Genomic DNA, 57671 nt, shown 5'->3' on the forward strand with positions numbered 1-57671 from the left:
TCATCACATTTATGCGACTTGTTTAGTCTACTATTATTTTCTACAAATGTCAATACTTTTTTCAGTTTTTTTACAGATTTTTTTTACAGATTTTCTCTTTTTCCGTCAGCATATCTCCCCCTTACTTCCTGCTTTCCAGACCATTACCTGTAGATTTCTTCCCAATGCTCTTTTGTCATAACATTCGTATGTTCAACCCGCACCTCATGTAAAAGCGGCACAGGAACTTCATTACAGGTATGATGATAAACAAATCCCAGCTTTTCCTGCACTCTTTTTGATTTCAGATTGCCATCATAATAAGCGCACCAGATTGTTGTCATGCCAAGATCTTCAAATCCATGTCTCAATAACTCTCTAGAAGCTTCCGGCATATAGCCTCTTCCCCAGAATGGCTGTCCAAGCCAATATCCAAGCTCGCACTCATCGTCACGCTTTGTTTTATTCGTGTATCCATTCAGTTTCAGTTCCACAGCACCTATCGCAATATTATTTTCCTTTTCACAGATTGCGTAGCACTCTGCTCCATCAAATACATTTTTGATGACAGCTCTGCTTTCCTCCACACTCTTATGCGGCGGCCATCCTGCAGCAGGTCCGATCTCCGGATCTTTTGCGTATTCAAACAGACTTTCCGCATCTTCCTCTGTCCATTTTCTCAGTATTAATCTTTCGGTCTCCAGCATACTCTTCCACCTCAGTCTTGATATTTAAATTTTTAATAAATTTGTTTTCTTCAAATTCTATTCTATACGTTAATCTGCTGTCTCAGTATATCATAAGGATTTTATAGTTTCAACATTCCACATTTGCATGGTTATACGTAAAACGTATTTCAATAATTCATTTTTTCTATATATCGTCCTATTTATAGTTATTTTACACATTTCACCATATGCATTGACTAACTCATTCGTCATTTTGTACAATATTTTATATGGATAGCGACAAAATATATGGATACTAACAAATCGTCATTGTATAAAAGGAGGAAATGAAAATGGCTGATTATGAAAAAATGTGGGAAGACCTTGGGATGGATGTCAAAAATCATGACAATCTCTGTCAGGTTCTTCCGACAGCAGTTGGGGATGTATTTATGACACAGGAAAACCGCCCGAAGGCAATGGACTTCTGGGATATGGTCATCGCTGAGGTGCACGGTATCCGCCCGGCCGAACTCATTGAAGAGCAGAAAAAAGGACGCAAGGTATTCGGAACCTTCTGCGTATATGTACCGGATGAAGTAATTATCGCTGCAAATGGTATCGTAACAGGACTTTGCGGTGGATCACAGTTCTGGGTTCCGGACGGCGAAAAAGTCCTTCCGAAAAATGTCTGTCCGCTTGTAAAAGCTTCTGTAGGAGCAAGACTTGGACGTACCTGTCCGTTCTTCCGTATCGCAGATATGTATGTCGGGGAAACTACCTGCGATGGCAAGAAGAAAGCTTACGAGATTCTCGGGAAAGACGTTCCAATGCATATTATGGACGTTCCACAGATGAAGCGTGAGAAAGATATTATCAAATGGAAAGAAGAAATTACAGATTTTGCAAAGATTGTAGAAGAATTCACCGGAAACGAAATTACACCGGAAAAGCTTGCAGAAGCGATCAGTATCTGCAATGAGAAGCGTAAAGCTCTTCAGAGAGTTTATGACTGCAGAAAATCAAAATGTCTGCCAATTTCCGGACGAGATGCTCTGCTCATGACCCAGATTTCCTTCTTCGATGATCCGGTACGTTGCGCCCAGATGTGTAACCGTCTGGCTGACGAACTGGAACAGCGAATCAAAGATGGCGTATCCGTTGTACCGGAGGGTACAAAACGTATCCTGATCACAGGAACACCTCTTGCAGTTCCGAACTGGAAATTACATAACATCATCGAGACAAGCGGCGCTGCTGTTGTCTGCGAAGAGATGTGTACAGGAACAAGATATTTTGAAAATCTTGTAGACGAATCCGGTGAAACGCTGGATGAACAGTTCATGAATCTGTCCAAACGTTACATGAAGACAAACTGTGCATGCTTCACACCAAATACCGGACGTATCGACGATATTCTCCGTATGGTAGACGAATATCAGGTAGATGGCGTCATCGACTGCAGTCTGATGTTCTGCTGCCTGTATGACACAGAAAAGCTTGCAGTTTCAGAAGCACTGAAGGCGAAAAATATTCCGGTACTCTCTCTGGAAACAGATTACACCGATAAAGATGCTGAACAGCTTCGTACAAGAATCGGAGCATTTGTGGAGATGCTGAATCAGTAAAATGGAAGAAAAAAATAAACATATCCGCTATTATATTCTCTTTGACAATCACACACAGGGCATGATGCTCCATGAGCTTCTGGATAAGCAAGGTCTTCCTAACCGGATTGCACCTGCCCCACGTGACACTGACGGCAAAGCAGCCTGCGGGATGGCGCTTCTGATCCATCCGGATGACATTGATGCAGTCAGGACATGCATCGAAGAGAATCATGCGGAATATGTAAACATCGTTCCATTGGAAAATCAGTTGCAGAAAAAGAGAGACCGATATTGTTAAATGCAGAGTGTATGATAAATGAGGAGAAAGCGAAAAGCTCTCTCCTCATTTTGACTCATCATATTCAAAAACCGCTGAATCATCTCATTTTCAGCGGTTTTACAGGTATGGACCTGAGGGGAATCGAACCCCTGTCCGAAAGCTCTTCCATAAAGGCATCTCCCATCACAGTCATTCTTTTGACATTCCCTCCATAAGCCGCCGAACAACAGGCTACTTACTTTAGTAGCTTCATAAATTCTTCCATTCCCTCAAAGCTTTGGAAACGAAGTGCCTCATCTGGTCGAAGCCGGTTACTTAAGCGATGAGAGACTCAAGACCGACTGCTGCAACTAGGCAGCGTACGCTAAATTTTCGTCTGCGTTTATATTTAGTTGGAACTTTTAACGTAGTGTCCCGCTACGGATGGCTTCCTTGACTTCCGTGCCCCCGTCGAAACCAGTACAAGCCCTGGTTCTTGGAAGCCGTATCATCAAAAATACGCTTCTGCAAACAAGATCCGTTCAGAAGTCAGCCTTCTGCTCTCCCATTTGCTCTATATATTATATGCGGACATCCAGGCTCATGTCAAGGCATCTCCGCATATAATTTACTCACTCTGTCATTTTACGCTTCTTTTGTCTTTCCCACTTCCAGCATTCCGCTCTTTGCAAGTGCCGGTCTCAGCGCATTGTAGATGATCACTACAACAATCGTAGAAAGAATCGCATTTACAAAGGTAGCAGCTGCGCTCCACTTTGCAAGAACCTCTGCCATCTGCTGCGGCTGTCCCAGAATGTACTGTTTGTAAAAGTATCCGACGATCGGATCTGCAATAACATTAAATGCAAGTCCGGCAACAGAAGCCAGCAGGCTCCATTTGAAAATGTATTTCTTGTCGGTGCTTTCATTGATCTTTGCGATCTTATGCGCTACAAGTCCTGTGATCAGTCCGATGCAGAGCTTCAGGATAAATGTCTTCGGTGCTCCGGTAATATAGATCGGATCCATCACATCCGCGATTCCCATTCCGATCGCTCCTGCAAGTCCGCCGTACCAGCCGCCCAAAAGAAGTGCGGCAAGCACACAGAACGCATTTCCAAGGTGGATTGATGTTGCATCTCCTCCCGGCATCGGTATTTTAATCTGCAGATACGTAAAGATTACGTAGCAAAGTGCAGCAAACAGCGCTGTCTGTGCAATTTTCATAACGGTTGAATTTGTTTTCATAGTCTGTCCCATCCTTTCTTATTCCTTTTGAAACACTATAGTACATTGATTCATCAGGTTATTGAACATTGTACCGCGTCACTGTCTCTGTAAAAATATACAATTTTCACTTTTTTCAAGGGGACAGTTTTGTTTTATCCGAAATTGCGGATCTTGAATTCTCTTTCTGCCTCACGCTTCTGGTCTTTTTTCGCGATATCATCACGCTTATCATATAGTTTTTTACCTTTTGCCAGTCCGATCTCTACCTTGACAAGACTCTTGCTGAAATACACCTTCAGTGGCACGATCGCCATTCCTTTTTCCTTGGTCTTGCCGATCAGTTTGTTGATCTCCGATTTGTGAAGAAGGAGCTTTCTCACACGCAGAGGATCTTTATTGAAAATATTTCCCTTTTCGTATGGGCTGATATGCATTCCATAGATGAACACTTCCCCATCCTCAATACGGATAAAGGATTCTTTGATGCTGCATTTTCCCATGCGGAGGGATTTTACTTCCGTACCTGCAAGTGCAATTCCCGCCTCATAAGTATCCAGGATAAAATAGTCATGATACGCTTTTTTATTGTTCGCAATCATCTTGCCCTGCGCTTTTGCCTTAGCCATCTTCTCTCTCCTCTTTTCTTTCCTTTACAAGTCTAAAATCAATGGTTCTTGATATCTCATCACAATCGATCATCTTCACACGCACCTTCTGCCCCAGCTTATAGGTCTTTCTGATATGGGAACCGATCATCTGATAATGTTCTTCGTCGTAATCATAATGATCGTCCGTCATATTGGTAACATGTACCAGCCCTTCTACGGTATTCGGAAGCTCTACATAGATTCCCCACTTTGTGATACCCGAAATAACTCCTTCAAATTCCTGTCCGAAGAAATTCCGCATATACTGTACCTTCTTCAGCTTCAGCGTCTCTCTCTCTGCCTCATCCGCACGGCGCTCTAAGGAGCTTGTCTCCATCGCCACCTCCGGCAGGATTTTTTCATAATGATTCCTCTTTGCATCGTTCATCCTGCCTCGAAGATTATCTTTGATGATCCGGTGGATCTGCAGATCCGGATAGCGCCGGATCGGTGAAGTAAAATGCGTATAATACTGGGTCGCAAGTCCGAAATGTCCGTCATTATCCGGCGAATATCTCGCCTGCTTCATCGAACGGAGTGCAAGCCTTGAGATCATGGCTTCTTCCGGAGTCCCCTCGATCTTATCCAGAAGCTTCTGGACTTCCTTTGGACGGATCTCCTGTCCTCCCTGCATATGCATGGTATATCCGAAATTCTGCAAAAATGTCACAAGTTTCTTCATCTTATCATCATCCGGTGTTTCATGCACACGGTATAAGAATGGAATCTCCTGCCAGAAATAATCCTCTGCAACCGTCTCATTTGCAACAAGCATAAAATCCTCGATGATCTTCGTTGCCACGTTGCGGTCGTAAGCCTTAATATCCACCGGCTCACCGCTTTCATTTAAAATAATCTTTGCCTCCGGAAAATCAAAGTCGATTGCCCCTCTTCTGTGGCGTCTTTCTCTCAAAATGTGTGACAGTTCTTTCATCAGCTCAAACATCGAGATCAGATCATGATATCGCTCGCATTCTGCCTCATCCCGATCCTCAAGAATCTTTTTCACACTGGTATAGCTCATGCGTTCATCCACATTTACCACAGTTTCTGCAATCTGGTGATCGATTACATTTCCCTTCGCATCAATGGTCATGATACAGCTCAGTGCCAGCCGGTCCTCGCCTGCGTTTAATGAACACATTCCATTAGACAGAACTCTTGGCAGCATCGGGATCACACGGTCTGCCAGATAAACACTGGTACCTCTTTTCAGTGCTTCCCGGTCAAGGGCGCTGTTCTCCTGCACATAATTGGTCACATCAGCGATATGCACACCCAGAATATAACGGTCTCCCTCTTTTGTCAGAGTGATCGCATCATCCAGATCCTTCGCATCCTCGCCGTCGATCGTCACGGTCTGCCAGCTCCGCACGTCTTTCCGTCCTGCCATATCAGCGGTCGTCACTGCTTTTGCCACACGCTCTGCCTGATTCAATACCTTCTCCGGAAATTCGGTTGGCAGATCATATCCTTTGACAATCGACAAAATATCAACTCCCGGATCGGTCACATGTCCCAGGATCTCTACGATCTTTCCTTCTGGCTTCTTTCCATTCTCCCCATAAGAGGTCAGCTCGACCACAACCTTATGCCCGGTCACAGCTCCTTTAGAACGCTCTGCCGGTACGAAGATATCCTGCAGGAAACGCTCATTATCCGGCACAACGAATCCGAAATTCTTCCGGCTCTGATAATAGCCGACGATCCGCTGGATTCCCCTCTGTACGATCTTCGTGATCTTTCCTTCTCTTCGCTTTCCTTCCGGTGCTTTGGTGATGACAACCTCTACCTCATCTCCCTGCATGGCACCGTTCATATCATCTTCAGAGATAAAGATATCTTCACTCTCACCTTCCACAGTAACAAAGCCGAAGCCTCTCGCATTTGCCTGGAACATTCCCCGCAGCTGCTTTGCCTCACCTTTGATGTATTTTCCTTTCTGTGTGACATGTACCCTGCCTTCCTTTTCCAGGCTGTCCATGACAGCTTTGAGTTCCCCTTTCTGATCTTTCGGAACCTGAAGCAGCATCGACAGCTCTTTCAGCTTCATCGGCACATAAAATTCATCACAGATAAATTCATAAATAATTTTCTTTCTTTTTTCAAATAATTCGTCCATCTCTTCTCCTGTCAAAAAAGGAACACCCTATAGATACTATAGAGTGTTCCTCATCTTCTTTCAATCATTCGTTATGCAAAAACTTTCAGGTTCAAGACTGCTGCAAGTACGATAAACAGAATTGCTAAAAACTTGGTAGACTTAACAAGTGCGCCTTCCATAGAACGTCCTTTGTTCTGTCCCCAATAAGAATCTGCCATACCTGCGATTGTTCCAAGACCTGCTGACTTACCTTCCTGCATCAATACGATTACTGTCAATGCGATACAATCTATTGCAAATAAAATTAAAAGTACTGTTTTTAAAATTTCCATTACTAATCACACCTCCTGATGTTTGAACCACTCATGTATTTTACCATAAATCTACTTCCGATTCAAGCAAATTTCATGGATTTCAGTCTTTATTTTACCAGTTTGCTTCCTTTCAGCTTCACAACCCGGTCAATCCGGTTAATGGATGACATCCGGTAGGCATAAGCCCCCGACTCAAAAAGTGCATAAATGCTGCCACCATCCTGATAGATCTGTTCCAGTCTCTCTGGAAACTTGATCGTCTTATAAGCTTCGGAAGTTGACAAGATTCCATATCTGGAATAGTTGAAGATCTGTACCTCCGATGGCAGGATTCCCCAGGATCTGGTAAGCAGGATCTTATTGTTGTAAAATGCCATTCCCTGCACCTTACCAGAAATTACCTGCATACTGACCGCATAGGCAACCGGATCCGTCACGCCGACCGTCCGTTTCAGGTTCATATCTTCTTTTTCATACAAGGTACCGTCTGCATTGATCAGATATTTTTCAATGACACTGGCATTATCCTGTGTAAAGAATCCGACAAACAATGCACCGTCATGATACGTCATAAATGATGCCCGCTTGATCTTGTAAAGATTGTAAGACATATCGAATTCAATCGGATGATACCCATCATCAAAGGAATAGTTCTCCAGATGGGACAGCGTGATCGCATTTGCCTGCGCCCAAGTGGAACCCTGTCCTGTCACCCACAGGATCTGGTTCATCGTATCGTATGCCATTCCGCCCACATGTGCTTTGGTGTTCAGCACAATCTCTTTCACAAACCGTCTGCTTTCTTTGTCGATCACATAGATCACCGAATCATGTGCCTTTGTCTTACAATAAGCACTGACCAGAATATAATCCTCTGTAATTGCAAGTCCCTGTGGTGTCATGGATGTGCAAACTTCTGCTTCTCCGTCCCCTTTTACTTTCAGCGTTCTTGTTGACTTCAGACCAGGCACAACATAAGTCCCGTAGTAATTGTCTACTTCAGCTTCATCGCAGGCGTACTTATAAACAGTCTGGTTACGCTTCAGCGTTTTCAGATACTGCTCCATCGTGTAAACGGAATCCGTATTCGTCACCTTCCGGTTAGTTTCCGGCTCCATCTCGGTTCTGTACTGGAATGCGTAATACCAGTAGCTTCCTCCGATGATTCCCACAACCAGTAGAATACTGATGATACTGCGGATATGTCCAAGCATGGTCTTCTTTTTCCGGACCTTTTTCTTCTTTGCTTTTTTCTCTTCCTGTCTTACTTCCTCATTCTCAAGCTCTTGTTTATTCATTCATGCCCACTTCGTTTTTATATACTTTCTGTGTTGAAAATCCCCGTCCTCTGACCTCATTTACATTGCCAATGATCATAAATGCGTGCGGATCTATCTCCTGCACGATCTGGTTCAGCCGCATCAGTTCACGGTTAGATACAACGGTAAGGATCATCGGCTGATCCTTTCTCAAATAACCGGTCTGCGTGTAGACCAGTGTAGTTCCTCGGTCAAGCTTCTCCTGGATCAGATGGTTCAGCTTCTCATACTCTCCGGAAATGATCTTGACCTGTGTTCTGGTCGATCCCATCAGAAGCACTTTATCCAGCATCACCGTGTAAATCAGTACCAGAAGGATACCATAGATGACCTCTTCTTTATTGGTAAATACCATCTGGAAGATCAGAATTGCAAAATCAAATACATAAAGCATAACAGATACCGGAAGCCCGAATTTCTTATTCAATACCAGCGGTGGGATATCCATACCTCCTGTTGATGCTCCGCATCTTATAACAACTCCGATTCCAAGTCCGATCATCAGACCTCCACAGATCGTTGAAAGCATCTTATCGTCTGTGACGTTCTGTAATACCGGAACATTCTCCAGTATTCCCAGAATGATCGGATAATAAAACGTACTAACCAGTGTAGTAAGTGCAAATTTCATACCAAGCACTGCCGCCCCCAGAAGAAACATCAGTGTGTTGAAGATCAGTACAAATGTATGAATCTGTAATCCGAAATAATGGTTTACGGCAATTCCAAGCCCCGTGGTCCCTCCAGTAATGATATCATTCGGCAGGATAAACATTACAATTGCAAGTGCATATACTGTATTCCCAAATAAAATCAGGCACAGATTCTTCATGTTTGACATTTTCATATTACGCTCTCCTTGACATATGTATTTTGTCTGCAGATTTCCCCAATTTTCCGCAACCCAATACTTTATAGTATACTCGGTGCATGTTTTGTGGACAAGGAATTTTTTTATTTTATTCTCTTTTTTCGTTTCATTTGGTATACTGTGATTAAAAAGACAGGTTTTGATTTTCCAGGAAAAGAGGTTAGCAAGTTATGGACAAGATCAGACAGTTACAGGACATGATTAACGAGAGCAACCGAATCGTCTTTTTCGGCGGTGCCGGCGTCTCTACCGAGAGTAATATTCCGGACTTCAGGAGTGCAGACGGACTCTACAAACAAAAGTACCGCTACTCACCGGAGCAGATTGTAAGCCACAGCTTTTTCATGCAGCATACGGAAGAATTTTATGATTTTTATAAAGAGAAAATGATGTTCCTTGATGCGAAACCAAATAAAGCACATCTGAAGCTTGCCGAGCTGGAAGCCGCCGGAAAGCTGACCGCCGTTATCACACAGAATATCGACGGACTCCACCAGGCTGCCGGAAGCAAAAATGTACTGGAGCTTCATGGAAGTATCCACCGCAATTACTGCATGCGTTGCAAAAAGCAGTACAGTGCACGTTTTATAAAAGAATCGAAAGGAATCCCAACCTGCGACTGCGGCGGAACTATCCGCCCGGATGTAGTTCTCTACGAAGAAGGACTGGATAATCAGATTATCCAGAAAAGTATCCGCGCCATCTCAGAAGCAGATATGCTGATCATCGGCGGTACTTCTCTTGTAGTCTACCCTGCTGCCGGATTTATCGATTATTTCCACGGCAGATATCTGGTACTCATCAACAAGGATGCAACTGCCCGTGATGTAGGCGCAACTCTGACGATCCATGAGCCGATCGGAGAAGTATTAGACCGGATCCATGTATAGCCGGAGAATCCAAAAATCCTCTGCCTGCCCTTTCTAATGAAAGAGTGACAGAGGATTTTTCATTTTAACCGTTATACGTCTTAAAAAACTGATACAGATTGTCCAGTGCCTTTGTCAGAACCGGGATCTCTTCTTCATCCAGCGTCTCAACAACAGCTTCTACCATCTTCTTATGAAAATTCGCATGATGATGATATGCCTTCTCCCCTTTTTCCGTCAGCTTGATATTGACGATCCGGCGGTCTTCCTCACTCCGGTGGCGGACCGCATACTTTTTATTGACCAGACTGTTCATCGAAGTCGTCAGAGATCCTACGGTAATCCCAAGCTTCTTTGCGATCGTAGACATATTATTCCCGTCACCCAGACCGACCGCCTCAATGATATGCATATCATTGTTCGTCAGATCCTTAAACTCTTCTGTGATCACTGCTTTTTCTTCCAGTCCCCATATATCATTAAAAAGATGTACCAATATCTTATTGATGCTTTCGTATGCGTCCAATTCCCCTTCTTCTCCTTGCTGTGTCTTTTTCTAGTTCAATTATACACAGTCACCTAACAAAGAATCAATCACTTCTTTCACAGTTTCTATTTTTTCTGCTTTCCACACATCCGCTCCGCAGAACAGAAGTGCCTCCCCAATCTCACCTTTTGCCGCTTTGATTAGTGCTTCCGTGATACAGTATGGCACTTCCGCCGGGTTACAGTTTTTCAGACACCCAAGACATCTCTTAGGCTTCACCCTCTCTCCTGCCATTACATGACTGATAAATGGATTCTTAATTGCCCTTCCCGGCATTCCAACCGGACTTTTCACCAGAATGACATCCTCTTTCTTCGCATTCAGATAACTCTGCTTATAACTGAGATCTGCATCGCACTCCCAGGTCGTGACAAATCTTGTTGCCACCTGGACCGCATCTGCTCCTAATGAAAAGGCATGCTCTGCCGCATCTTTATCCGAAATTCCTCCGGCTACTGCCACCGGGATATGCACCTGATATTTTTGGGCGTACTTTCTGACCACTGCCATGATCCTCTCGATTTCATTATCATAACTTTCCTGTGTGTAAGTTTCCAGCTGCTCCCGGTCGAACCCCAGATGTCCTCCGGCTTTGGGTCCCTCGATCACAACCAGGTCTGCGGTCCTGGAAAATTTTTTATCCCAGTATTTTAAAATAACTTTAGCCGATTTTTCGGTCGATACGATCGGAGCGATCTTGGTACTGCTATTCTCCACAAGTCCCGGCAGCTCGATCGGAAGCCCTGCCCCGGATACGATCAGATCTGCTCCGGCATCCACTGCTGCTTTCACATGTTCATCATAATCCTTCAGCGCAACCATGATATTAAATCCGATCACACCATCCGGAGCCGTCTCTCTTGCTCTTTGGAATTCAGATCCAATTGCGCGGATATTTGCCGCCCTTGTATTCGTTTCAAAATCCGGTTCACGAAATCCGATCTGTGCGGTTGAGATGATCCCGACTCCGCCTTCCTTTGCAACCGCTCCGGCAAGCTGTCCAAGGCTCACACCGACTCCCATTCCCCCTTGAATGACCGGTCTTTTTACTTTCAAATCACCAATCACAAGTTCCGGTAATCCTTTCATTTTTCTTCTCCTCTACTACATCCTGCGAAATCTGTCATACCGCTTTTCGGTAAGTTCTTCCTTTGTCATTGCTCCATATTTTTTTAAAAAAATACTGATATAATCATCCATCGGATCTGTCACTTCTGTAAATGTTTCCAGATTGAAGTCTTCCGGCTCCGGAATCACCCGTTCCACGATACCTGCTTTCAGGAGATGATCTGCTGTCAGCTTCATCACACCTGCCGCCTCTTTTGCACGGCTGCTGTCCTTCCACAGGATACTTGCAAATCCTTCCGGCGAAAGAATGGAGTAAATCGAATTTTCAAGAAGCCACACTTCATCTGAAGTTGCCATCGCAAGAGCCCCCCCGCTTCCACCTTCTCCGATCACAACAGACAGGATCGGAACCTGAAGATTTGACATTTCAAATAAATTTCTTGCGATTGCCTCACCCTGTCCCCTCTCTTCTGCTTCCAGCCCGCAGAACGCTCCCGGCGTATCTACAAAACAGATGACCGGACGGTTAAATTTCTCTGCCTGTTTCATCAGACGAAGGGCTTTGCGGTATCCGTCCGGTGACGGCATCCCAAAGTTACGCTCGATATTTTCTTTTGTCGTGCGACCCTTTGCCTGCGCGATCACCGTCACCGGCATTCCGTGAAATCTTGCAATCCCGCCAATGATCGCCTTATCATCCTGGTAATAACGGTCTCCATGAAATTCCATAAAATCTGTAAACAATTCTTCAATGTACTCCGCACCGACCGGACGAGCCTTGTCTCTGGATAACTGCACCCGTTCCCATGGTGTCAGATTCTTCCGTACCGCCTGTGTTTCCTTTTCTTCTACTTCCGGCAAATCGTATGTCCTCTGCTTATGCATTGCTACAATTTCCGCCAGTGTCTCCCTAAGACGCGGACGCTCCACAATCTGATCCACAAATCCGTGCTCCTGAAGAAATTCTGCCCTCTGGAATCCTTTCGGAAGCTTCTGCCCTATGGTCTGTTCAATCACACGAGGACCTGCAAAACCGATCAGCGCCCCCGGCTCGGCAAGAATGATATCTCCAAGCATGGCAAAACTTGCCGTTACCCCACCGGTTGTCGGATCGGTCAGCACACTTACATATAAACAGCCTGCATCATGGTGTCTTTTCAGTGCCGCCGAAGTCTTTGCCATCTGCATCAGAGAGTGGATTCCCTCCTGCATTCTGGCACCTCCGGAACAGGCAAATATGATAATCGGAAGTCTCTCACCGGTTGCCTTTTCTACTGCACGGGTAATTTTTTCGCCAACCACCTTTCCCATGCTCGCCATCATAAACCGCCCGTCACAGACTGCAAGAACTACTTCATTTCCCGCGATCCTCGCTTTTCCGGTTACAACCGCCTCATCAAGCCCGGTCTTTTCCTGCAGTGCTTCTACCTTTTCTTCATAGCCTTTATAATGCAGCGGATTTCCCGAAGTAAGTCCCTTGTCCCACTCTTCAAAGGTATCCGCATCTGCTACCATTTCAATCCGGCGCATCGCATGCACACGGAAATAATTTTGACATTTTGGACAGATATAATACCCCTTCTTCACATCCTCTGTCAGAATGGCAGATTTGCAAACGTTACATTTTTTCAGAAGTCCCTCCGGAACCTCCGGTGCCATATGGGCAGGCTTTCCTTCGCCAAGAGATATATACCCTCTTCTGCTTGTTTTCTTGAACATATTTGACAGTTTCAAATTGCTTTACCTCCGCTTTTGTAGAGCTAACCTTGCCGATTCTTTGCTTCTTTTTCGGCAATAAATTCAATATCAAAATCTCCTGCCTGATACTTTGGATCATGCAAAATATCATATTGATAATCCACATTGGTATCAATGCCTTCTATAATTACCTCACCAAGTGCACTCTGCATCTTCCGGATCGCTTCAGTACGGTTCTTTGCAAATACGATCAGCTTTGCCAGCATATTGTCATAATATGGCGGTACAGTGTATCCACTGTAAATTGCTGAATCAATCCGCACCCCCTTTCCTCCCGGAAGGTACATATCGGTGATCGTTCCCGGACACGGGCGGAAATTCTTTTCCGGATTTTCCGCATTGATCCTGCACTCAATGGCATGACCGGTCAGTTTTACATCTTCCTGTGTAAAGGAAAGCCGCTGACCGTCTGCGATCCGGATCTGTTCCTTGATCAGATCGATCCCTGTCACCCATTCTGTGACCGGATGCTCCACCTGGATTCTGGTATTCATTTCCATAAAATAAAAATTCCCGCTCTTTTCCAGCAGAAATTCAATGGTTCCTGCATTTTCGTAATGTGCTGCCTTTGCCGCTTTTACCGCTGCTTCGCCCATTCTCCGGCGAAGCTCATCCGAAATCACGGCACATGGAGATTCTTCGATCATCTTCTGATGATTTCTCTGCACCGAACAGTCCCGTTCTCCTAAATGCACCACATTTCCATACTTATCCGCCATGATCTGAAATTCGATATGCTTCGGATGCTGCACAAAATGCTCGATGTACATAGTGTCATCCCCAAAAGCTGCCTTGGTCTCTTTCTGTGCGGTACGGAATGCCATGTCAAATGCGGCTTCATTTTCCGCCACACGCATTCCTTTTCCGCCTCCGCCGAGAGCCGCCTTTACGATCACCGGATAGCCAATCTCTCTTGCAACTTCTTTTCCTTTTGCTGCATCATAAATCGCTTCCCGGCTTCCCGGAATGATCGGAACCCCGGCATTTGCCATGGTATTTCTCGCCTCGGATTTATTTCCAAGCCTGCTGATCACTTTCGAATCCGGTCCAATAAAAATGATGTTGCACTTCTCACAAAGCTCTGCAAATTTCGTATTTTCAGAAAGGAAACCAAATCCCGGATGGATCGCATCTGCTCCCGACACGATGGTCGCGCTGATGATCTGCTCCATATTCAGATAGCTTTCCGAAGATGGTGCAGGTCCAATACAGATTGCTTCATCTGCAAGCTGTGTATGCAATGCTTCTTTATCTGCTTCTGAATAAACTGCAACCGTCTCGATCCCCATTTCCCGGCAGGCACGGATGATCCGAACTGCGATCTCTCCACGGTTTGCGATCAATACTTTCTTAATCATCTGTTTCCGCCTTCCCGATCATCAGAGACAACTCTGCCTTTACTGCAACTTCTCCATCCACTGATGCAACAGCTTCTCCGATTACCAGTGGTCCCTTCTGACGAATAATTCTTGCTTCCAGTTTTAACTTGTCACCCGGAACAACTTTTCTGCGGAACTTGCAGTTCTTAATCCCACCAAAATAACCGAGCTTTCCTTTATTTTCTTCCTGCATCAGAACCGCTACTGCACCGACCTGCGCCAGTGCTTCTACGATCAGCACTCCCGGCATCACCGGCTCCTGTGGAAAATGTCCGGCAAAAAAGTCCTCTCTGTAAGTCACACATTTATAGCCAACTGCATATTCCCCCGGCTCGTAATCTTCGATATAATCTACCAGCAAAAACGGATGTCTGTGCGGAATGATTTTCTGAATTTCCTTGATTCCCAAATGTTTCATGCTTTTCGCCCTCCATCCAGCTATGCGATTCGGAATAATGGCTGTCCGTATTCCACAGTTTCTCCATTTTTCACGAGTACTTCCGATACCACACCGTCAAAATCACACTCAATATCATTCATCAGCTTCATCGCCTCTACGATGGCAACCGTCTGTCCTTTTGCCACATGATCGCCAACTGCCACAAATGGTGCTGCCTCTTCCGACGGTGCTGCGTAAAAGGTTCCAACCAGAGGGGATTTGATCAGCTGCCCTTCTGCTTCTTTTCCTTTTTTCGGTCCATCCTCCGACTTCAGTGCCGATACTGCATTACTCTGCGCTCCTGGCACGTTTTGTACTGTCGTCAGCTGTGCTGCCCCTGTACTGACAACCATCTGTTCTTTTTCTTTCTGTATTTTCAATTTCACACCGTTTTCTTCATACTGAAATCCTGTCAGGTCCGAATCTGAAACGGTCTGAATCAGTTTTACCAGATTTTCTAATTCCATCCTTCTACCTCTATCCTTCATACTTCTTCAAAAGAAGGGTTGCATTGTGCCCGCCAAATCCAAGGGAATTGGTGAGCGCACATTTGATCTCTTTTTCGACCGGTGCGCCAACTGCATAGTTCAGATCACATTCTTCATCACATTCCCTGGTTCCAACGGTCTGATGGATAAATCCATCCTGAATAGATTTTACAGTAACGATACACTCTACCGCACCTGCCGCACCAAGAAGATGACCGATCATGGATTTCGTTGAATTCACAACCACATCCTTTGCCGCATCGCCGAATGCTTTCTTGATCGCATAGGTTTCAAACAGATCATTATGATGCGTGCTGGTTCCGTGTGCATTAATGTACTGTACTTCTTCCGGTGTCACGCTGCCCTCTTCCATCGCAAGCTCCATCGCCTTTGCCGCACCGCTTCCGTCTTCTGCCGGGGAAGTGATATGGTAAGCATCTCCGGTTGCCCCGTAACCTGCAAGCTCTGCGTAAATCTTTGTGCCTCTTGCTCTCGCATGCTCCAGCTCTTCCAGAACCACCACGCCGGCTCCTTCTCCAAGAACAAATCCACTTCTGTCTTTGTCAAATGGAATCGATGCACGTAGTGGATCTTCACTGGTAGTAAGTGCGGTAAGTGCGGTAAATCCAGCAATCCCCGTCGGACAGATACAGCTTTCCGTACCACCTGCAAACATTACATCCGCATCTCCGTACTGAATGGCACGAAGCGCATCCCCGATACAATTGGTTCCCGTTGCACACGCTGTAACGACATTGGTGCACTTTCCTTTAAGCCCAAGCTGGATCGATACATTTCCGGCTGCCATATTGGAAATCATCATCGGAACCATCAGTGGTGCCACCCTTCCCGGTCCCTTTTCCTGAATCGTCGTGTACTGCTTCTCAATCTGCTGCAAACTTCCGATTCCCGAACCGATGATCACGCCACAACGGTATGGATCCTCTTTTTCGATTTCAAATCCCGCATCCGCACACGCTTCCTTCGCCGCTGCAACCGCATACTGGGAAAATGTTTCCATTCTCTTCGATGCCTTGAAATCCATCCGTTCCTTTGCAACAAAGTCCTTGACTTCCGCTGCGATCTTCACTTTATATTCGGTTGTATCAAATTTTGTGATCGGACCGATTCCTACGGTTCCATTTTTGATACCGTTCCAGAATTCTTCTACTGTATTACCAATCGGGGTAATCGCTCCAAGCCCCGTAATAACAACTCTGCGCTTCATATTGCCTCCTTTGGTGGAAAATGTGTGGATTGGTAGGTTGTGACACCACTCCGCACAAATATTATCGGAGACATTCAGTTGTGCAAACCATTCCGACGAGCCTCCGAAATCAATCATTGTGTCAGCAATGGCTTCCACAATGATTTGAGTCTCATCTCCATTGCACAAAAATTGAATGCTTCCGATAATATTTGTGCTTCGTGGCACTCAAGTCTACTGTCTAAAACACGTTTTCCACGAAACATTTTTGGTGTGTTGTTGACTGTTTTTACTTTTTGAAAAAATTTATCATTTTTAACTTTTGATAAGTTACGATTTTAATTTTTACTATTGAATGCTCATTTGATCATTTCCTCTAATCAGATTTCTTACTCTTCCTACCCGCAGTACAAATGAAAACTAAAACTAATTTCTTCCCCTTCGCGATCCGCACTTGGTATATTGAACTACTTCACGGATGTAAAATGGTTTTCTCGACAAAGTTGAATGACAAACTGTACAAAAGATGTCATTCAAATTCATTTTTCGAGCAATGGAGATGAGACTCAAAGGATTGTGGAAGCCTTTGCTGACACAATCCTTGTTTTAGGAGGCTCATCGGAATGGTTTGCGAGTCTGAATTTGAAGGACATCTTTTGTACAATTTGTCCCTCAACCTTCTCTACAACCATTTTTACATCACCATTCCCCCATCGACCTGCAGAACCTGCCCCGTAATGTAACTCGCATGCTCAGACGCCAGAAACGCCACTGCCTTCGCGACATCTTCTGAGTGTCCCATTCTGGCAAGAGGGATCTGACCTCTCATTTCTTCTTTGAGCTTATCGGAAAGAACTTCTGTCATCTCCGTTTCAATGAAGCCCGGTGCAACCGCATTAACCGTGATTCCGCGGGATGCCAGTTCTTTTGCCGCAGATTTGGTCATTCCAATAATTCCTGCTTTAGATGCAGCATAGTTTACCTGACCGGCATTTCCGCTGATTCCAACTACAGATGCAAGATTGATGATCTTTCCGCTTCTCTGCTTCATCATCTGTCTGGATGCAAAACGGATGCAATGGAAAGTTCCTTTCAGATTGACATCAATGACATCGGAGAAATCTTCTTCACTCATACGCATCAGCAGACCATCCTTTGTGATCCCTGCATTATTTACCAGAATATCGATTCTTCCAAACTGCTCAATCACTGCTTTTATAAATGCTTCACATCCCTCGTAATCTGCCACATTGCACTGCATACACTGGGCACATCCACCCTTTTCTACAATTTCATGTTTTACTTCATCTGCTTTTGCTTCAGAACCATTGTAATTGATCACAACTGTTGCTCCTTGTGCAGCCAGCTCCTTCGCAATTGCCTTTCCAATTCCACGGGACGCGCCGGTAACCACCGCGATCTGTCCTTCCAAATTTGCTCTGTCTGTCATATGCTTTTCCTTTCCATTGCCTGTTTTTTACACCAGTTCAGCAATTACTTTTTCCATATCTTCCCAGGTTTCGATATTATATACTTTGACACCTTTGTCGATACGCCGCATAAATCCGGCGAGTGTTTTTCCCGGTCCGATTTCCACAAAAGTGTCTACACCATCTTCAATCATAGTTCTCACACTTTCCTCCCATCGTACCGGTGAAGAAATCTGTTTTGCAAGAAGTGCTTTTGTCTCTTTGATATCCGTCACATATTTTGCCGTAACATTCGTCACATAAGGAATGGCAAGTGGTTCAAAATTTCTCTTCTCCATTTCCTTCGCAAGCTCTTCGCCTGCACTTTCCAGCATCTTTGAGTGGAACGGACCACTTACATTTAACAGAACCGCCCTTTTTGCTCCGGCTGCTTTTAAAGACTCTGCTGCCTTTTCTACCGCTGCGGTCTTTCCTGTAATTACAATCTGTCCCGGACAGTTATAATTTGCCACAGACGCACCCGGAATTTCTTCCGTCACTTTTTCAACCGTCTCTCCATCTAGTCCCAGGATTGCCGCCATGGCTCCTTCACCTGCCGGAACGGTATTCTGCATCAGAATCCCTCTTTTTCTCACAAGAGAAATGGCGTCTTTCGGCTGCATACCTCCCGCTGCGCTGATCGCACAGTACTCTCCAAGGCTGAGCCCGGCTGTCACATCCGGTGTAAGACCTCTCTTTTCAATCTCGGCTGTCATTGCAAGACAGGCTGTTACCATGGCTGCCTGAGTGTATTCTGTCTGATCCAGCTGCTCATTTTCTTCAAAGCAAAGCTTTGTCATATCAAGTCCAAGCTCTGCTGTTGCTGTATCAAAAATCTCTTTTGCAAGTTCACTGTTTTCATAAAAATCTTTTCCCATACCGCACTTCTGCGCGCCCTGTCCCGGGAAAATGAATGCTGTTTTATTCATAAAATCCTTTGCCTCCGATCAGTGCATCCGTCTCACTTACCAGCTTTTGGATCAGGTCTTTACAGCTCATGATCTCTTTTACCATGGCTGCACTCTGTCCCGCCATTACGCTTCCGTTTGTCACATCTCCGTCTACAACGGCCTTTCTTAAGCCTCCAAGTGTAAGGTGCTCAAGTTCTTCAAAGGATGCACCGTTTTTCTCAAGGTCCAGATATTTTTTCGTCATTTGGTTGCGAAGTGCTCTTACCGGATGTCCTGTGCTTCTTCCGGTTACTCTGGAATCAATGTCCTTCGCTTTGATGATCGCATTTTTATAATTTTCATGTACGATAGATTCTTCGGTCGCAACAAAATGGGTTCCCATCTGTACGGCTTTTGCTCCCAGCATAAATGCTGCCGCAATTCCTCTTCCATCTGCGATTCCTCCGGCTGCGATTACCGGAATCTTCACTGCGTCTACAATCTGTGGAACCAGTACCATAGTCGTATTTTCTCCGATGTGTCCTCCGGATTCACATCCTTCCGCAACAACTGCATCTGCCCCGCACCGTTCCATTCTTCTTGCAAGTGCAACGGATGCAACCACCGGAATGACTTTAATTCCTGCTTCTTTCCACATTTTCATATATTTTTCCGGGCTTCCGGCGCCTGTCGTTACAACCTTTACGCCTTCTTCCGCTACTACTTTTGCCACGTCCTCTGCATAAGGACTCATCAGCATGATATTTACTCCAAATGGTTTATCAGTCAGCTTTTTTGCTTCTCTGATCTGTTCACGTACCCACTCAGCCGGGGCGCTTGCAGCCCCGATGAGCCCAAGCCCGCCGGCATTTGATACGCCGGCCGCAAGATGATACTCAGCAACCCAGGCCATTCCGCCCTGGATGATCGGATACTCGATTCCAAGTAATTCGGTTACTTCTGTTTTCATATTACAACCTCTTTCTGTCTGTGTTTTTGCGATTCTTATTTTTTCAGTCCTTCGATGTATGTTACAACACTTCCGATTGTCTTGAGATCACCGATTGCTTCCGTATCGATTTCCACACCAAATTCATCTTCAAATGTCATAACCATATCCATCAGATCAAGGGAATCTGCTCCAAGAGATTCAAAAGTTGTCTCCTCTGTGAGGTCTGCTGCGTTTACGTCAAGTCCTTCTGCTACGATTTCTTTTACTTTTTCTAACATGTTCTTAGTCTCCTTATTGTTTGATTATTTTTATATTTACCACTCTATGAGTGTGGCTCCCCAGGTGAGTCCGGCACCGAAGCCGCAGAGAACAATCTTCTGTCCTTTGTGGAAGCGACCGGTTTTGTTCAGTTCATCCAGGAGGATTGGGATGCTGGCGGATGATGTATTACCGTATTCTTCAATGTTGACCGGGAATTTTGCAAGGTCTGTTTTCATCCGTTTTGCCACAGATTCGATGATCCGTAAGTTTGCCTGATGCAGAACGAAAAGATCAATATCTTTCTCGGTCAGATCTGTTTTTTGCAGAAGTTCTCCAATGACTTCCGGCACTTTTTTTACGGCAAATTTGAAAACTGCCTGTCCATCCATGGATACATAAGTCTGTTTTTCATTTTCTTTGTCCTGCCAGTTTTTCTGCTGACGGCTTTCGCAGGCAAGTACCTGTCCTTTTGCTCCGTCAGAATGGGTAACTGCCGGAAAGATTTCACCTTCTTCTGCACAGATCACGGCTGCTCCTGCCCCGTCACCAAAAAGAATGCAGCTTCCTCTGTCTTTCCAGTTGACAATTCCGGATAGGGTTTCACTTCCGATCACCAGAATGTTCTGATACATTCCGGCTGCTATGTAAGCCTGCGCAGTATTGTAGGCATACACAAAACCGCTGCATGCGGCACTGATGTCGAAACAGGTTGCATTTACTGCTCCCAGCTCTTTCTGGACTTCGCAGGCAGTGCTTGGGATCACGGTGTTTGGCGTGATTGTAGATACCAGGATCAGATCCAGATCGTCTGCATTTAATTTTGCATCTGTAAGTGCATTTTTTGCCGCTTTTATCGCCATGCTGACTGTTGTATCTTCTTCTGCAATATGTCTGCGCACAATTCCGGTCCGTTCACGGATCCATTCATCATTCGTCTCCACAAACTTCGCGAGATCATTGTTGTCGTAATAATGCTCCGGTATATAAGAACCGGTACCGCATATCCTTCCTCTCATGGTTGTTCTCTCCATTTATTTTTGTTTTAAAATCTTTTTCGTTTAAAATATTTTTATATTCAAACTATTTGATAATATAACATAATCGGAATGATTTGACAAGAGGGAAATTTTTTTGTTTGACGCGAGGGGCAAATGAATGGAAAAGAAGAGTTCCTGTTCTCTTCTTTCCCATTCATCTGCCATTCAAATCGGTACAAAAATGACGTGCTTTAGTCTCTGTATTTTCTGTTCTGAGTACAAAAAATCCTGCGATTTTGCCAATTCAAAATCGCAGGATTTTTCTTATTCTGTAACTTCCTGATATGCCTCTTTCGTCTGTTCTCCGCTCCTGCGGATCCCTGCAAACAAAGATCCGGATATATTATGCCATACACTGAAGATCGCCCCCGGAAGGGTTGCCAGTGGATTTGCCGCGAAATTGGCAGTCGCAAGGGAAATTGCAAGTCCACTGTTCTGCATTCCGACTTCGATGGCAATAGCGGTTGCCTTATCGTACTCAATATGTAAAATTTTCGCTGCACCAAGTCCGATTCCCATTCCGCAGAGATTGTGAAGCATCACAACTCCAAGAACCAGAAGTCCGCAGCTTAAGATTTTTTCTGCATTGACGGCTACGATTCCGCTGATGATCATTACGATTGATACAACTGAGATCAGTGGCAGAACCTCTGATATTTTCTGGATCTGTTTTCCCCAGACCCAGTTGATCAGAATTCCCAGAAGTACCGGAACCAGAACAACCTTTACTACAGAAATTACCATTGCCCAGAAGGATACTTCTACCCAGGCTCCGGCGAGTACATACACCAGAAGTGGTGTTACAATCGGTGCTGCAAGAGTTGATGTGATCGTCATTCCGACAGAAAGTGCCACATCACCTCCGGCGATATAGGTGATCACATTGCTTGCCGTTCCGCCCGGACAGCAACCAACCAGGATCACGCCAAGTGCCAGATCTGTCGGCAGCTGCATCAGCTGACACAGGATCCACGCGATCACCGGCATGATCGTGTACTGTGCGATGAATCCGATCAGGATTTCTTTTGGTCTGGAAAAGACTCTTTTGAAATCGTCCATCTTGATCGTAAGCCCCATGCCGAACATGGCAACTCCGAGAAATACAGAAGTGTAGCTCGTTGTCCACGCAAAACCGTCACGCCAGAAAAATGCAATGATGGAAAAACAGATAATGATGATCCCGATATATTTTGTAAGAAAAGAGCTGACCTTTCCCACTTTTTTCATTCTGTTTTCCATAGGCTATACCTCATAGCTGAAATTGTCGATCAGCCTTGTTTTTCCAATATAGACTGCCATGGCAACCAGAACATCTTTTTCCACACTCTCGACCGGCTGCATATCCAGTGCATCTACCATGGATACATAGTCGATCTTTGCAAGCGGCTCTGCTTCGATCACTGCGCGCATCTTTGACAGGACTTCTTCTGCCTTAATTCCCTTGCAGATCGCCTCCTGACCGGTTTTAACGGCTCTTGAAAGGCACAGTGCAGCCCTTCTCTCTTCTGCGCTTAAATAGGTATTTCTGGACGATTTGGCAAGTCCGTCTTCCTCACGGATGATCGGGCAGCCTACGATCTGGATATCAAAATTCAAATCCTGCACCATTTTGCGGATGATTGCAAGCTGCTGTGCATCCTTCTGTCCAAAATAAGCTCTGTCCGGTGCTACAATATTGAATAATTTGGAAACAACCGTACATACCCCTTTAAAATGGATCGGTCTTGTCTTTCCGCAAAGGGTATCAGATAACGTATCAATACTTACGTAAGCATGTGGATCATGATACATATCCTTCGGTTCCGGATGGAAGATCAGATCTGCTCCAAGGCTCTCACAAAGCTCACTGTCACGTTTAAAATCTCTCGGGTATGCTTCCAGGTCTTCTGTCGGTCCGAACTGTGTCGGATTGACAAAATCGGATACCACAACAATATCGTTTTCCTCACGGCATCTCCTTATCAGGCTTGCATGCCCTTCATGTAAGAATCCCATGGTCGGTACAAGACCTACGGTTTTTCCTTCTTTTTTCCAGTTCTTAACTAATTTTCTTGTCTCTTCGACTGTTGTTGTTACCTGCATGATAATTCTCCTCTTTATAATAAATTCGGAGATAGCCTCTTGTTCTGAATTCAACAAATTTCATTTTGTTTTTAGATTCCTTATTTTTCCTGGTCTTTCAACAACCCATGTTTTTCATAATTTGTCACACGGCTGATCTTATTTTCATCATCCACGAAAACAACTTTTGGTTTATGTTCTTTGGCTTCTTCTGCCTCATAATTTGCATAACACATGATAATAACCTTATCACCTGTACTTACACATCTTGCCGCAGCGCCATTTAAGCAGATCATTCCGCTTCCACGCTTACCACAGATCGTATAAGTTTCAAATCGGCTTCCGTTATTCACGTCCACGATCTGAACCTTCTCATATTCCATAATTCCTGCTGCCTCCAGCAGTTCCTCATCAACGGTAATACTTCCCACGTAATCTAATTCTGCCTGTACTACCGTAGCACGATGAATCTTTCCTTTTAGCATCTCAACTGTCATGTCTTACTCCTTTTCTGTCCGGAAACACGTAAAACAAAAAAGCATTGTCAAGGCATACTTCTCCCTGCAAATGCTTCTGCTATTCTTCGTATTCCCTGAGTCTTATTTTACCTCTTAATAAATATAAGCTCCTTCTCCGTCACCTGTTGACGGAAACGATTTCGATATGAAATTGTTGTGATTCAGTCAGAGTATAGTTTTGTAGTTTTCAAATACTACCTCCGCGGATATTATTGCACCTTGACAAGAGATTGTCAATCCGATGTTCTCATGTATTTAATTCAAGACATCTGTGCGGAAGATGGGGCGCAACTCGTCCGGTGGACGAGTGCTCTGCGCCGACCGTAGCGGAGCGAAGACCTGGACCCTGGGTTCAGGGATCGCTTCGGTACAATAAAAGAAAACCTCAGGCGAATCACCTGAGGTTTCTTTTATTATGCGGAAGATGGGACTTGAACCCACACGCCCTTGCGAGCACTAGAACCTGAATCTAGCTCGTCTGCCATTCCGACACTTCCGCGTCAACAAAAAGAATCTTATCACATACCAACCGGTTTGGCAAGTGTTTTTTATGTTTTTTTTGACTTTTTTTACATTTCATTAAATTACATCAATTATTTTGAATGCAGTTTGCCGCATCAATTGTAATTACCAGAAGAAGTCCCATCAATTCATCTGCCGGATTTGCAAAATCCAGTACATAAGTATCTCCCCAGTGGAATAATTCTTTTGTAATATGTACCACAGGACTGCATGCTTCATAGATATCATAATTCCATCCCATGAAATCTCCTTCTACATGCCATCCATTAAACTCAACATCATACTTCGGTCGAAACAATGTAAAACGCTTTTCAATCCGTCCAAGTGTCTGCCCATTCACTTCAATTTCAAACACTGGAAGTAATGACATCACTTTTTCTTTAATCAACCCGAGTTCGTTCCCTGCCATATCATATACATGCAGCCGGTGTCCAAGCGACAAAAACTCTGCTTTTACAAAATATTTCGCATTTTCATTCTCATCATAAACATCATATGAATCTGTCCATGAAAAAACTCTCTGCTTAACAAGTAATTTCATACGCTACTCCTACTCCGGAAATTCATACTTCCTCAATTCGCAGTTCTTAATTCCAAATGCCGCAAACTCTTCATTCGTCATATCATAAAAATAAGACTGGATTACTCTGGAAATTCCATTATGTGCAACCAGTAGATAAACCTTATCATCCGCTTCTTTCCGAATATCATCCAGAAGATTGTAAATCCTCTGGCACAGATGAAGCATTGTCTCCCCGCCTTCAAAATGATTGATAAAGTTCTGTTTTGCCTTTTTGAACTCCTCCCCATTTCTCGGAGTGGACTCATATTTTCCAAAATTCTGCTCCTTCAGGCGCATCTCCTCACGCATCGGAATTCCTGTCACCTCCGAAATATGGCGCGCGGTCTCCTTCGCCCGGACAAGTGGCGAATACAGGATCTCGTCAATCTTTACGCCCTCTTCCTTAATCTTTCTTCCAAGCTCCATTGCCTGCTCATGTCCAAGCTCTGTCAGCTCGATATCTGTCGCACCACAAATTTTATTTTCCACATTCCATACAGTCTGTCCATGTCTTGTAAAATAAAAATGTCCCATTATTCTTTCTCCCAGTACGCTTTATTTGCCGAACATTTCCGGACAAAATGCTCCGGTAAATGCGCATAATGTTTTCCAAAATGATAGGCAAGATACCGAACCGCACTTCGCGCCGCCACTTCACCTAAATATTCCTCCATATGATTCTGCTTCAGAAGCGCTGAAGTCACACGGACCAGCCGCATTCCTTCTTTTCCCGGTTTTGTATTTTCAATCATCTCCGGATGCTCCGCATGCGCAACCCCGATATCAAAGTTACGCTTCCAGAGTTCGCGCAGATTGTCATTGCGATAATACAGAATCTCAGCCTCTGGCGCATAAACCGTCTGCCAGCCCTTTTCCAGAAGTCTTCTCGCCGCGAGCATGTCCTCTCCGGCGATCATCCTCTTTCCAAAGCCTTCTGTCTCCAGATACGCACTTCTTCTGTACGCTGCGCATACATTAGAATTGAAAAATGTCCGGATCCCAAGCTTTCTGGTATCTTCCAAAGACTTTTTCATACCTTTCGGCGGATAGTTAAACTGTCTCACACAACACTCGATCGGACTGCATTCATCATCTGTCATATGCCTTCCATACACGACCGCCGTCCGCTCCTCTTTAAACGGTTCTGTCAGCTTCTCTACCAGATATCGGTTCTGTGGTATCGCCATCTGTACCATAAAAATCACAATATCCGAATCCAGTTCCCGTATGATCGCATCTCTGCTTCCTGCCCGGTCATATTCCTCCTTTGGAGTATATCGGACCTCAATTCTTTTATCCATATAGATTTCCGGGATTTCCCTATCAATCGGATTCTCATAAAGAACTTCAAGCAAAATTCTGTCCGGCATTACACTCTGTCTCAATAATCTCTCTATACTCATTTTCAGTCGTCCATCTGGTCGGAAGACTGGAATAACAATCTCAATATTCAAGTCATCATCTCATTTCGTTTTTCTTACTAATCAGTATATACAAATTTTTTCCAGCTTATATCCTGATTTACTTACAACCATTATGCTGCATATTCTTCTTTTTTCTTCCTGTCCATCGCGGAAAGTTCCTTAAGCTCCCTCACCATGAAATATCCGCAGACGATTGCTGCTGCCGCATCTGCAATTGGTCCGGCATACATAACCCCGTCAATTCCCATAAACAATGGAAAGATCACGATCAGCGGCAATAAAAAGAGAATCTGTCTTGTCAGGGACATAAATACACCCAGCTGCGATTTTCCGATGGAGTTGAAAAAGTTCGATGTAACCGGCTGGATTCCATTGATAAGCGTAAGGAACATATAGATCCGGAAATACCGCTCTGAAAACTGAAAATACAGCTCACTTCCCGAACCAAATACGCTGATGATCTGTCTTGGGAATACCTGGAAACAGAAAAATGCAATTCCGGAAAGAACGGTTGCAGTTCCAAGTGCGAGCAGGTAGCTTTTCCGTACCCGTTCATACTTCTCTGCGCCATAGTTGAATCCGATAATCGGCTGGATTCCCTGGGAAATTCCGATAACAAATGACATAAAAATCATATTTACTTTTGTAATGATCCCGGCACAGGCAAGCGGAATGTCACCGCCATATACAGACTGTGCTCCATAATGCGACAATGTATTATTCAGTACGATCTGTACGATCGTCATTGCAATCTGGTTAAAGCAGGCACTGGCACCGAATTTGAAAATATTCTCGATATGTCTTCCCGTCATATGGAAACTTTCCTTTGTAAGCCGGATCGTTTTAAAATGGAACATATACCGCAGACTGATGCAGAACGAAACGATCTGTCCTATGATCGTAGCAAGTGCTGCGCCCCTCATTCCCATCTGCAGCCCAAAAATAAAAATCGGATCCAGAATTGTATTTACAATAGCACCCACCAGCATAGATGTCATCGAATACCGCGGACTTCCATCCGCAAGGATCAGCTTACTCATCCCTGTATTTGCGATCAGAAAGGGAAAGCCAATTGCCGTGATCCGTGTATATTCCTGTGCATACGGAAGTACCTCCGATGTGGCACCGAAGAATTTCAGCATCGGAGTCAGAAAAATCGTCGTTACTGCAAAAAGTGCAATCCCGAAAATTGCCATCAGGCAAATTCCATTTCCCGCATACTCTGCAGATTCTTTTTCTTCTCCTGCACCAAGCTTCAATGAAAAATTGGTCGCACTGCCGATTCCAAGCAGCAGTGAGATTGCCGTACAGGAAGTAGAAAGCGGAAACGCAATATTCGTTGCTGCATTTCCCAGCATTCCCACACCCTGACCAATGAAAATCTGATCTACAATATTGTAAAGAGCTGTTACCAGCATGGAAATAATGCATGGAATCGCAAATCCAACCAGTAGTTTTGATTCCTTTTCATACCCAAGCGGATTGTCCTGCTCATTCACTGTATTTGCCTTTTTATCTCTCACCTTTATAGCCTCCTCCAGATGTTCATATATAAATGCCGCTGTCTCACTTAGTGTCATCGTTCCATTTATCCGCTCCACAGCTTCTCCTCTTGGAACAAGTACAAATTCATCTATTACCTGACACATTACAAAATTCTGCGTTTTTTATACTTCTACTCCATCATCTACAATTTACATCTGTTTTCTGACGACTCTGTATTCATCTCCAGATCTGTAGTAAGGACACTGATAATGCTGATCCGTCAGAAACCGCATCATCTCATCCTCATCCAGGTCTCTGTCACACGTGTAACATTCATATTCATCATCGTAAATATAAAATGTACAGGTGTCACAACAGCTCGCTGTATTTGCCATAACCTGCCTCCTGTTATTTCTTTTCCTGTTCAAAAATCGGTATCAGCTGCAGGTGTCCTCCTTTAAAACAGGTTCCATCTTAGTTCATTCCTTTTTCTTTTTCTCCCACCGGCTTCGCCCAGTTGACAATCAGGATTCCGATAGAAACCAGCACCAGTGCGATCAGGTCTTTCATTCCGAATACATTTCCCTCACGCAAAATGATCGCGGAAAGGATCACCCCAAATACCGGATTCGTAAATCCGAAGATCGATACCTTGGATACCGGATTGTATTTCAACAGGATCCCCCACAGCGTGTATGCAACTGCAGAAATCAGCGCCATATAGATCAGAAGAATCATTGCCGGCATACTTGCCGTATGGATTCTTCCACCCATCACGAATCCGATCAGGATCATCACGAGCCCGCCTGCAGTAAACTGATATCCGCTTAACATCACCGGATCAGATTTGGCTGAATACTTCTTGATCAGTACAGAAGATAATGCATAAGCGATCGCAGAGATAAAAATAAATCCATCTCCGGTCAGATTAAAGCTCATATCCACATTGCTTCCGCTCAGATTGATCAGAACCACCCCTGCAAATCCGACGATACATCCGAGCACTTTTTTCTGATCCAGTTTCTCCTGATGAAAGATCAGGCTTGAAACAAGAATTGCAAGGAATACATTGGATGCCTCAACGATCGATCCTTTGACTCCGGTCGTATGTGCAAGTCCTACATAAAAGAAAAAATACTGGACCACCGTCTGTAAAAGACAGATTTTTCCGATTCTCGGAAGATCTCCCTTCCCCGCTTTCAGAAAACGTCCCTGCAGGATCGATCCAAACAAAATAACCATAATGCCTGCAATCGTAAAGCGGCACCCTGCAAACAGGATCTGCGTGGCGGTATCGGCTGAATCGATCTGAAACAGCCGGTAGCCAACCTTGATACAAGGAAAAGCACTTCCCCATAACGCACAGCAGACCATTGCAAGAAGACATACCACCCAGGTTTTCCTCATTGTAGTCTCTTTTAACTTTATCATCTCATTCTTTCCGTTTCTTACGCAAGTAGTTCATCTGCAAGTTCTTCCATTGCAGTTACATCTGCATCTTTCATTGCAGATTTGATCGTAACAGTCTTTTCGCAGAGTGTGATCTTCTTCATTTTCTCTACATAACTCTTCATCACGCGTGCTGCTGTCGGAGCCCAGGAACCATTCTCGATAATTGCGATCTTACGGTTCTGGTAGTTCTTATTGGTCAGTTTGTTCAGGAAAGTCTCCATGCACGGGAACACACTTGCATCATAGGAAGCTGCTGCAAGAACCAGCTTGTCATAGCGGAATGCATCCTCGATTGCCTCTGCCATATCATCTCTGGAAAGGTCAGTGATCGCTACCTTCTTTGCACCTTTGGCTTCCAGGATTTCTTTCATCTTCTCTGCTGCCTTCTTGGTATTGCCATGGATCGATGCATAAGCAACCAGTACCCCGTCATCTTCCGGTTCATAGCTGCTCCATGTCATGTATTTTCCGATATAGTATCCCAGATTTTCTTTCAGGATCGGTCCATGAAGCGGGCAAATCGTCTGAATGTCCAGAGTCGCTGCTTTTTTCAGAAGCGCCTGTACCTGTGCACCGTATTTGCCTACGATATTGAAGTAGTATCTTCTTGCTTCACAAGTCCAGTCCTCATCTGCATCCAGCGCACCGAATTTACCAAATCCATCTGCTGAGAACAGAATCTTCTCAGACTTTTCGTATTCAACCATAACTTCCGGCCAGTGAACCATCGGAGCCATAAAGAACTGAAGGGTATGGCTTCCAAGGGAAAGTTCTTCACCTTCTTTTACCGCAACTGCACGGTCTGCCAGATCTGCGATTTCAAAGAACTGTGGAAGCATTGCAATAGCTTTTGCACTTGCCACGATCTTGGCTTCCGGATATTTATCTGCAAATTCTTTGATGCTTCCGGCATGATCCGGTTCCAGATGAGATACAACCAGATAATCCGGTGTTCTTCCATCCAGCACCCTCTCCAGATTCTCTTTCCATTCGTCTGTCTTTCTCGTATCAATCGTATCCATAACTGCGATCTTCTCGTCCAGGATCACATAAGAGTTGTAGGATACTCCGTTTGGAACGATGTACTGGCTCTCAAAGAGATCCAGATCCTTATCATCTGCTCCGATATATTTTACTGCATCTGAAATTACTATGTCTTTCATGTTAGTTCCTCCTTGTAATTGGTGATTGAAAAGATGTTGGGGTCAAAAGGTATTTTGACCCCTTTGATACCAAATTGCTACGTGCTTTGCACTCTCGCAATCCTCAAAAACATTCGTAATCCGCTCATTTTTTTTAAAAATTGGCTACTTACTCATTTTTTTGGCAGGAAGTTCCTACAGAATTTCCTGTTAAATAAGAAAGCTGGAAATATTACATTCCAGCCCCCTTAATTTCCACTCTTAATAATACTATGGAAATAACACACTTTCAATAAAAAAAGCGTTTAATTTTTTCATATCTGTTCTCATTTTTTACATTAACCGGCACACACCATCTGTTCCTGCTCGTAAATGTGAAACGGCGCATCAATCGGATTTTTCATATCCCAGAGATAATATCCACCCTCTTTATAATACACCGGAAGAGTCTCGCATCGTTTTACACTCCGGATCAGTTCCTGCACCGAACGGATCTCTCTTGGAAAATACGTTGCATAAAGTCCCAGCTTCTCCGGCACATGACAATCACTTGATCCAACTGTTGCAATTCCAAGCTCAGCCGCATATTCTGCCGCCTTTCGATTTGCCTCGTAAAGTGTGCTGCCGTTCAGCACTTCGATTCCATCAAGTCCCTTTACAATCTTCAGGTTCTCTTCCAGTCCCCTGTTATTATTGCGGAATGGATGGGCACTGAAACACATACCGCCCTGTGCCTGTACCAGATCTACAAACTCCTGTGCCGGGATTCTCTCTTTTGGATAATCCTCAATTCCAAATGCTACAATGTCTCCCTGCAGGGAATAAAATTCAATTCCGACAAAAATCGGAAATCCTGTTTTCTCCGAATACTCTGCCGCAAATTCCTTCAGTCCCATACTGTCATGATCCGTAATACAGATTCCATCAAGTCCTCTGCGCTTTGCGATCTCTACCATGTTCTCCAATCTTAAAAAGCTATCCCCCGAATAACGCATCTCATGCATATGCATATCAATTATCAACTGTTAATAACCTCCTGTTAAAATGCCTTTTCATTTCTCTTTTCTTCATTTTAACATGTTGTTTTACAAAAAAATAATTGATAATTTACATGCAGAAATTCAATTATAGAGTTTTCCGATAAACACTCTATTGCTCAAATATCTGCATAAGATGCGCACAAAGTCCGTCCCACGAAATCTGCTCCAGATGCTCCTTCTCCGGCTTTGATCCAGGATATTTTGCGATCCCTTCGATGGCTCCGGCAAGTTTCTTTTCAAATACCGGAAGTTCTTCTTCCACAGGTTCATCTTCATTCACTCTTTTTGGCGGCTCTACAAAAACCACACCATTATCCGGAAGATTCTGATCGATCCAATTCCTGATCCCCGGTAGATCTGTACAGATCACATAGGTACCACATGCCAGAGCCTCAATGATCACAAGCGGAAGACCTTCATAAAAAGATGGCAGTACAAACACATCACTCTGATTCATCTTCTTCGCCAACTCCTGCTGTGTGATCTTCCCGGCAAAGGCAACTGCAAACGGACACTTTTCGGCAAGCTCCCGGATTTCCTGATATTCGCCCTCATCTCCGGCACCTCCTGCCAGTTCCAGAGAAATAATAAGACCGGAATCCTTCAGATAATCCAACGAACGGATCAGACTTTTCACACCCTTTTTCTCTGAGATCTTTCCGGCAAAGATTAGTCTCAGCTCTTTTTCTTCTCCCTGTGAAGCCCCCATCTCCTGCCGGAAAACATCACTGTTATAGCCGGTTCCGATCACCCGTACCTTCTCTCTGATATGCTCCCCGTAAATTCCGCAGATCATCTCTTTCTGCTCCTCATGCAATGCAAAAATCCCATCCAGCGCAGGAATTCTCTGTAAAATGTATTCCCGGTTCTGTTCTGTCTTGCGGATCTGCCGCAGGTCGGATCCATGGGATACTCCATATACCTTTTTATCAGGAAACAGCTCTCTTACAATCGCTGTAAGGAGATACAGATGGTGACACAGGATCACGTCCGGATCCAACTCCTCCACTGCTTTTTTCAGTACCTCGCCAAATGCGTTCCGGAACGTTTCCGTCATCTCCTCTGTCAGGTCTGAATACCTGGTACTCGGATACGGCATCTCGTCCGACATTCCCGTGATCGGATACGGTAACTGCTCCGATTCAAAATATACCGGATAAAAGCTTACCCCCTCCGGAAGACATACCTGATCAGCTTTTGTAACTCCCGCGATCACTGACTGTGTGATTCCCTTTTTTTTAAATCCTCTGACCAGTTCCGTCAGATAGATACCGCTTCCGGTACTGTCCGGCTTCTGGGCTGTGACACTTAATATTTTCATTCTTTCGTCCCTCTTACTTTGTTAAAATTTCCCTGTTACATGTATTTATTGCCGCAATGTAATCAATAAAAGCGGTACTCACCGTTTATCATTTATCCATGCTTTAGTTATTCTCCAGTTTCTTTTTCATCTGTTTTTTTAGAAGTTCTTCCTTTCATTGGATGAAAATGTTCCGAAAGGAGAATGTTTTTGAGGATTGCGAGAGTGCAAAGCACGTAGCAATCTGGTATCAAAGGGGTCAAAATACCTTTGGGTCCCAACATCTTCATATGATTATATTAACATATAGTTGGAATCTGTAAAAGAGACGATCTCGATCCGGATATTTTCAACAGAAATATCTAAATACTGCTTTTTCTTTTCTTTTTCCGCTTTTTCCTTAAAATCCATAAAAAAAGCAAAAAAAGAAACCTTTTTGGCAAAGGTTCCTCTATTACTTCTATATATAATATAACTGGTTTTGTTATGTTTAACTAAATGCGGATGACAGGACTTGAACCTGCACCTCGTAGAGACTAGATCCTAAGTCTAGCGCGTCTGCCAGTTCCGCCACATCCGCATTTTTTTAGTCCCACAGAAAACCATGGGACTAAATAAGTGAGCGTGCGGGGATTCGAACCCCGGACAACTTGATTAAAAGTCAAGTGCTCTACCACCTGAGCTACACGCCCGTAACTGGGCCAGCTGGATTCGAACCAGCGAGTGCAGGAGTCAAAGTCCTGTGCCTTACCGCTTGGCGATGACCCATTATCTTTATGTCTTGACATAGAATGCGCCATGGCACATTCCCGCGCCTGCGACAATCGCTTAACTTACAGCATCCCGAATCTGACAAAGCTCTCATATCCTGCCGGAGACTTTTATGATATCCATTCTTGCAATGTCTATCATAAAAAAAATGCGAGCATTTCTGCTTGCCATTTCTTTCAAATATTATAGATTAAAGGGTGGATACAGGGATTCGAACCCTGGGCCTCCAGAGCCACAATCTGGCGCGCTAACCAACTGCGCTATACCCACCATATAAACGTGCTTGGAGGGATTCGAACCCCCGACCCACGGCTTAGAAGGCCGTTGCTCTATCCAACTGAGCTACAAACACACAACACTGAATTCTCAGTGCAAGCGGGTGATGGGAATCGAACCCACGTATCCAGCTTGGAAGGCTGGTGTTCTACCATTGAACTACACCCGCAGATCACATCGGGGTGACAGGATTCGAACCTGCGACCTCCTGGTCCCAAACCAGGCGCTCTAGCCAAGCTGAGCCACACCCCGTTGTTTATCTGTTTGTCATCTCCGTGACGACAAAAGTTATTATATTACAAGGTTTCCAAAAAGTCAACATGTTTTTTAAATTTTTTAAAAGAAATTTTTATTTTTCTTTTTCTTGTAAAAGACACGCATTTTTGCCCTTTTTTAGCAGAAATACGTGCCACCTACTCTAATCCAGATAATGAATCGTAAACTCCGTATTCCCGTCCCGATCCATCTCCATAATAATATAACTGCCTTTTCTGCCTTCCTGCCGTGGAAATGACAGACTGCCCGGATTCAGCACTGTAATATCACCAAACTTTTTCAGATACGGTCTGTGTGTGTGACCAAACATCACGATATCTGCATTTCTCGATCTTCCCTCATCCAGGATCCGCTCTACACCAAGAGACACCGAATACTGGTGTCCATGTGCCATAAATGCTTTTTTCTTGCCAAAATAAATCTCCATCTCCCGGAGATTGCGTGAGAAGAAATCATTATTCCCAGCCAGTATATACGCCGGACATCCGCAGAATGCCTCAATATAATCTTCTCCGCCCTCTGTATCCCCGAGATGCACCAGATAATCAATCTTTCCAGCTTCCATGATTGCCCGGTCAAATGCAGTATGTCTTCCATGTGTATCACTAATAATCAATACTCTCATAACTTTTTCTCCATGATCTGTCTCATCATCCGAAGCGCTTCTCCTCTGTGGCTGAGTTCATTCTTCTTTTCCGGTGCAAGCTCTGCCGATGTGCAACCGTATTCCGGCAGGAAAAAGATCGGATCGTAGCCAAATCCATTTGCCCCGGCGATTTTGTAACCAATACATCCTTCCATCGTTCCACGGACAACCTCTTTGTCCCCGTTCGGAAATACTGCTGCCACCGCACAGACAAACCTTGCTGTACGCTGCTTGTCCGGTACGCCCTTCATTCTCGAGAGCAGGAGGCTGTTCTTGATATCATACGAAGTATCGGTTCCTGCATAACGTGCAGAATAGATTCCCGGCTCTTTATTCAGATAATCGATTTCCAGTCCGGAATCATCTGCCAGCACAATCGCATCCATTGCCTTCACTTCCGGCAGCTCTGCAATCGCTGCGGCTTTGATCATCGCATTTTCCTCAAAGGACTTTCCATCCTCTACGATATCAATATCAATCCCGGCTTCCTTCATAGAAAGGATCTCCATCCCCAGATCCTGCAAGATCTGACGGATCTCTATCATTTTATTCTTATTACCCGTTGCAAAAATTATTTTCATCTGTAAATTCTTCTTTCTCTTACTGTCTTGGTTCTCTTGGGCGTTTCGGTGGTTTCGGACCTAAGAACTGATAGAAATAGGTCTTCAGCATACCATTATATATCTTCCGGTTCTTATCTGCTTTTCTTCCGAAATAACGCTCTGCATCCTCGTAACTGGTGATCATATATGCAGACCAGCTATCCAGCTTTTTAAAACTCTCACCGAATTCTCGGTATAACTGCGGCAGATCCTTTTTATCCTCCAGTCGCTCGCCATACGGCGGATTGGTAATGATAAAGCCATACTTCTTCGGGTGGCTTAAATCCTTTACCGCTCTTTCCTGAAAATGGATCAGATGGTCAACGCCTGCATCTTTGGCATTCTGTCTTGCTGCTTTTACTGCCTCCGGATTCAGGTCATATCCCTGAATATCAACCTGTACCTTCCGGTCGATCACATCATTTGCCTCATCCATTGCATCATACCATGCCTTTTTCGGAATCAGGTTCACCCATTCTTCTGCTGTAAAGGAACGGTTCATCCCCGGTGCAATATTAGCTGCCATCAAAGCCGCTTCGATTGGAAATGTTCCACTTCCGCAGAAAGGGTCTACCAGGATCCGGTCCTTGTGCCACGGTGTCAGCATGATCAGTGCGGATGCCAGTGTCTCTGTGATCGGTGCCTTTACAGTCATCTGACGATAACCTCTCTTATGTAAAGATACGCCGGAGGTATCTATCCCGATCGTCACGATATCTTTCATCAGAAATACACGGATCGGGTAAGCCGGTCCATCCTCCTGGAACCATTCTATCCCGTAGATCCGTCTCAGCCTTTCTACCATGGCTTTTTTCATGATCGACTGAATATCTGACGGGCTGAACAGCTTACTCTTTACAGATGCAGCCTTCGTCACCCAGAACTTTCCGTTCTTTGGAATATAATTCTCCCACGGAAGTACTCTTGTTTTCTCAAATAATTCATCAAACGTCTCTGCTTTAAACGAACCAACCTTAAGAAGGATTCTCTCTGCTGTCCGGAGGAACACGTTCGCATCACAAATCGCCTGTGCATCTCCCCAGAAGCATACTCTTCCGTCTTCTACTGTTGATATCTCATATCCTAAATCCAGCACTTCCCGCTTCAGAACAGCTTCCATTCCGAAATGGCAGGGTGCTATCAGCTCCATCTTTTCCATTCTTTTTCCTTTCTCTACTCTGCAATCTGTTATAAACTATATTACGTTTTTCGGTTGCCTTTTGTCAAGTAGTGCGCTTGTACCACAATTTTTTTTAAGGAACCAGATTGCTGCACCAAAAATAGAAAAGCAGCGGAATCCAAACCGCTGCTTTTCCATTCTTAACTGCTTTGCACTTTTTAATACTTATCACTTTCGTTATGGCAGGACTTTGAGCTGTCATATGCATTACGGTCTGATTCATATGCATTCTTTGCATTCCGGTTAGTCGTATTTTTACCGGATGCATTTTTATTGCCTGAATTTTTATTTGACTGATTCTTGCCGGAAGCATTTTCAGCATACGCATTCTTATTGGATCCATATGAATTTTTGTTTGTACTGTTTTCTGAAGCATTATAATTTTTTGCCATTGATAATTCCTCCTGACATTTTTTTGTACAAACATAGTATCTATCCTTTTCGTATTTTTATACATTTTTATTTTTATCTTGATTTTTAAATCGGTTTATATTATACTTTGTCGTGTAGAGATTTATTTTCTACAACCCCTTATTAATTATTTATACTCCCCTCAAACGCTCGATAGCTCCCCTATCGAGCGTTTAACGTTATATAACAGGCAGATCCTTTTTAAATACTTGAACCTGCCATATAGAACATATAATCAAAAAGCCGGAGACATAAGCTTCTTTTCATTGCAGAAGAATCTTATACATCCGGCTTTTTTAATTACCATCGCCTTCTCAGCATTCTGACCAGCAGTATGATCACCAGAAGAGGAATCAGTACCGGTGCGATCAGACTTACAATCCCACTTATCACCGCAAAGATCACAACGATCACAGCCAAAACCACAAGAATCAGCAGAAGTCTCTTCCACCAGCTGTCCAGGCTCCACACATGGATATTGCTACTTTCTTCTGTGCTGCTGTTGCCTCTGTAGGTCCTTCCATCCGAATCATAGATCACATCTTCTACACTTTCTTCTTTCTGCGCATCCACGATCGTCTTCGCAAGAATCCACGGATCTCCAAGTTCCGCCAGTACCTCACTCTCCGTTCTTCCTTTTCGGATCTCATCATCAATATACTGGCCGTAGTAGTTCAGATTCTCCTGCAGCACCTGTGGTGTCACACCGGAAGAAAGTTCAATTCTCAGTTTTTCAAGGAACTCTGCTTTCGTCATCTTTCTTTCTCCTCTATTCTCATTATTTCATTGTTTATAATTATATTCTGATGATACCAGGGTCAAAAGGTCAGAAATCCAATGCAAACTTGCTTGCAAGAGGATTTTTGACCCCAACATCATTCTGATACAAAAATGTGCTTTGGTCCATTCCCGCGCCTGTGATCATTACCCGCAACATCTTCCCTGTATCACAGTGCACATCCCGCCGGAGGCTTTCTATATCCGGAAATAAATTTTCGGATATAGAAAAGAACCTCAGACTTAGAGTAGCATAATTTCTGCTTCTTTCCAAGTCTAAGGTCCTTAAATTTCTATAAGTATTTTATATGTATTTTCTAAACTTCAAATAAAAGATCTCCGTAAGAAGGCATTGGCCATACTTCTTTATCCACGATCATTTCCAGTTCATCTACCGGTGTACGGAGTCCTTCCATAGCCGGAACTACGCTGAAGTGATAGAATTCAGACTGTACTTTTCCTTCTTCTTTTCCTGCTGCTTCTTCTGTGACTGCTTCCAGTTTCTTAAGGGCAGCCTTTGTTTCTGTCAGAAGTCCTGAGATGTCAGCAAGCATTTCAGCCTGTACAGATGCATCTGCTCCGGCTTCTTTTACTGCAAGAACCGTATCTGCAAGCTCTTTTGTATATTTTACAACTGCAGGAATGATCTGTTTTGCAGCAATATCAATCATGGCCTTTGCTTCGATATTGATTGCCTTTGCATAGTTCTCGTATTTGATCTCTGCACGGGATTCCAGCTCTGCCTTGGTAAATACACCAAATTTTCCGAACAGTTCTACCGCTTTGTCAGTTGTCAGTGCCGGGATTGCTTCTACCATGGACTTGATATTCGGAAGTCCTCTCTTTTCTGCTTCAGCTACCCATTCGTCAGAATATCCGTTGCCGTTGAAGATAATTCTCTGATGATCTGTCAGATATTCTTTGATCAGGCTGTGTACAGCTGTATCAAAATCATCTGCTTTTTCCAGGACATCACATGCCTCTGCAAATGCCTCTGCTACGATTGTATTCAGTACTACGTTTGATCCTGCAATGGAATCGCGGGAACCTACCATACGGAATTCAAATTTATTTCCGGTAAATGCAAATGGTGAAGTTCTGTTTCTGTCGGTTGCATCCTTTGTAAGATCTGGAAGGGTTGTTACACCTGTTTGCAGCTTTCCACCATTCAGGCTGTGTGTTGCCTCACCTGTACTGAGAAGCTGTTCTACAACGTCCTGAAGCTGTTCTCCAAGGAAGATAGAGATGATTGCCGGCGGTGCTTCGTTTGCTCCAAGTCTGTGGTCATTTCCCGGATCAGCAGCCGATTCACGAAGCAGATCTGCGTGTACATCAACTGCTTTCAGGATACATGCCAGTACCAGAAGGAACTGTACATTTTCATGAGGTGTCTTTCCCGGATCCAGCATATTGATTCCGTCATCTGTTGTGATAGACCAGTTGTTATGCTTACCAGATCCGTTGACTCCTGCAAACGGTTTCTCGTGTAGCAGACATTTCAGTCCATGCTCGCATGCCACCTTTTTCAGTGTCTTCATGATAATCTGGTTGTGATCCACTGCAATATTGGCCTCTGCATAGATCGGTGCAAGTTCGTGCTGTGCAGGTGCCACTTCGTTGTGCTGTGTCTTTGCTGCAACGCCGAGTTTCCATAATTCTTCGTTGACATCTTTCATATAGGAAGCAACCCTCTGACGGATCGTTCCAAAGTAGTGATCGTCAAGCTCCTGTCCTTTCGGCGGCATTGCTCCGAAAAGTGTACGTCCTGTGTAAATAAGGTCTTTTCTCTGTAAGAATTTCTTTGCATCAACAAGGAAGTATTCCTGCTCCGGTCCTACAGAAGGTGTTACTTTCTTTGATGTTGTATTTCCGAACAGACGAAGCAGTCTGATGGATTCTTTGTTGATTGCTTCCATAGATCTGAGAAGCGGTGTTTTTTCATCCAGTGCCTCACCTGTGTAAGAGCAGAATGCTGTCGGGATGCAAAGGATCGCTCCGGCTGCATCTTTTCTTACAAATGCCGGTGATGTACAATCCCATGCTGTATATCCTCTTGCTTCAAATGTAGCACGAAGTCCGCCTGACGGGAAAGAAGAAGCATCCGGCTCCCCTTTGATCAGTTCTTTTCCGGAAAAGCTCATCAGAACCTTTCCGCTTGGAAGCGGAGCTGAGATGAAGGAATCATGCTTTTCAGCAGTAACTCCTGTCAGAGGCTGGAACCAGTGTGTATAATGGGTTGCACCTTTTTCGATTGCCCATTCTTTCATCTCATGTGCAATTACATCTGCTGTCTCAAGATCCAGCTCTTTTCCTTCTTCAATTGTCTGTTTTAATTTTTTGTATACTTTTTTCGGAAGTCTCTCCTGCATTACTGCATCGTTAAAAACATCTTCGCCAAAAATTTCTGCCACGCTTAACCATTCACTACTCATAATTACCTTCCTTTCGCTAACGATCGAGTAGGCTGACTCCTACTCGATTCTTATACTTTGTACATCATCTCGCTTAACAGCTCGATGATGTACATTCACCAAATGCAGATCCTTGTGCAAGCACAAATCTGCACTTGGCTCATCGTATACACAAAAAAACGAGGAAACTCCACTTTGTGGAACTTCCTCGTTCATTGTGATCTCTGTTATTTAAGATATATTTACGATACTCTTTTTTCTTTCAAATTTCAAGACCAATTTTTTAATTTGTGTATATTTTCACAAAACTTCATAAGTTTTCAACTTCTTTTTCAACATTTATACCAGTCACTTCTTAGACCTCGAACAGCAGATCTCCGTAAGAAGGCATCGGCCACATATTCTTATTGACGATCATTTCCAGTTCATCCACTGGTTTTCTTAAAGCTTCCATTGCCGGTACAACTTTCTGCATGAAGAAGAATGCCTGTTCTTTTCCTTCTGTCTCCGGTACTTCTGCCACAACAGTTTCCAGTGCTCTGAGTGCTTCTTTTGTGTCTTTCAAAAGATCAGCCGACTGTACAAGAAGCTCTTCCTGTACACCTGTATATGCTACAGCGCTTGCCTGTTTTACCTGGTTGATCGAATTAGCCAGCGAAGTTACATATTGGATCACAGCCGGGATAATATGCTTGCTTGCGATATCGATCATGGAACGTGCTTCAATGTTGATTGCCTTTGAGTATGCCTCATATTTGATCTCTGCACGGGATTCCAGTTCTGCACGGCTGAATACATCGAATTTTTCAAACATTTCAACCGTATTGTCATATGTCAGACATTCAACAGACTCTACCATGGTCTTAATATTCGGAAGTCCTCTTCTTTCGGCTTCCTTCACCCACTCATCAGAATATCCGTTGCCATTGAATACGATTCTCTGATGTTTGGATGCATATTCCTTGATCAGATCATGGACTGCAAGATCAAAATCTTCTGCTTTTTCGAGCACATCGCAGGCATCAGAGAAGGACTCAGCCACGATTGTATTTAATACTACGTTCGGTGCTGCCACCGAGTCTCTGGATCCTACCATACGGAACTCAAATTTATTTCCTGTAAATGCGAATGGCGAAGTACGGTTTCTGTCAGTTGCATCCTTTGCAAAATCCGGGAGCGTACTTACACCGGTATGTAATTTGCCGCCTTTTAAGCTGTGTGCAGCTTCTCCGGTATCAATAAGCTGTGCAAGCACGTCTTCAAGCTGTTCTCCGAGGTATGCGGAAATAATTGCCGGCGGTGCTTCATTTGCTCCAAGTCTGTGATCGTTTCCTACGTCAGAAGCAGATTCACGGAGCAGGTCTGCATGCAGGTCTACTGCACGGAGAATACAGGTCAGAACCAGAAGGAACTGAATATTATCATGAGGTGTCTTTCCCGGATCCAGAATGTTGATCCCATCATCTGTAACCAGTGACCAGTTGTTATGCTTTCCGGAACCATTTACACCTTCAAACGGCTTTTCGTGTAACAGGCATTGGAGATTATGGCGATATGCCACTTTCTTCAGCGTCTCCATGATCAGCTGATTATGGTCAACTGCTACGTTGCACTGTGCATAGATCGGCGCAAGCTCATGCTGTCCAGGTGCTACTTCGTTGTGCTGTGTCTTTGCAGATACACCCATCTTCCAGAGTTCTTCATTGACATCAGTCATAAATGCTGCGATTCTCTCACGGATCGCACCAAAATAATGGTCATCCAGTTCCTGTCCCTTCGGAGGATTTGCCCCGAATAATGTACGTCCTGTAAATACAAGATCCTTTCTCTTAAGATATTTTTCTCTGTCTACCAGGAAATATTCCTGCTCAACTCCAACAGATGGTGTAACCTTTTGGGACGTTGTGTTTCCAAAAAGACGCAGAAGACGGATGGATTGTTTGTTGATTGCTTCCATAGAGCGAAGAAGAGGTGTCTTCTGATCCAGTGCTTCTCCGGTATAGGAACAAAATGCCGTCGGTATATATAAAATCGATCTTTTCCCATCCGGACTCTTTTTAACAAATGCAGGCGATGTACAATCCCACGCTGTATAACCTCTTGCTTCAAATGTAGAACGCAGTCCTCCTGACGGGAAGGAAGATGCATCCGGTTCTCCTTTGATCAGCTCTTTTCCCGAAAACTCCATCAGGATCTTTCCATCTGACTTCGGTGCTGAAATAAACGAATCATGCTTTTCAGCTGTTGCTCCTGTAAGAGGCTGGAACCAGTGCGAATAGTGAGTGGCACCCTTTTCAATCGCCCACTCTTTCATCTCATGTGCAATAACGTCTGCTGTTGCAGCCTGAAGCTCTTTACCTTCTTCAATCGTCTTTTTCAGCTCTTTGTAAGTCTTCTTCGGAAGTCTTTCCTGCATAACAGCATCATTGAAGACGTTTTCTCCAAATATTTCTGCTACACTAATCCATTCGCTCATCCCATGTACCTCTCTTTTCTACTACTCATTTTCTACTACTTATACAAAACGGTCGTTTTTTGATTCAAATAAAGGAGTCTTGCACTTACGCAAAACTCCTTTTATACCGTTTTCTTCGGACGCCTTTGTCCATGATATTATCAAAAATCAGACTATTCAGCTTTTCCGTCAGAACCGAACAGAATCATCTTCTCTTTTACTTTTTCAACGATTGCATCTGCACCCGGTTTCAGAAGTTTACGTGGATCGTATCCTTTTCCTTCAAGATCCTTTCCTGCTTCAATGTATTTGCGGGTAGCTTCTGCGAATACCAGCTGACATTCTGTATTAACATTGATCTTAGAAACTCCAAGGTCAATTGCTTTCTTAATCATATCATCCGGAATTCCTGTACCTCCGTGAAGTACGAGTGGAAGTTCTCCTGTGAGCTCCTGAACTGCTGCAAGAGTCTCAAAGCTGAGTCCTTTCCAGTTTGCCGGATATTTTCCATGAATGTTACCGATACCTGCTGCAAGGAAATCAACGCCAAGGTCTGCAATCATCTTACATTCCTTAGGATCTGCGCATTCGCCCATTCCTACAACACCATCTTCTTCTCCACCGATAGAACCAACTTCTGCTTCGATAGAAAGTCCTTTTCCATGGCAAAGTTTAACAAGTTCTGTAGTCTTCTCAATGTTTTCTTCGATCGGATAATGAGATCCGTCAAACATAACTGATGAGAATCCTGCATCTATACATTTCAGGCAGCCTTCATAGCTACCATGATCAAGATGAAGTGCAACTGGAACCGAAATGTCCATTTCTTTGATCATTCCATTTACCATTCCTACAACTGTTCTGTATCCAGCCATGTACTTTCCTGCGCCTTCAGACACACCAAGAATAACCGGTGATCTTAATTCCTCAGCTGCAGTCAGAACTGCTTTGGTCCATTCAAGATCGTTGATATTAAACTGTCCTACTGCATAATGACCTGCTTTTGCTTTTTTTAACATCTCTGTTGCTGAAACTAACATTTTGTATTCCTCCACTTCTCTGTTAAAGGCTTTTATAGGCTGACCCCCAGGGGAATCGAACCCCTGATTCGACCGTGAGAGGGTCGCGTCTTGACCGCTTGACCAGGGGGCCAGATGTATGTTCATTAGCTGTCTGGCTAACTCACTTGCTTAGTATAACGTACTTCTTTTCATTTGACAAGACCTTTTTTTATTTTTTTACTGTTCCTCTTCCGGAACTACGATTTTAAGTGCCTGTTTCGCGTTCTTGATGCAGACACTGTCGTGTTCCCCACCGAACTCTCCATCCAGCGTCCATGGGATCTCTTCCACTGATTCAAAATGGATCTCACCTGTCTTAAATGAATAAATGTGCTTCGTATTGATCTGGCTGCTCAGAAGCGCCCCAATGATCTCCTGAAGCGCGAGCGGGTTCTTCGGTGTCCGGATCAGGGTAACCTCAAATTCTCCGTCATCAAAAACCACATTCTTCCCGATCATATTACGGAAACCGCCAACAGATCTGGAATTCGTCACCATACCATAAATAAATTCGTCCTCAATCGTTTCTCCGTCATGTGTCACTTTTAATTTATATGACGGGATATCAAAAATTCTGGTTGCTCCTTCCAGCACATATGCCAGATGTCCCAGAACATTCTTCATTTCCTGCTTTGTCTCATAAGATACATCCGTGAAGAGTCCGAATGCTGCAATGTACACGAACACATCTCCGTTAAACCGTCCGATATCACAGGGAAACTCTTCCCCCCCTGCAGCTGTACTTGCCGCCTGGAGAAGATTCTTAGGGATATGGAGACTGCTCGCAAAGTCGTTGGTCGTTCCTGTCGGGATGTAACCGACCGGAATCTTTTTTTCTCTCTTCATCATTCCGGTTACGACCTCATCAAGTGTTCCGTCACCACCACTGCAGATCACACGGTCATACTCCTCTGTAAATGTCTTTACTTTATAATAAGCGTCTTTATATTTCTGCGTCGGATATACAACCACTTCATATCCTGCTTTTACAATAATGTCAATAATATCAGAAAGCTTCGGTTTTAAAAGTCCCTTTCCTGCATTCGGATTATAAATAAACAATGCTTTTTTCATACGTCCGTCCTCCTGTTATCTGTTCTTTTCTCTATAAGGGCTGTCCCCACAGCTCCTTACGGATACATGCATTATAGCATAAAGAGCCTGCTTTCGGCAGACTCTTCAAAGTTTTATGCAATTATCTGTTCTTAACGTTCACAAGAAACCTTTCGATACCAGCTGCTGCTTCCTTTTCATCTGTTCCGTTCGCAACAACGGTGATTTCCTCTCCCGGCATCAGTGTCAGACTCATCATCCCCATAATGCTCTTTGCATTGACTTGCTTCTGGTCAACTTCGATATATACCGAACTTGAATACTGACTAGCTTCCTGAACAAGAAGTGCAATCGGTCTGGCGTCTAATCCCTCGGACAATTGAATCTTAACAGGTTTTTTGATCATAATGTTCCTCCTTGCTTAGCCCTTATCTCTTCCGCCATTTCACTTAACTTGCGCAATCTGTGGTTCACTCCGGACTTGCCTACCGGATTTTGCAGAAGTGCGCCTAACTCTTTTAAAGATGCCTCCGGATATGTAAGTCTTGTAAGGGCCATGTCCTTCAATCCTTCCGGCAGCTTATCGAGTCCTTTTGTTTCCTCAATATACCTTATATCGTCAATCTGCTTTACAGCAGCGGAAACCGTTTTATTGATATTCGCAGTCTCGCAGTTCACTTTTCGATTCACCGTATTTCTCATATCTTTCAATATACGGATATTCTCCAACTCCATCAGTGACTGATGTGCCTCCATCACATTCAGCACATCCACGATCTGAGCTCCTTCTTTCAGATAAACCACAAATGATTTCTTCCTTGATACAATCTTTGCGTCCAGAGCAAAACATCTCATTATCTTCTGAATCTGCTGCGCTTTTCCCATCGACGCACAGACAATTTCAAAATGATAGGACTTCTCCGGGTCGCTCATGGATCCCGATGCAAGAAAAACGCCACGCAGGAAAGACCGCTTACAGCAAGTCTCCTGAATCACGACATTCTTTACTACAGAAAGCTCTTCTTCCACGTCTCCATAAGGATTGAGCAGTTTTGCCGCCTGAAGCACCCTGATAGCATCTTCGTGTTTTTTTACAACTATATAATAGTAGCTGCTGCCTTTTTCCCGGTTCACCCGAATAGCGATATCAACCACTATATTAAACGTTCTTCTCAATAAAGTAAAGCTTTTTCTTGCAACTGCCAGATTTTCCGTATGAATCTTAAGTGCTGCATGACCTCTGCTGTCGATCATGACAGCCCCACACATGCTGATGATCGCTGCAAGTTCTGCAATCCGGCAATGTCTTGCAGGACTTAGCTGACGCGATATTTCTTCTTTAATATTTCCAGAAAAAGACATACTATCACCTATTTTGCTTTCGTAATTGCATCTTTCTCGATATCACGATGCTCTTTTTTTACACCGTACTCTTTCTCTGCCACAGACAGCCGTTCATACAACTCATTGGCAAGTGTCACGGAGCGGTGTTTTCCGCCGGTACATCCGATTGCGATCACAAGCTGGTTCTTTCCTTCTGCAACATAGTTCGGAATCAGAAACTCAACCATGTCGACCAGCTTCTTCAGGAATTCTTTTGAAATATCGTTATTCATCACGTAATCCCTGACCGGCTTGTCATTGCCACTCTGCGGGCGAAGTTCATCAATATAATACGGATTCGGAAGGAATCTGACATCAAATACCAGATCTGCATCACTCGGAATTCCATATTTAAATCCGAAAGATAACACGGTAATGTAGAGATTCTTGTATTCTTTATTCTCGGCAAAAATACGGTTCAGTTCACTGCGCAGCTCCCTGGTCAGCATCCGGCTTGTATCCAGGATGTAATCTGCCCTTTCTTTTAAAAAGGCAATCTTCTTACGTTCTTTGGCGATCCCGTTCTCAATTCTGCCGCCCTTTGAGAGTGGGTGGTTCCTTCTTGTCTCTTTATATCTTTTCACCAGTGTATCATCATTCGATTCAAGGAAAAGAATCTCCAGTGGTATCTTGGCTTTTTCAAGTTCGTCCAGAACCTGGTCCAGTGCACGCAGATTCTGACCACTGCGGATATCAAGTCCCAGAGCGATCTTCGTGATCTCACCATTTGGAACGATCAAAAGTTCTGTCAGTTTTGTCATTAAAGGAATCGGCATGTTATCCACACAAAAATATCCCATGTCTTCCATCATTTTCAAAGTTGTACTTTTCCCTGCTCCGGACATTCCCGTTACAATTACGAATCTCATCCCTAAAATTCTCCTATTTGTTTCACTTCCGGTTCCATCGTAACACCGGTATCTTCTTTCACTTTCGCTGTTACCTGACGGATCAGCTCCATCACATCAGCCGCTGTCGCATTTCCTTTATTGATCACAAATCCACTGTGCTTTTCAGAAACCTGCGCTCCACCTACTGTAAATCCTTTCAGTCCGCTGTCCTGGATCAGTTTTCCTGCAAAATATCCTTCCGGACGCTTAAAGGTACTGCCTGCACTCGGATACTCCAGCGGCTGCTTCGATACCCGCTTCTGACGTAGGTCATCCATCTGCGCTTTTATTTCTTCTTTTTTGCCTTCTGTAAGCGAAATCACAGCACCCAAAACGATATATCTTTTCTCCGGAATAATGCTTGTACGGTATCCCAGTCCCAGTTCTTCTGCCGGAAGCTCCATGATCTCGCCCTCTTCTGTCATAACCCTGACACTCGTCAGTACATCCTTCATCTCTCCGCCATACGCACCGGCGTTCATCACAACCGCTCCGCCAAGCGTTCCCGGAATACCCGCTGCGAACTCAAATCCGGTCAGTGCTGCATCAAGTGCTGCATTTGCAATCTGCGCAAGCGAACATCCTGCCTGCGCCGTAATCTGATTTCCTTCTACCTGAAATGTTCCCATACTCTTATAAAGCTGGATGATCGCGCCTCTGAAACCTTTGTCTCCAACCAGAAGATTACTTCCATTTCCTACTATATATATAGGTATCAAAAATTTCCGGCACACCCGGACTGCCTCTGCCAGTTCCTTTTCATTCGATGGCATGATAAAATAATCTGCCGGACCACCGATTCGGAAGGTTGTATGCTTCTTCATCGGTTCATCCTTCTGTATTTTGGCTGCATCGACCACATTATACAAACATGTCTCAAAATTCTGTTCCATTCTCTTCTCCTAGTATCTATAAATATTCTATGCCATTCTTCTTTTTTTATTTAACAGGAAATTGCCATTGGACCTCCCGCCAAATAGAAGTTACTACGTGCCAAAGCACGTTTTAATATCATCCTCATATGATGTAAGTGTCAAAAATAAATTTTGGAACTTACATCATATGATACACCAAAAAATATGCAAGTTCAACGCACTCTTGCAAAATTAAGTGAAATGCGATATAGTAAGGCATAACATAGAAATTTTATCAATATTTTCAAAAAGGAGTGATTTTTAACTGTGGACTCGAGTGTCTCGCAAATACTTATTTTGCTAGTCCTGCTGCTCTTATCCGGCATATTTTCGTCAGCCGAGACAGCACTTACAACCTACAACAAAATCCGGATGCGTGCCCTTGCAGACGAGGGTAACAAGCGTGCCAGCGCCGTACTTGCCGTAACTGAGAATTCAGGTAAAATGCTTAGCGCGATCCTCATCGGCAACAACATTGTTAATACTGCGGTAGCTTCCCTTGCCACCACAATCGCATACCGCCTTGGTGGAACCGCTGTCGCGATCGCAAGTGGGCTTATGACGCTTCTCATCATCCTTTTCGGAGAGATTACTCCGAAGACGATGGCAACCATTCATGCTGAGAAGATGTCTCTTTTCTACGCACCGGTTATCAATATTTTTATGAAGATCATGACTCCGATTATCTTCATTGTAAATGGTCTCTCCACCGGTCTTCTGATGCTTCTTCGCATCGATCCGAATGCCAAAGACAATACCATGACCGAAGCTGAACTCCGAAGTGTGGTAAATGTCAGCCATCAGGACGGCGTGATCGAATCGGATGAAAAAGAGATGATCTACAATGTGTTTGATCTCGGTGATGCCATTGCCAAAGACGTCATGGTGCCCCGTGTCAACGTAACTTTTGCTGATATTGACAGCAATTACGATGAACTGATCGACCTGTTCCGGGAAGACAAATTCACCCGTCTTCCGGTTTACCAGGAGACAAAGGATAATGTTGTCGGAACGATCAATATGAAAGATCTTCTTCTTTATGACAATAAGAAAAGTGAGTTCCAGATTAAAGACATTCTCCGTGAAGCCTACTTCACTTATGAATACAAGAGCATTTCCGAGCTTCTTGTTGAAATGCGCCAGGCCTCATTCAATATCGCAATTGTCCTGGATGAATACGGTGAAACATCCGGTCTGATCACCCTGGAAGATATTCTTGAAGAGATTGTTGGCGAGATCCACGATGAATATGATGAGAATGAAGAAGAAAATATCAAAGCGGTAGGCGAACACGAATATATTATTGAGGGTTCTACTAATCTTGACGATCTCAATGATTCCCTGGAGCTGAATCTGGAATCGGAAGATTATGATTCTCTCGGAGGCTTTATCATCGAAAAGCTGGACCGTCTTCCGAAAGCCGGTGACTCCGTTGTCACCGAAGATGGAATCCGTATGGTCGTAGAAAAGCTCGACAAAAACCGGATTGAGACCGTTCACCTGTATCTTCCGGAGAATTACCGCGAACATACGTCTGACTCATCGGAAAATGACGATTAAGCAGACCTCCCAGTAAGAAATCCTGACAAATTTTTTCTTTATATTTTGCAGGATATACAACAATTTCAGGGCAGTCCAAAGCGGACTGCCTTTTCCTTTTGGGATTTCGTTATTTTTTAAACAATTTTTTCAAGAAATATCGGTTTTTTATTGATTTTATTGCGTAATTATGTATAATTATGGTAAATGGGTGAAGAATTTTACTTCATCAGATGATAAAATCTGCGCTCACAGCTTTTATCATTTAACCATTTAACTAGAATTAGGAGAAAGAGGTTAATTGCAATGGCAGAAATCAATTTAAGCAAGTATGGTATTACTGGAACAACAGAAATCGTGCACAACCCTTCTTACGAATTACTGTTTGAAGAAGAAACAAAAGCAGGTCTTGAAGGATTTGAAAAAGGTCAGGTCAGCGAACTTGGTGCTGTGAACGTAATGACAGGTGTATACACCGGACGTTCCCCTAAAGACAAATTCATCGTAGTTGATGAAAACTCTAAAGACACTGTATGGTGGACTTCAGACGAATATAAGAATGACAACCACCCGGCTTCACAGGAAGCATGGGAAGCTGTAAAGGAGATCGCCAAGAAAGAACTTTCTAACAAGAAACTTTATGTTGTAGATGCATTCTGCGGCGCTAACAAAGATACACGTATGGCAATCCGTTTCATCGTTGAAGTTGCTTGGCAGGCTCATTTTGTGACAAACATGTTCATCAAACCAACAGCTGAAGAACTTGAGAACTTCGAGCCTGACTTCGTAGTATACAACGCTTCTAAAGCAAAAGTTGAAAACTACAAAGAACTTGGACTTAACTCTGAAACAGCTGTTTTATTCAATATCACAAGCAAAGAACAGGTTATCGTTAATACATGGTACGGCGGAGAGATGAAGAAAGGTATGTTCTCTATGATGAACTACTACCTCCCACTTAAGGGAATCGCTGCTATGCACTGCTCAGCAAACACTGATCTGAACGGCGAAAACACAGCTATCTTCTTCGGTCTTTCAGGAACAGGTAAAACTACACTTTCTACAGACCCGAAGCGCCTCCTCATCGGTGATGACGAACACGGCTGGGATGACAACGGAGTATTCAACTTTGAAGGTGGATGCTACGCTAAGGTTATCAACCTTGACAAAGAATCTGAACCAGATATCTACAACGCAATCAGACGTGACGCTCTTCTTGAGAACGTAACTCTTGATGCTGAAGGAAAAATTGATTTTGCTGATAAGAGTGTAACAGAAAATACACGTGTATCTTATCCGATTAACCACATTGAAAATATTGTACGTCCGATTTCTTCTGCACCGGCAGCTAAGAATGTAATCTTCCTGTCTGCAGACGCTTTCGGAGTACTTCCACCGGTATCTGTACTGACACCGGAACAGACACAGTACTACTTCCTGTCTGGATTCACAGCTAAGCTTGCCGGTACAGAACGTGGAATCACAGAACCGACACCAACATTCTCTGCTTGCTTCGGACAGGCATTCCTTGAACTGCATCCGACAAAATATGCAGAAGAACTTGTTAAGAAGATGGAAAAGAGCGGAGCAAAAGCTTACCTCGTTAACACAGGATGGAACGGAACAGGAAAACGTATCTCTATCAAAGATACTCGTGGTATCATCGATGCAATCCTGAACGGAGACATCTTAAATGCACCGACCAAGAAAATTCCTTACTTCAACTTCGAAGTACCTACAGAACTTCCGGGCGTTGATTCAGGAATCCTTGATCCTCGCGACACATATGCTGATGCTTCTGAATGGGAAGAAAAAGCTAAGGATCTTGCTGCAAGATTCGTTAAGAACTTCGCTAAATACGAAGGAAATGCTGCTGGTAAAGCACTTGTATCTGCTGGACCGCAGGCTTAAATGCAAAATTAGAAAATGGATGTGGGAGAGTTTCTCCTGCATCCATTTTTTTGTGTATACGATGAGCCAAGTGCAGATTTGTGCTTGCACAAGGATCTGCATTTGGCGAATGTACATCATCGATCTGTCAAGCGAGATGGTGTACAAAGTATGCCAATCGAGTAGGCGTCAGCTTACTCGATTGTGCGAATGGACGAGGGAGAGGCTGCAATAACCTCTCCCTCTGGTTTTTCAAGACAAAACAGAATGGAATGATTTATGAGAAACAGAACCCACAGCCATCTTCGGGCTGTGGGTTCTATTGACTGTTGAAGTTTGTTGGTTGCAGATATTCTTTTCGTACTTTTAGAGTATGACGATAGTGTAATATCAACTACATGTATTTATGTAAAATAATTTTTTTCTGCAGTATATTTCTACTTCTCTTCTGGGGGAAGTTCTTCACCGGCTAGTTTTAGGATGTTGCTGATCTCATCTTCGGTGATGCCAGCGAATTCTTCCAGCTCGTCTACGCTGACTTTTCGGCCGAGTTCATCGGAAAGTTTTTTGATCTGTTCATCAAGGTCGTTGACTTTTTCTACCATGCGGTTATCTTGTTTTTTAGTTTCTTCCTGAGATTCAAGAAGTGCCTGCATGCTTTCTTTTGCCATGCTTAAAAGGGCTTCGGTATCATCTGCATGGTCTTCCATGGCGAGCATGAGTCCCATGTTGCCTTCCTGGACGAGATCTCCGATGTAGATATCTGCCCTGTGCATCTCTTTTGCCATGGTGAGGATTGCCGGTAGGAGTTCTTTTAATGGATCCCCATCTCTTAATCCTTTCAGATCCTGCTCGTAAAGGTTTAAATAATCCTGTTCTTCCTGGGTATATCGGATCGGTCCTTCGGTGTTTTCTGCATTTTTGATCGAACCACCAGCTTTGACGTAGCCTTTTACGATTACTTTCTTGGAAAGAAGATAATCAAATACAAGCTCCATCTGTTCTGCTGATAAATTGTCTTCTGCGAAGTAAGCTTCGACTGTGGCTTTGTCTGTGATGTTATTCTGGCTTTCACACAGGGTAAGGATCCCTGCAAGTTTTTCACGAAATTCTAATCTTTCTGCCATATTTTGATTCTCCCGATTCTATAATATATGAATATATTTTTCTTGTTCTTCCGGTCAAGAAAGACAAGAAACGTAATCAACAAACTAATGATTGCTTTCCTGTAGCATATCGCTACAGACTTATCATAACATTATATTTCCTACCTGACAATTTATTTTTCTGCAATATAATGAGGATACCAGGGTCAAAAGGTCAGAAAGCCGATGCATGCTTGCTTGCAGGAGGATTTTTGACCTCTTGACCCACCAAAAACATGAGTAAGTAGCCATTTTTCAAAGAAAAATGAGCGGATTACGAATGTTTTTGAGAATTGCGAGAGTGCAAAGCACGCAGCATATTTTTCTTAATCGATTTCTCATTTTCACTTTTCAGGATATCCGACATATATTATATAAAGTTCATTTTTTGAGGTATATCTATGCCTGTATCTATCATGCTCGATGCCGGTCACGGAGGACGTGATCCGGGAGCTGTGTATAATGGTCGCCAGGAAAAAGATGATGTACTGAAGCTGGTGCTTGCGATCGGAGAAATTTTACAAAACAGCGGAATTGATGTGGAATACACACGGACAACGGATATTTATGAGACACCTTTCCAGAAAGCAACAGAGGCAAACGAAGCCGGTGTGGATTTCTTCATATCGATCCACCGGAATTCCAGTCCTCTTGCCAATCAGTACATGGGTGTGGAAAGCCTGATCTATAACCTTTCCGGTATCAAATATGAGATGGCGGAAAATATCAATGCACAGTTGGAGACAGTTGGGTTCAAGGATCTCGGAGTAAAGGTGCGCCCAAATCTGGTTGTCCTTCGCCGTACAAAAATGCCGGCGATTCTGGTCGAAGTCGGTTTTATCAATTCCGATTCTGATAACACAATTTTCGATAAGAACTTCAATGATATTGCGCAGGCAATTGCAGATGGAATCCTGGATACGCTGGAAGAAAAAGGGCTCTGGAAACCAGAAGGCGCAAGAAACAGTTCGACCGCATCGGAATCAGGAAGGACTTCTTCTGACGCAGATACTTCTGCTTCCGTTTCTCCTGCTGACGGTTCTACAAAATCAGATGTTGGTACCCTGACAAATTCAGGCTCAGTCCCTGATTCTCCTTGTACGTCAGACTCTGCTCACATGAATCCGTCTGATAAAAATACAGACTCCGAATCTCCTAATTTTTCTCCATCTGTAACCTACAGTGTGCAGGTCGGTGCATTCCGAAATCCGGCGTATGCCAGACGGCTTCTTAATGAACTGACCGAAATGGATTTCCCTGCCCGGATTGATGACAGCAGCCAGTATGACCGGGTTCTGGTCGGTCAGTTCGATGTATTGAATGATGCCGCCATGATGGAACGAAGACTAAAACAGAGCGGATATCCAACTGTGATCGTGAGTTTTTCTGAAGAAGCCTGATTGATACTGCAAAAAATTCATACATTAGCTTCCATGATTTTCTTCTTCTTTTGCTGACCATGGAAGATGACTGTTTAAGGGAAGAACTTTACCATTTTTTCGGACGCTCCGATGAAACACCATCAAAAGCTGCTTTTTATCGCCAACGTACAAAATTAAAAGATGGTGCATTATGGGAACTTTTGCAGATTTTTAACCAGAAGCTTAAACCTACTCTATACAGGAACCGTTATCGTTTGGTTGCTTGTGACGGTTCTGTTGCTGATATTTTCCGTGATGAAAAAGATACAGAAACTTATTTTGAACCAAACAATAAATCTCCCAGGGGTTTTAATCATATCCACATCAATGCACTTTAAGCCAAGTAAAAAGAACAGAAAAGATTCTCAGATACCAAAATCTTTTCTGTTCTTTTTTGTATATTATAAAGGATAGATTAGTACCTCCTTGGAGGTCATGTGTTCCCCTTGATAAAAGGGCTCAGTTCATTAAGGGCGAATGCTCTTTGCCAGTTCTTTCGCTTCTTTTGTCAGATTACAGATTTTCTCGAATTCGCCGTTTTGGATCAGATCTGCTTTTACCATCCAGCTTCCGCCGCAGCAGATGATCTTGTCAAATCCCAGATAATCTTTCAGATTCTGTGTTCCGATTCCACCTGTCGGCATAAAACGAAGCTGATTGTATGGTGCTGCCATTGCTTTGATCATAGCCACTCCACCTGCAGGTTCTGCCGGGAAGAATTTAACTACTTTCAGTCCTCTTTTTACTGCCTGTGCCACTTCAGACGGTGTCACACATCCCGGGAAAATCGGAATTTCTTTTTCCAGACAATAATTTACGATTTCAGGATTGAATCCAGGACTTACGATGAATTTTGTTCCTGCCTTAACAACAGCATTTCTCATAGAATCCGTTTTCCTTGAGTTTCTCTAAGTTTTCTCCAAGCCTGTAAACGAACCTGTCTATCAGTTCCTTGATAGAAAACGCGCTGAAGGAAAACCATACCTTGTTTACATGACCGCTGGTACCTTTCTAAGCCTTTCAAAAAAGCACATAAGTTATTTGTACTAACCTGTGGTTATGTATTGAATTATGGGTTTTGGGTAACAAAAAACACCGTATTTCTACGGTGTGTTCTGTCAGATATATTCTGTTTTATGATAGCAGAAAACTGGAATTCACAGTTCTTCCATCCTTCCCATCTTCAGCGCCATAACAAGAGTTCCGGCTGCCATCACAAAGACACCAATTTCAATCACATAGATGGGAAGAAGCGCCGGACCTGCCACGGCAAAGAAGTCCACGATAAAATGAATCCCATATGCAAGAACCGCTGTAAAAGCCGCTGTCCTGCATTTGCCTGCCTTTACCGCCCGGTAGATCAGCAGTGACAACCCGATATGCAGAATGATGGCACTGATTCTTTCGATTCCGCTTACAAAAAAGAGTGGTGCCGGTGTTGTCCATAGGGCCGACAGCTGTGACACGGTCTGGTTTGCAGACTCAGCAGGAAGTGCCGCCAGCGTATTCTGCATGGCTCCGCTGTTGATCATCAGCATGGACACAAGATTACTGATTCCGGAGAGTCCTCCGATCAGAATGGCCTCCACACCGCCATGCCCGATTCCATACATCAGTGCATTTGGAAAATCCAGCCATTTCTTCATCCAGAACTTCATGGCAATCAGTCTTCCGGTCTCTTCAAAAACCGCTGCAGCCAAAGCCGCGTACACATAGTAAAGCCATGGCCTGCTCTGTGCGTTCAGTCCGCAGAACTGAATGACAAGAACATGCAGCTGTTGCTCCAACAGCATGGCAAACAGCAGATAGGTTCCTGCTCCGATAAAGAACGAGGAAATCCTTGCCTTAAGCTTCACCCTTCCTGCAATGAACAAAGCAATCGGTACCCCCATCGAGAGGACAACGGAGCAGATAACTCCCGCTATCGCCAGACCTGATATTGTGTTCAATTCCATCTTTATACCTCCCTGATTCTCAAAAAATTCCTTTATTGTATTTGAACTGTCCATACAATATAAAGCCTAATCCGACAATAACTGCTGGAAGAATGATATAATCTATAATTATTTCACTCCAAAACGAAACAATAAAACCTAATACAAGAGATATTCCTATAATCAGCGTTCCTGTGCCGACTGTTTTTCCATACTTTGGTATATCTTCTTCCTTTACTTTTCGCCTGTTATAAGAGTGAATTGTGCTGATATTGCCTTTGATATTTACAATTCCCACAACAGATATGAACACTCCCAAAATCAACATTATAATATTTTCCATAATGACCTCCTAAAAATAGAATAGTTCCTCAAATTTTTTGTCCAATGCAATACAAAGAATTAGAGCCAATTTTGCAGTTGGATTAAACTGTCCTGTTTCAATAGAACTAATGGTATTTCTTGATACCCCTACCATTTCTGCAAGCTGAGCTTGAGAAAGATTTGCTTCTGTGCGAACTTCCTTTAAGTGATTTTTCAGTTGTAATTGTTCTTTCATATTCTCACCTCTAAAAGATGGCTAACAAATCCAACAAATGCCAAAATAGAAAGCACAAAAAACAGAACAGTCAAGACCAAATCGCTCTTTCGCTTCATTTTGATAAAACGAACTAACCATTGTGTTGCAATAATGCTGAAGTATATAACCCACGGACTGTAAATCATAGTATGAGCAAGCACAGAAGATAACAGCGAAAGCAAACAACACACTAAAGCACCAACTCTGCTTGCGTGACTTCCGGCTTGATATACCACTTCCATTTCAGCCAAGTCCTTATTGCGATGTTCTTTTCTGCTTGCATTTAAGATTTCGTCCTTTTTCATAAAAACACCTCCACGCCAAGTTTTCTTTGCATATTTTAATTATACACACGCCAAGTTTTCTTGTCAATAGAGTCCATAAAAAAGTTACAACAGATATAAGAGATAACTTTTCTACCACTTCGATTATACTCACAACTTAATGACTTCTTGAATACTTGCCGAAAAAGAAAAACTGCCATCGGTTTGACAGCAGTTCTTCTTCGGTTGGTATCCGTTAGGAATACACAATATCATTCAATACAATCTCATCGGCACAGGCTCGAATGTTATTCATCAATTCTATCCATCTCATCATATCCGTTGCTTTCAGTTCTTCCGTTACACCCTGCTTCTTTGCCATTTCCTTTATCAGATATACCGCCTGTTTTTTATATATTTTACATATTTTTTGCCAGATGACATCCGTTTTTATTTGCAAACATCAGATGTATTTTTATTTTTCCACATTTTGCCAGCATCTCAATAATCACTTGTCTGTTATCGGTCAGATGCATGCTCATCGCATAACTGCTTTAACTTTTGAATCTGCTCTTCCGTTGCTTTTCTGCACGCCCAGGTTACAATCTCCGGTTCGATCATCAGACGTACATCAAACAGATCCAGTGCCAACCGATAACGGTCCTCCATGTTTCCAAACCCGAGAACATCATTTTCCATATAAATGGTACTGATGACATAAGTTCCGTCTCCTCTGCGCACTTCCAGCACGCCTCTTGTGACCAGCCCTTTAACCGCCTCTCTTACCGTACTTCGTCCAACTTCAAATAATTCTGTCAGTTCACCTTCAGTAGGTATCCTCTCTCCTATTTTTACCGGTTTATCCAGAATATATTTCATCAGACGATCCTCTGTCTTCTGTCCCAGTGTCCGTTTTACATCT

General features: G+C 43.7%; 58 protein-coding genes, 9 tRNA genes, 1 other RNA gene and 1 pseudogene (1 of these 69 only partly in view). 7 read left to right on the forward strand and 62 right to left on the reverse strand.

Going from position 1 to position 57671, the window contains the following annotated elements; genetic code table 11:
* Nucleotides 1-143: 143 nt before the first annotated feature.
* Complete coding sequence (locus PG840_RS03875; protein ID WP_195509173.1) at nt 144-686, reverse strand: GNAT family N-acetyltransferase; 543 nt, start codon at nt 684-686, stop codon at nt 144-146.
* A gap of 314 nt (nt 687-1000) precedes the next feature.
* On the opposite strand from PG840_RS03875, the gene PG840_RS03880 reads away from it, so the two are divergent.
* Both PG840_RS03880 and PG840_RS03885 read left to right on the forward strand, forming a co-directional pair.
* Nucleotides 1001-2275: a double-cubane-cluster-containing anaerobic reductase gene (locus tag PG840_RS03880; RefSeq protein WP_117557690.1), complete on the forward strand. Its 1275-nt coding sequence runs from the start codon at nt 1001-1003 to the stop codon at nt 2273-2275.
* Between the two features lies 1 nt (nt 2276).
* Nucleotides 2277-2555 (forward strand): DUF3343 domain-containing protein, encoded by a 279-nt coding sequence (locus PG840_RS03885; RefSeq protein WP_055156326.1) that lies wholly within the window; start codon nt 2277-2279, stop codon nt 2553-2555.
* A 105-nt stretch (nt 2556-2660) separates the two neighbouring features.
* Here the strand turns inward: PG840_RS03885 and ssrA are convergent.
* From ssrA to PG840_RS03920, 7 genes are all read right to left on the reverse strand, one after another.
* Nucleotides 2661-3006: a transfer-messenger RNA gene (gene ssrA / locus PG840_RS03890) on the reverse strand.
* 155 nt (nt 3007-3161) lie between these two features.
* A complete protein-coding gene (locus PG840_RS03895) occupies nt 3162-3764 on the reverse strand; it encodes an ECF transporter S component (protein WP_044999095.1) in 603 nt (200 codons plus the stop codon).
* Between the two features lie 134 nt (nt 3765-3898).
* Nucleotides 3899-4372 (reverse strand): SsrA-binding protein SmpB, encoded by a 474-nt coding sequence (gene smpB / locus PG840_RS03900; RefSeq protein ID WP_055156322.1) that lies wholly within the window; start codon nt 4370-4372, stop codon nt 3899-3901.
* Nucleotides 4365-6515: a ribonuclease R gene (gene rnr / locus PG840_RS03905; protein WP_270205631.1), complete on the reverse strand. Its 2151-nt coding sequence runs from the start codon at nt 6513-6515 to the stop codon at nt 4365-4367. Before rnr ends, smpB begins: the two co-directional genes overlap by 8 nt.
* 71 nt (nt 6516-6586) lie before the next feature.
* Nucleotides 6587-6829 carry a preprotein translocase subunit SecG gene (gene secG, locus PG840_RS03910; protein WP_008372776.1) on the reverse strand — a complete coding sequence of 81 codons (243 nt, stop codon included), beginning with the start codon at nt 6827-6829 and terminating at the stop codon, nt 6587-6589.
* 89 nt (nt 6830-6918) lie between these two features.
* Complete coding sequence (locus tag PG840_RS03915; RefSeq protein WP_117823475.1) at nt 6919-8109, reverse strand: YncE family protein; 1191 nt, start codon at nt 8107-8109, stop codon at nt 6919-6921.
* Nucleotides 8102-8977, reverse strand: coding sequence for a YitT family protein (locus tag PG840_RS03920; protein WP_117557687.1), 876 nt, complete (start codon nt 8975-8977; stop codon nt 8102-8104). Before PG840_RS03920 ends, PG840_RS03915 begins: the two co-directional genes overlap by 8 nt.
* 194 nt (nt 8978-9171) lie before the next feature.
* On the opposite strand from PG840_RS03920, the gene PG840_RS03925 reads away from it, so the two are divergent.
* Nucleotides 9172-9891: an NAD-dependent protein deacylase gene (locus PG840_RS03925; protein WP_270613368.1), complete on the forward strand. Its 720-nt coding sequence runs from the start codon at nt 9172-9174 to the stop codon at nt 9889-9891.
* Nucleotides 9892-9955: 64 nt separating this feature from the next.
* On the opposite strand, the gene PG840_RS03930 is transcribed toward PG840_RS03925, so the two are convergent.
* From PG840_RS03930 to murB, 46 genes are all read right to left on the reverse strand, one after another.
* Nucleotides 9956-10396, reverse strand: coding sequence for a MarR family winged helix-turn-helix transcriptional regulator (locus tag PG840_RS03930; protein WP_117557686.1), 441 nt, complete (start codon nt 10394-10396; stop codon nt 9956-9958).
* A 39-nt stretch (nt 10397-10435) separates the two neighbouring features.
* A complete protein-coding gene (locus PG840_RS03935) occupies nt 10436-11506 on the reverse strand; it encodes an NAD(P)H-dependent flavin oxidoreductase (protein WP_270613369.1) in 1071 nt (356 codons plus the stop codon).
* 15 nt (nt 11507-11521) lie between these two features.
* Complete coding sequence (locus PG840_RS03940; RefSeq protein WP_270613370.1) at nt 11522-13219, reverse strand: acetyl-CoA carboxylase carboxyltransferase subunit alpha; 1698 nt, start codon at nt 13217-13219, stop codon at nt 11522-11524.
* 26 nt (nt 13220-13245) lie between these two features.
* Nucleotides 13246-14601 carry an acetyl-CoA carboxylase biotin carboxylase subunit gene (locus PG840_RS03945; protein WP_270613371.1) on the reverse strand — a complete coding sequence of 452 codons (1356 nt, stop codon included), beginning with the start codon at nt 14599-14601 and terminating at the stop codon, nt 13246-13248.
* Nucleotides 14594-15040, reverse strand: a complete 447-nt coding sequence (fabZ, locus tag PG840_RS03950; RefSeq protein ID WP_008372752.1) for a 3-hydroxyacyl-ACP dehydratase FabZ — start codon at nt 15038-15040, stop codon at nt 14594-14596. The genes PG840_RS03945 and fabZ overlap by 8 nt, the downstream gene beginning before the upstream one ends.
* 20 nt (nt 15041-15060) lie before the next feature.
* Nucleotides 15061-15528: an acetyl-CoA carboxylase biotin carboxyl carrier protein gene (gene accB / locus PG840_RS03955; RefSeq protein WP_118199674.1), complete on the reverse strand. Its 468-nt coding sequence runs from the start codon at nt 15526-15528 to the stop codon at nt 15061-15063.
* A gap of 10 nt (nt 15529-15538) precedes the next feature.
* Complete coding sequence (gene fabF, locus PG840_RS03960; RefSeq protein ID WP_270613372.1) at nt 15539-16777, reverse strand: beta-ketoacyl-ACP synthase II; 1239 nt, start codon at nt 16775-16777, stop codon at nt 15539-15541.
* Between the two features lie 673 nt (nt 16778-17450).
* Nucleotides 17451-18206 (reverse strand): 3-oxoacyl-[acyl-carrier-protein] reductase, encoded by a 756-nt coding sequence (gene fabG, locus PG840_RS03965; protein ID WP_270613373.1) that lies wholly within the window; start codon nt 18204-18206, stop codon nt 17451-17453.
* 27 nt (nt 18207-18233) lie between these two features.
* Entirely contained in the window at nt 18234-19154 is a 921-nt protein-coding gene (fabD, locus tag PG840_RS03970; RefSeq protein WP_008372746.1) for an ACP S-malonyltransferase, read from the reverse strand.
* The gene (gene fabK / locus PG840_RS03975; RefSeq protein WP_055249162.1) at nt 19147-20085 is read right to left on the reverse strand and encodes an enoyl-[acyl-carrier-protein] reductase FabK; all 939 of its coding nucleotides are present in this window, start codon (nt 20083-20085) and stop codon (nt 19147-19149) included. The genes fabD and fabK overlap by 8 nt, the downstream gene beginning before the upstream one ends.
* A gap of 35 nt (nt 20086-20120) precedes the next feature.
* Nucleotides 20121-20345: an acyl carrier protein gene (locus PG840_RS03980; protein WP_008372743.1), complete on the reverse strand. Its 225-nt coding sequence runs from the start codon at nt 20343-20345 to the stop codon at nt 20121-20123.
* 36 nt (nt 20346-20381) lie between these two features.
* Nucleotides 20382-21344, reverse strand: coding sequence for a beta-ketoacyl-ACP synthase III (locus tag PG840_RS03985; RefSeq protein ID WP_270613374.1), 963 nt, complete (start codon nt 21342-21344; stop codon nt 20382-20384).
* A 285-nt stretch (nt 21345-21629) separates the two neighbouring features.
* Nucleotides 21630-22604 (reverse strand): bile acid:sodium symporter family protein, encoded by a 975-nt coding sequence (locus PG840_RS03990; RefSeq protein ID WP_117557677.1) that lies wholly within the window; start codon nt 22602-22604, stop codon nt 21630-21632.
* Between the two features lie 3 nt (nt 22605-22607).
* Nucleotides 22608-23447 (reverse strand): pantoate--beta-alanine ligase, encoded by an 840-nt coding sequence (gene panC, locus PG840_RS03995; RefSeq protein WP_270613375.1) that lies wholly within the window; start codon nt 23445-23447, stop codon nt 22608-22610.
* An 80-nt stretch (nt 23448-23527) separates the two neighbouring features.
* Nucleotides 23528-23923: an aspartate 1-decarboxylase gene (gene panD / locus PG840_RS04000; RefSeq protein WP_055156306.1), complete on the reverse strand. Its 396-nt coding sequence runs from the start codon at nt 23921-23923 to the stop codon at nt 23528-23530.
* 437 nt (nt 23924-24360) lie between these two features.
* A tRNA-Leu gene (locus PG840_RS04005) sits at nt 24361-24443 on the reverse strand.
* 90 nt (nt 24444-24533) lie between these two features.
* On the reverse strand, nt 24534-25007 hold the full coding sequence (locus tag PG840_RS04010; RefSeq protein WP_117823453.1) for an LURP-one-related/scramblase family protein: 474 nt from the start codon (nt 25005-25007) through the stop codon (nt 24534-24536).
* Between the two features lie 9 nt (nt 25008-25016).
* The gene (locus PG840_RS04015) at nt 25017-25562 is read right to left on the reverse strand and encodes a histidine phosphatase family protein (protein WP_055156301.1); all 546 of its coding nucleotides are present in this window, start codon (nt 25560-25562) and stop codon (nt 25017-25019) included.
* Nucleotides 25562-26482 (reverse strand): glycosyltransferase, encoded by a 921-nt coding sequence (locus tag PG840_RS04020; RefSeq protein ID WP_270613376.1) that lies wholly within the window; start codon nt 26480-26482, stop codon nt 25562-25564. The genes PG840_RS04015 and PG840_RS04020 overlap by 1 nt, the downstream gene beginning before the upstream one ends.
* 80 nt (nt 26483-26562) lie before the next feature.
* Nucleotides 26563-28101, reverse strand: coding sequence for an MATE family efflux transporter (locus PG840_RS04025; protein ID WP_270613377.1), 1539 nt, complete (start codon nt 28099-28101; stop codon nt 26563-26565).
* A 45-nt stretch (nt 28102-28146) separates the two neighbouring features.
* The gene (locus PG840_RS04030; protein ID WP_008372704.1) at nt 28147-28332 is read right to left on the reverse strand and encodes a DUF6472 family protein; all 186 of its coding nucleotides are present in this window, start codon (nt 28330-28332) and stop codon (nt 28147-28149) included.
* A gap of 79 nt (nt 28333-28411) precedes the next feature.
* Nucleotides 28412-29368 (reverse strand): DMT family transporter, encoded by a 957-nt coding sequence (locus PG840_RS04035; protein ID WP_173685669.1) that lies wholly within the window; start codon nt 29366-29368, stop codon nt 28412-28414.
* A 17-nt stretch (nt 29369-29385) separates the two neighbouring features.
* Entirely contained in the window at nt 29386-30552 is a 1167-nt protein-coding gene (locus PG840_RS04040) for an FprA family A-type flavoprotein (protein WP_118198960.1), read from the reverse strand.
* A 317-nt stretch (nt 30553-30869) separates the two neighbouring features.
* On the reverse strand, nt 30870-31553 hold the full coding sequence (locus tag PG840_RS04045) for a PHP domain-containing protein (protein ID WP_117558582.1): 684 nt from the start codon (nt 31551-31553) through the stop codon (nt 30870-30872).
* 127 nt (nt 31554-31680) lie between these two features.
* The gene (locus PG840_RS04050; protein WP_117558581.1) at nt 31681-32892 is read right to left on the reverse strand and encodes a glycosyltransferase family 4 protein; all 1212 of its coding nucleotides are present in this window, start codon (nt 32890-32892) and stop codon (nt 31681-31683) included.
* 478 nt (nt 32893-33370) lie between these two features.
* A tRNA-Leu gene (locus PG840_RS04055) sits at nt 33371-33451 on the reverse strand.
* A gap of 39 nt (nt 33452-33490) precedes the next feature.
* Nucleotides 33491-33563 (reverse strand) — tRNA-Lys (locus PG840_RS04060).
* 4 nt (nt 33564-33567) lie between these two features.
* Nucleotides 33568-33639, reverse strand: a tRNA-Gln gene (locus PG840_RS04065).
* Between the two features lie 199 nt (nt 33640-33838).
* A tRNA-His gene (locus PG840_RS04070) sits at nt 33839-33912 on the reverse strand.
* A gap of 8 nt (nt 33913-33920) precedes the next feature.
* Nucleotides 33921-33994: transfer RNA gene (locus PG840_RS04075), tRNA-Arg, on the reverse strand.
* A gap of 22 nt (nt 33995-34016) precedes the next feature.
* A tRNA-Gly gene (locus tag PG840_RS04080) sits at nt 34017-34087 on the reverse strand.
* Nucleotides 34088-34095: 8 nt separating this feature from the next.
* Nucleotides 34096-34170, reverse strand: a tRNA-Pro gene (locus tag PG840_RS04085).
* 166 nt (nt 34171-34336) lie between these two features.
* Complete coding sequence (locus PG840_RS04090) at nt 34337-34819, reverse strand: metallophosphoesterase family protein (RefSeq protein ID WP_117823404.1); 483 nt, start codon at nt 34817-34819, stop codon at nt 34337-34339.
* The gene (gene rdgB, locus PG840_RS04095; RefSeq protein WP_270205624.1) at nt 34816-35421 is read right to left on the reverse strand and encodes an RdgB/HAM1 family non-canonical purine NTP pyrophosphatase; all 606 of its coding nucleotides are present in this window, start codon (nt 35419-35421) and stop codon (nt 34816-34818) included. Before rdgB ends, PG840_RS04090 begins: the two co-directional genes overlap by 4 nt.
* Before the next feature lie 19 nt (nt 35422-35440).
* Complete coding sequence (locus tag PG840_RS04100; protein WP_117823400.1) at nt 35441-36601, reverse strand: THUMP domain-containing class I SAM-dependent RNA methyltransferase; 1161 nt, start codon at nt 36599-36601, stop codon at nt 35441-35443.
* 179 nt (nt 36602-36780) lie between these two features.
* On the reverse strand, nt 36781-37014 hold the full coding sequence (locus PG840_RS04105; RefSeq protein ID WP_022219969.1) for a hypothetical protein: 234 nt from the start codon (nt 37012-37014) through the stop codon (nt 36781-36783).
* 319 nt (nt 37015-37333) lie between these two features.
* A complete protein-coding gene (locus PG840_RS04110; protein ID WP_195478965.1) occupies nt 37334-37789 on the reverse strand; it encodes a DUF1700 domain-containing protein in 456 nt (151 codons plus the stop codon).
* A gap of 338 nt (nt 37790-38127) precedes the next feature.
* Nucleotides 38128-40242, reverse strand: coding sequence for a glutamine synthetase III family protein (locus PG840_RS04115; RefSeq protein ID WP_044999028.1), 2115 nt, complete (start codon nt 40240-40242; stop codon nt 38128-38130).
* Nucleotides 40243-40576: 334 nt separating this feature from the next.
* Complete coding sequence (locus PG840_RS04120) at nt 40577-42697, reverse strand: glutamine synthetase III family protein (RefSeq protein WP_117823392.1); 2121 nt, start codon at nt 42695-42697, stop codon at nt 40577-40579.
* Between the two features lie 152 nt (nt 42698-42849).
* Nucleotides 42850-43716: a class II fructose-1,6-bisphosphate aldolase gene (gene fba, locus PG840_RS04125; protein WP_022219974.1), complete on the reverse strand. Its 867-nt coding sequence runs from the start codon at nt 43714-43716 to the stop codon at nt 42850-42852.
* A gap of 40 nt (nt 43717-43756) precedes the next feature.
* Nucleotides 43757-43828 (reverse strand) — tRNA-Glu (locus PG840_RS04130).
* Between the two features lie 86 nt (nt 43829-43914).
* A complete protein-coding gene (locus PG840_RS04135) occupies nt 43915-44811 on the reverse strand; it encodes a diacylglycerol/lipid kinase family protein (RefSeq protein ID WP_055262206.1) in 897 nt (298 codons plus the stop codon).
* 121 nt (nt 44812-44932) lie between these two features.
* The gene (locus PG840_RS04140; RefSeq protein ID WP_008372676.1) at nt 44933-45196 is read right to left on the reverse strand and encodes an HPr family phosphocarrier protein; all 264 of its coding nucleotides are present in this window, start codon (nt 45194-45196) and stop codon (nt 44933-44935) included.
* Nucleotides 45193-46152, reverse strand: coding sequence for a DNA-binding protein WhiA (gene whiA / locus PG840_RS04145; RefSeq protein WP_173690104.1), 960 nt, complete (start codon nt 46150-46152; stop codon nt 45193-45195). The genes PG840_RS04140 and whiA overlap by 4 nt, the downstream gene beginning before the upstream one ends.
* An 8-nt stretch (nt 46153-46160) precedes the next feature.
* The gene (gene rapZ, locus PG840_RS04150) at nt 46161-47042 is read right to left on the reverse strand and encodes an RNase adapter RapZ (RefSeq protein ID WP_270205623.1); all 882 of its coding nucleotides are present in this window, start codon (nt 47040-47042) and stop codon (nt 46161-46163) included.
* Nucleotides 47043-47044: 2 nt separating this feature from the next.
* Nucleotides 47045-47956, reverse strand: coding sequence for a UDP-N-acetylmuramate dehydrogenase (gene murB, locus PG840_RS04155; protein WP_117823387.1), 912 nt, complete (start codon nt 47954-47956; stop codon nt 47045-47047).
* 288 nt (nt 47957-48244) lie between these two features.
* Between murB and PG840_RS04160 the strand changes: the two genes are divergently transcribed.
* Both PG840_RS04160 and pckA read left to right on the forward strand, forming a co-directional pair.
* Nucleotides 48245-49537 (forward strand): HlyC/CorC family transporter, encoded by a 1293-nt coding sequence (locus tag PG840_RS04160; protein ID WP_270205622.1) that lies wholly within the window; start codon nt 48245-48247, stop codon nt 49535-49537.
* A 285-nt stretch (nt 49538-49822) separates the two neighbouring features.
* Entirely contained in the window at nt 49823-51427 is a 1605-nt protein-coding gene (gene pckA, locus PG840_RS04165; RefSeq protein ID WP_055157751.1) for a phosphoenolpyruvate carboxykinase (ATP), read from the forward strand.
* Between the two features lie 416 nt (nt 51428-51843).
* Here the strand turns inward: pckA and PG840_RS04170 are convergent, their stop codons facing one another.
* Entirely contained in the window at nt 51844-52533 is a 690-nt protein-coding gene (locus PG840_RS04170) for a hypothetical protein (RefSeq protein WP_270205621.1), read from the reverse strand.
* Nucleotides 52534-52952: 419 nt separating this feature from the next.
* Between PG840_RS04170 and PG840_RS17015 the strand changes: the two genes are divergently transcribed.
* Together PG840_RS17015 and PG840_RS04185 are read left to right on the forward strand one after the other, a co-directional pair.
* Nucleotides 52953-53951: an N-acetylmuramoyl-L-alanine amidase gene (locus PG840_RS17015; protein ID WP_330663253.1), complete on the forward strand. Its 999-nt coding sequence runs from the start codon at nt 52953-52955 to the stop codon at nt 53949-53951.
* 50 nt (nt 53952-54001) lie between these two features.
* A complete protein-coding gene (locus tag PG840_RS04185) occupies nt 54002-54310 on the forward strand; it encodes a hypothetical protein (RefSeq protein WP_181974553.1) in 309 nt (102 codons plus the stop codon).
* 129 nt (nt 54311-54439) lie between these two features.
* Here PG840_RS04185 and eda read toward each other — a convergent pair.
* From eda to PG840_RS04220, 7 genes and pseudogenes are all read right to left on the reverse strand, one after another.
* Nucleotides 54440-54850 (reverse strand): annotated as a pseudogene (eda, locus tag PG840_RS04190) (bifunctional 4-hydroxy-2-oxoglutarate aldolase/2-dehydro-3-deoxy-phosphogluconate aldolase); the annotation flags it as partial.
* A gap of 279 nt (nt 54851-55129) precedes the next feature.
* Nucleotides 55130-55927 (reverse strand): YhfC family intramembrane metalloprotease, encoded by a 798-nt coding sequence (locus PG840_RS04195; RefSeq protein WP_226854287.1) that lies wholly within the window; start codon nt 55925-55927, stop codon nt 55130-55132.
* 19 nt (nt 55928-55946) lie between these two features.
* A complete protein-coding gene (locus PG840_RS04200) occupies nt 55947-56249 on the reverse strand; it encodes a hypothetical protein (RefSeq protein ID WP_008121271.1) in 303 nt (100 codons plus the stop codon).
* 9 nt (nt 56250-56258) lie between these two features.
* On the reverse strand, nt 56259-56465 hold the full coding sequence (locus PG840_RS04205) for a helix-turn-helix transcriptional regulator (RefSeq protein WP_003865061.1): 207 nt from the start codon (nt 56463-56465) through the stop codon (nt 56259-56261).
* A complete protein-coding gene (locus PG840_RS04210; RefSeq protein ID WP_005608366.1) occupies nt 56462-56791 on the reverse strand; it encodes a DUF6442 family protein in 330 nt (109 codons plus the stop codon). The genes PG840_RS04205 and PG840_RS04210 overlap by 4 nt, the downstream gene beginning before the upstream one ends.
* A 214-nt stretch (nt 56792-57005) precedes the next feature.
* On the reverse strand, nt 57006-57131 hold the full coding sequence (locus PG840_RS16910) for a TnpV protein (RefSeq protein ID WP_243000005.1): 126 nt from the start codon (nt 57129-57131) through the stop codon (nt 57006-57008).
* A gap of 137 nt (nt 57132-57268) precedes the next feature.
* Nucleotides 57269-57671, reverse strand: partial view of a FadR/GntR family transcriptional regulator gene (locus PG840_RS04220; RefSeq protein WP_330663252.1) — the 3' portion only. 17 nt of this gene lie beyond the right edge of the window; only the last 403 of its 420 coding nucleotides appear in the window; its start codon lies beyond the right edge, outside the window; the stop codon is at nt 57269-57271.

The sequence above is a fragment of the Coprococcus sp. AM97-35 genome (assembly GCF_027697525.1).
Classification (GTDB): Bacteria; Bacillota; Clostridia; order Lachnospirales; family Lachnospiraceae; genus Allocoprococcus; species Allocoprococcus comes.

Coding starts and splice junctions, on each gene's coding strand:
- PG840_RS03875 (WP_195509173.1), bottom strand. CDS start 686: ATGCTGGAGACCGAAAGATTAATACTGAGAAAATGGACAGAGGAAGAT.
- PG840_RS03880 (WP_117557690.1), top strand. CDS start 1,001: ATGGCTGATTATGAAAAAATGTGGGAAGACCTTGGGATGGATGTCAAA.
- PG840_RS03885 (WP_055156326.1), top strand. CDS start 2,277: ATGGAAGAAAAAAATAAACATATCCGCTATTATATTCTCTTTGACAAT.
- PG840_RS03895 (WP_044999095.1), bottom strand. CDS start 3,764: ATGAAAACAAATTCAACCGTTATGAAAATTGCACAGACAGCGCTGTTT.
- smpB (WP_055156322.1), bottom strand. CDS start 4,372: ATGGCTAAGGCAAAAGCGCAGGGCAAGATGATTGCGAACAATAAAAAA.
- rnr (WP_270205631.1), bottom strand. CDS start 6,515: ATGGACGAATTATTTGAAAAAAGAAAGAAAATTATTTATGAATTTATC.
- secG (WP_008372776.1), bottom strand. CDS start 6,829: ATGGAAATTTTAAAAACAGTACTTTTAATTTTATTTGCAATAGATTGT.
- PG840_RS03915 (WP_117823475.1), bottom strand. CDS start 8,109: ATGAATAAACAAGAGCTTGAGAATGAGGAAGTAAGACAGGAAGAGAAA.
- PG840_RS03920 (WP_117557687.1), bottom strand. CDS start 8,977: ATGAAAATGTCAAACATGAAGAATCTGTGCCTGATTTTATTTGGGAAT.
- PG840_RS03925 (WP_270613368.1), top strand. CDS start 9,172: ATGGACAAGATCAGACAGTTACAGGACATGATTAACGAGAGCAACCGA.
- PG840_RS03935 (WP_270613369.1), bottom strand. CDS start 11,506: ATGAAAGGATTACCGGAACTTGTGATTGGTGATTTGAAAGTAAAAAGA.
- PG840_RS03945 (WP_270613371.1), bottom strand. CDS start 14,601: ATGATTAAGAAAGTATTGATCGCAAACCGTGGAGAGATCGCAGTTCGG.
- fabZ (WP_008372752.1), bottom strand. CDS start 15,040: ATGAAACATTTGGGAATCAAGGAAATTCAGAAAATCATTCCGCACAGA.
- accB (WP_118199674.1), bottom strand. CDS start 15,528: ATGGAATTAGAAAATCTGGTAAAACTGATTCAGACCGTTTCAGATTCG.
- fabF (WP_270613372.1), bottom strand. CDS start 16,777: ATGAAGCGCAGAGTTGTTATTACGGGGCTTGGAGCGATTACCCCGATT.
- fabG (WP_270613373.1), bottom strand. CDS start 18,206: ATGACAGACAGAGCAAATTTGGAAGGACAGATCGCGGTGGTTACCGGC.
- fabD (WP_008372746.1), bottom strand. CDS start 19,154: ATGAATAAAACAGCATTCATTTTCCCGGGACAGGGCGCGCAGAAGTGC.
- fabK (WP_055249162.1), bottom strand. CDS start 20,085: ATGAAAACAGAAGTAACCGAATTACTTGGAATCGAGTATCCGATCATC.
- PG840_RS03980 (WP_008372743.1), bottom strand. CDS start 20,345: ATGTTAGAAAAAGTAAAAGAAATCGTAGCAGAAGGACTTGACGTAAAC.
- PG840_RS03985 (WP_270613374.1), bottom strand. CDS start 21,344: ATGAGAGGAAGGATATGCGGTACCGGTTCTTATATACCGGAGCATTAT.
- PG840_RS03990 (WP_117557677.1), bottom strand. CDS start 22,604: ATGGAAAACAGAATGAAAAAAGTGGGAAAGGTCAGCTCTTTTCTTACA.
- panC (WP_270613375.1), bottom strand. CDS start 23,447: ATGCAGGTAACAACAACAGTCGAAGAGACAAGAAAATTAGTTAAGAAC.
- panD (WP_055156306.1), bottom strand. CDS start 23,923: ATGACAGTTGAGATGCTAAAAGGAAAGATTCATCGTGCTACGGTAGTA.
- PG840_RS04010 (WP_117823453.1), bottom strand. CDS start 25,007: ATGAAATTACTTGTTAAGCAGAGAGTTTTTTCATGGACAGATTCATAT.
- PG840_RS04015 (WP_055156301.1), bottom strand. CDS start 25,562: ATGGGACATTTTTATTTTACAAGACATGGACAGACTGTATGGAATGTG.
- PG840_RS04025 (WP_270613377.1), bottom strand. CDS start 28,101: ATGTGTCAGGTAATAGATGAATTTGTACTTGTTCCAAGAGGAGAAGCT.
- PG840_RS04030 (WP_008372704.1), bottom strand. CDS start 28,332: ATGGCAAATACAGCGAGCTGTTGTGACACCTGTACATTTTATATTTAC.
- PG840_RS04035 (WP_173685669.1), bottom strand. CDS start 29,368: ATGATAAAGTTAAAAGAGACTACAATGAGGAAAACCTGGGTGGTATGT.
- PG840_RS04040 (WP_118198960.1), bottom strand. CDS start 30,552: ATGAAAGACATAGTAATTTCAGATGCAGTAAAATATATCGGAGCAGAT.
- PG840_RS04050 (WP_117558581.1), bottom strand. CDS start 32,892: ATGAAAATATTAAGTGTCACAGCCCAGAAGCCGGACAGTACCGGAAGC.
- PG840_RS04090 (WP_117823404.1), bottom strand. CDS start 34,819: ATGAGAGTATTGATTATTAGTGATACACATGGAAGACATACTGCATTT.
- rdgB (WP_270205624.1), bottom strand. CDS start 35,421: ATGAAAATAATTTTTGCAACGGGTAATAAGAATAAAATGATAGAGATC.
- PG840_RS04100 (WP_117823400.1), bottom strand. CDS start 36,601: ATGGAAAAGATGGAGCTGATAGCACCCTGCCATTTCGGAATGGAAGCT.
- PG840_RS04105 (WP_022219969.1), bottom strand. CDS start 37,014: ATGGCAAAAAATTATAATGCTTCAGAAAACAGTACAAACAAAAATTCA.
- PG840_RS04110 (WP_195478965.1), bottom strand. CDS start 37,789: ATGACGAAAGCAGAGTTCCTTGAAAAACTGAGAATTGAACTTTCTTCC.
- PG840_RS04115 (WP_044999028.1), bottom strand. CDS start 40,242: ATGAGTAGTGAATGGTTAAGCGTGGCAGAAATTTTTGGCGAAGATGTT.
- PG840_RS04120 (WP_117823392.1), bottom strand. CDS start 42,697: ATGAGCGAATGGATTAGTGTAGCAGAAATATTTGGAGAAAACGTCTTC.
- fba (WP_022219974.1), bottom strand. CDS start 43,716: ATGTTAGTTTCAGCAACAGAGATGTTAAAAAAAGCAAAAGCAGGTCAT.
- PG840_RS04135 (WP_055262206.1), bottom strand. CDS start 44,811: ATGAAAAAAGCATTGTTTATTTATAATCCGAATGCAGGAAAGGGACTT.
- PG840_RS04140 (WP_008372676.1), bottom strand. CDS start 45,196: ATGATCAAAAAACCTGTTAAGATTCAATTGTCCGAGGGATTAGACGCC.
- whiA (WP_173690104.1), bottom strand. CDS start 46,152: ATGTCTTTTTCTGGAAATATTAAAGAAGAAATATCGCGTCAGCTAAGT.
- rapZ (WP_270205623.1), bottom strand. CDS start 47,042: ATGAGATTCGTAATTGTAACGGGAATGTCCGGAGCAGGGAAAAGTACA.
- murB (WP_117823387.1), bottom strand. CDS start 47,956: ATGGAACAGAATTTTGAGACATGTTTGTATAATGTGGTCGATGCAGCC.
- pckA (WP_055157751.1), top strand. CDS start 49,823: ATGGCAGAAATCAATTTAAGCAAGTATGGTATTACTGGAACAACAGAA.
- PG840_RS04170 (WP_270205621.1), bottom strand. CDS start 52,533: ATGGCAGAAAGATTAGAATTTCGTGAAAAACTTGCAGGGATCCTTACC.
- PG840_RS17015 (WP_330663253.1), top strand. CDS start 52,953: ATGCCTGTATCTATCATGCTCGATGCCGGTCACGGAGGACGTGATCCG.
- PG840_RS04195 (WP_226854287.1), bottom strand. CDS start 55,927: ATGGAATTGAACACAATATCAGGTCTGGCGATAGCGGGAGTTATCTGC.
- PG840_RS04200 (WP_008121271.1), bottom strand. CDS start 56,249: ATGGAAAATATTATAATGTTGATTTTGGGAGTGTTCATATCTGTTGTG.
- PG840_RS04205 (WP_003865061.1), bottom strand. CDS start 56,465: ATGAAAGAACAATTACAACTGAAAAATCACTTAAAGGAAGTTCGCACA.
- PG840_RS04210 (WP_005608366.1), bottom strand. CDS start 56,791: ATGAAAAAGGACGAAATCTTAAATGCAAGCAGAAAAGAACATCGCAAT.
- PG840_RS16910 (WP_243000005.1), bottom strand. CDS start 57,131: ATGGCAAAGAAGCAGGGTGTAACGGAAGAACTGAAAGCAACGGATATG.